Raw genomic sequence first — 57,671 nt, 5'->3', positions numbered from 1 at the left:
TCGAATAATATTACCTGGCTTGAGATCGCGGTGAATCACCCGCTGAGTGTGGATAAAACCCAAAACTGGTAACAACTGGCGTAATAAGTCCAAAACTTGGGCTTCACTCCAGGGGACGGTGGCTACCTCTAGCTCCCGATCTAGTGGCGTACCGTCAATAAATTCCTGAACTAGATAAAACTCCTGCTGATGCTCGAAATAAGCTAGTAAATGCGGGATTTGGGGGTGATGTCCCAACTTAGCAAGAATCTCTGCCTCTGTATTAAATAACCGCCGTGCCAAATTGACAAAATTTGGATCGCGTCTGGCTGGTACTAGTTGCTTGATAACACACTGAGGTTTACCTGGAAGCTTGGTATCGCGGGCGAGATAAGTCACCCCAAAACCACCAGCACCGAGCGTATATTCGGCTTGGTAACGTCCGTCTAATAGATAATTGGGTGGCATCGCACCCGTGACTCGCTCTGATGCAGGCGTTTGCGCTTGTTTGACAGTGACATTTGGCTGGGAGGGCACCGTGAGATTTGGATTTAAGGTGTTACTAGCCATTGTCGTTGCTGGTAATTGTGTCAGCGGCAATGCGGTTGGCGGCGATGTCGCTAGTGGTAATGTCTGACTTAGCAACAGTTTGAGTTCGGCAATTGCTTGTTCTCGATCGCTTACCAGACTTTCCATCTCTCGCTGTCGCTGCTGGGTTTGGTAACTAGTCAAACCCAACATCCCAATACTACTTACAATTAACCCCACCAGTGGACTCACTACGGGAATCCAGCCAGTATGCAAGATCGCGACCGCAAATCCCCCCACCAGCAAAGTTGCAGCACCGCTAGCCGCCACAAATAATCGCACCGGATGGCGAACGTACCAGGCAATTAGACTCCCAGTCAGACACCACCCACCGATCCAGACTCCTTCGAGCCAGTCGGGAATAACCCACCATAGCGGCTGTCCATCTAGCACTGCACTGAGAATCTGACTGATAATCTGAGTGTGTACCATCACCCCTGGCATCGTTGCATCTTCGGCTTTTCCCGCACTATAGGGAGTCAGAAATTCATCCTTGAGGGAACTAGCCGTAGAACCGATCGCGACGATCCGACCCGCGATCGATTTAGGATCGACTCGATCGTTCAACAGATCCGAAACCGTCACAATCGGTGCGACATTATTCCGCGAACGATAGTCGAGCAAAATATGGTAGCCACCAAGTTCGGCATCTTGATAGCCCCCATCAGTCCCAGAGATCGGGCTAAAATGGGCTGAGGCGATATGAAACTGTTGATTCGAGTCAAATCTACCTTTAATTTGATGTCGCCGCAAGAGGTATTCTTGGGCGAGTTGGAGAGCTAAACTAGTTTCACTAGTACACGGCGATTTGGGATCGCGAGACATAAACAATAAGGCACGGCGGACGATACTATCTCGATCGAGCGATACATCTACAAACCCCAATTGTGCTGCTGGAATCCCTGGTGGCCCAGCAATGCCTGGGTTTTTGAGATTGCGGTGGTGACAGCCAGGAACAATCAAATCGTTGCTATCCCAGATTTTCGCCAACTCTGCGTGTCCTGGCTCGACAGGATCGGGGCGAAACACATCCAAGCCGATGACTGTAGCTTTAGCATCTGTTAGTTTTTGGATGACCTTGGCAATCGTGCGATCGGGTAATGGCCAAACCTTTTGGCGATTGAGATCTTCTTCAGTAATGGCGACGATCAGTAACCGAGGATCTGGCGGTAGGGGTGTCTTCTGGCGCATACTTTGGTCGTAAGCGGCTAGTTCGCCCATCTCCCACCACCCCAAGCTTTTGGTACCTAAAACTAGTCCCGTCAGCCCCAAACTGACACCCAAAATCGTCACTACTTGCCACGGTAGTCTGCGCCTAATTAAAGTTTTCCACGCTGATAGTTCGATCGCCACGAATATTGATGGGGGGGACTGAGTGACTGGGTGACTGGGGGATTTCTGATGCACAAAAGGGAAATCATACCTCGAATCCGCAATGCCTTAAATCATTATCCTACTGCAAGATCGAATCGCTATCCACCATTCACCATTCACCCCTTACCCTAGATATCTAATTTGAAACTCTCATCTATCCCATACCCACCTTGCACGCTGGACGGTTCGATAGTGCCTGAATATAATTGACTACGGCTGGATATGCTGACAAATCTAGCTTGAGCATCAAGGGAATGTAGATCAAAATCGAGCCGACAGCCACATCAGCAACGCTAAATTCATCACCCAAAAGATATTGATGTTTGCTTAATAGTTCATTTAGAGGCGTCATTAATTTCGGTAACTCCCGCTCTCGACTTTCTATTCCAAATATATTAGGGCCGAGTGTCGCATTAGCAAATAATGTCCACTGAGTGAGAATTGCTTGTTCTTCGATGGATAATTCTTTGCCACTATACTTGCGATCGAGATATAGCAAGATTGCTCCAGATTCATACAGCACAAAGTCTTCATCGACGATCGTTGGAACTTTACCAAAGGGATTTAACTTGAGAAAATCGGGTCGATCGTGTTCGCCTGTAGACATATCCAGTAGGATAAATTCATAATTTACACCCAATTCTTCTAAATACCATCGCACGATCGAAGCCCGACTTCTAGCACCGCCATATAGTTTTATCATATTAATTATTTCCGATAAGTGAATTGAATTAAATAAACTTGATGCATAAGATGGTGGGAAGTGCCCACCTTACTCGATGGTGCGTTACGCTTGCGCTAACACACCCTACAACTAAAGCCTAAAACCTAAATTCTAAAGCCTAATTCACGCTCGTAACTCAAAGCCCTTGAGATATTCCATCGCTTTATTTGGATCGAAAGCAACTCGATCGATAAACATCTCTGGTTGTTCGATTTTAAGTTGTCCTTTAGGCATACTCAACCAAAAAGATTTACCAATATCTGCATAAGCTTCGGTAGGATATAGCTGTTTAATTATCGCACCAGCATCTGCGGGATAGTTCGTAAGTTTCTGTTGACGCCAGCGTACCATCTGTGTAACTACCCAAGCAGCATGGGAGTGCCAGAGAAAGTTGGCATGATTGGGTTGTTGAAGATATTTCGTCGATTGAAAGTGAAAGATCTGAAAATCAGGAATTTTAACCACTTGTGATTTACTGTCAAATCCACCATAGTTATAACTACCCGCCAGAATTTTTTGCCAATTTTTGTTATTTCCGGCATCGGCATACTCCGATTTACCTAACAGTGGTGAAATCGCCGCCACATTTGCTGGGTTTTCACAGTATTGACAAGCTTCTAATACTGCTGCCATCATTGCCCTGGCAGTAATTGGATATTGCTTGAGCCAAGTATCTAAGGTAGCGAGAATTTTTTCAGGATGTCCGTGCCAAATATCTCGATCGATCGAAGCTGTAAACGCTTTTTTTTCGGCGAGCTGCTGTTGATTAAATAGTTCATCGGTGGCATAGCCAATAACCTTGCCACTATCTAATCCAGCGGTAATTTCAGCAGGAGCTAAAACTTGAAACTTTAAATCCCGCTCGGCATCAATCCCCATCGTCCCCAGCCAATATCTAGTCGTATAATTTGCCATCGCGGCGGGATGAGCGATCGCAAATACTGGCGGTTGCTTGAGTTCGCGAAAAAACTTATTATACCCTGCTTGTAACTCAGGCAAATTATTATAAGCTGGACGCGATCGCAACCCAGTTTTCCAAGCAACCTCACTCAGACTAATACTATTACCATTAATATTCAACCCCATCAAAGCAACTGTATTAGCACCATTTTTAATTGGCTCTTTATCTTTGGTTCTATTTCTGCGTCGGCGAGGCTTGTCCGCGTCTTCATCTTGCGCTGGCGACTTGTCTTTACCAAAATATTCCCAGAGTGGCATCGCAAATAGAGTTTGTGCGGCATCTAATTTACCACCGTGTAATTCCTGCTGGATTAGATCCCAAGTCGGCTGTTTTACCAGTGTGACATTCAAGCCATACTTTTTGAACATTCCTTTCTCTTTAGCAACTACCAACGGTAGAGAGTCTAAACTAGAAACAATTCCAATCTGGAGATCGGTTTTTTCCAACTTCCCAAAGTTCGCTGGTGGCTGAGTAAAATGAGTACTCCCTTGATTAGTACAAGCGGCAAAGGTCAAACCTGCTGCGGTGAGAGTACTATATTGTAGAAATTGGCGACGCTTCATTCAAGAATTGATAATTGATAATTGATAATTACCTTCGTTATGTTGAATTTTACAGGATGCTGTGACTTTTTGGGTTTTAGGCTTTAGGTTTTAGGCTTTAGGTTTTAGGCTTTAGGCTTTAGGCTTTAGGTAACGCAATCAGTCCCCTCATCCCCTCGTCCCATTGAACTTCACCACCCCGCTTACCATTGGCTCCCTCCAGCTTCACAGCCGCGTCTTTCAGTCCCCCTTGTCGGGAGTTACAGATCTAGTTTTTCGTCGCTTGGTGCGGCGATATGCGCCCGATTCGATGATGTATACCGAGATGGTACAAGCATCAAGCTTGAGACATCTCAAGGAGATACCGCGCATCATGGATATCGATGCCAACGAACGCCCGATTAGCATTCAGTTATTTGATTGTCGTCCTGACTTCCTGGGTGAAGCCGCTCAAATTGCTGTGCAGCAAGGCGCACAGACGATCGATATCAATATGGGTTGTCCAGTCAATAAAATTACTAAAAATGGCGGTGGTTCCTCATTACTCCGCGATCCTGACACCGCAGTCGCGATCGTCACAGCAGTAGTAAATGCTGTTAATATTCCTGTAACTGTGAAAACTCGAATTGGTTGGTCGGATGATGAAATTAATATCCTAGATTTTGCCCAGCGGATGCAGGATGCTGGCGCACAAATGCTCACAGTTCACGCACGAACTCGCGCTCAAGGCTATAACGGGACTGCCAACTGGGACTGGATTCGCCGCGTCAAAGCAGTACTCTCGATTCCTGTCATCGCCAATGGGGATATCTTTTCAGTCGAGTCTGCTGTTGCTTGTCTCCAGCAGACTGGAGCCGATGGGGTGATGTGTTCTCGTGGGACGCTGGGGTACCCATTTTTAGTGGGTGAGATCGACCATTTTCTCAAAACGGGAGAGCTGCTACCACCGCCAAGCTCGATCGACAGATTAGAATGTGCCAAGGAACATTTACAAAATTTGTATCTCTACAAAGGCGAACGTGGGATCTTGCAAGCTAGAAAACACTTGACTTGGTACGCCAAAGGGTTTTCAGGTGCATCAGAATTACGCACGCATTTACAGGAAATTAAGAACGTAGCCGCAGGTGTGGACTTACTCGATCGACAAATAGAACTATTAGCTCAATTGGTTTAGCGGCTAGAGACTGGATTCACAAATAACTAGCCACCTACCAATTATAAATTGCCGCGCAGGGCTGCAAGCAGAAATACAACAACTGGGCCAGCAATCGCAATCATCGCCACCATTGACAGTTGGGCGATTACTTCCCAGTTAATACTGAGCACACTATCAATAATACCGCTCAAAAAATCCATATATCCTCGCAAACAAACTTAAATTTATTATATAGCCAACAGGATCGGCGAGCCAATTTTATCTGCGTCTCGACGGGTTAGATTAATTTAGTTTACAAAAGTACATGGCTTCAGGTGTAGGGTGTGTTACCGCGAAGCGTAACGCACAATCGAGCAAGCAAGCTAGGCGTAGGGTGTGTTATCGCGAAGCGTAACGCACCATCTAGCCATATGAAATTTGCGATCGCCCACTCTACTTATGCAAATACCTAATAGACTGGATGAGTACTAATTGACTGACTAAAATATGTCTACTTGGCGGTGTATAAAGCAGTGTGGGGCTTGCTGTAACCTAGATCCGAGCGATCGACCCGATTTGGAGGAGTACTTGCCACCGGAGCAGATAGCCATCTATCTGAGCATGGTGGGGGAAGATGGCTGGTGTGTAAATCTCGATCGAGATACCCGTACCTGTCAGATTTATGAAGATCGTCCCGCCTTCTGTCGCGTCCAAGAAGATACATTCGTGGCGATGTTTGGGATCGAGCCAGAGGATTTGAATGATTTTGCGATCGCTTGTTGTCGCGAACAGATCGAGGGTGTATACGGAGATCGGAGTCTAGAGGCGATTCGATTTGACACAGAGCTAGGAATTTTGCTCTAAGTCTCGACCTTTGGCGATTGGTATGAGAAGATGAGAGGAATATGAAAACTTAGCTAAGTTCAGATTGTCCAGTGACTAGTCCTTTTACTCCAGAAACTTCTTCTCACGATGTCGCCGCTCAAACTATTGTTACTGAATCTGCCACAAGTCTTCAAAAATCGAGTGTATGGAGTACGTTCTTTTCGACGTTTATCACCATCTTCCTCGCGGAAATGGGTGATAAAACGCAACTAGCGACTTTATTATTGAGTGCTGAGTCCCAATCACCGTGGATTGTATTTATTGGTTCGGGGACGGCTCTGATCGCCACTAGTTTGGTAGGGGTATTATTAGGGCGTTATCTGGCGAAGGTATTGTCACCAAAAACGCTAGATATAGCCGCTGGAGCTTTACTGATGATAATTTCGATTCTCTTGCTAGGAGATGTCGTACAACTCTAAAATCTTATTCTTGCCATCTCATCCCTTCCTACCCAAGCAATAGACGATTCACCATTCACCATTCACCATTCACCATTCACTCACTACCCTAGATATCTAATTTGAAACTAGCACACGACTAAATTCCCCTTTAAAAATCTGCTAAAAACGTCTAAGGTGTGAATCATAGCCCGTCTTGACAAATCTGTAGCGATCGAGATGCAGCATGTCAGGATCGAGGCTATTTACTATCTACTGCTGACTGAAACGATGGCTTTTTCTGCACTGATTCGCACCCTCGAACGTTCCCAGCTAGCGGCTGAACTACTCTCAAAGCTTCAACAGCAGGGGATGCTGCATCTGAGTGGATTGCCTCGCTTGCCCAAAGGTTTAGTCGCATCAGCCCTAGCACAAGGAATGCAGCAACATTTAGTGGTGGTAACGGCGACAGTGGAAGAGGGTGGTAGATGGGCGGCTCAATTGGAGGCGATGGACTGGAAAACGGTACATTTCTATCCCACGACAGAATCATCGCCCTACAAGGATGCTAGCCTGGAATCTGAGATGATTTGGGGACAGATGCAGGGGTTGGCAGATATTCGATCTTTCTCAGCAAGACAGGGAGACGGGGAGACTGAGGGACGAGGAGATCGGCGCATGGCGATCGTCTGTACCACGTTAGCCTTTCAGCCACATTTACCATCCCCAGCGGAGTTTGATGAGCGATGTTTGACGTTGCGGGTAGGGGATGAGGGAGATGTGGAGAAGCTCGGTACTCAGTTGGTATATCTAGGCTACGAGCGCGTCCCACTGGTGGAAGTTGAGGGACAATGGAGTCGGCGGGGGGATATTATTGATATTTTCCCAGTAGCGGCGGAGCTTCCGGTGCGGTTGGAATGGTTTGGGGATGAGTTGGACAAATTGCGCGAATTCGATCCGAGTACTCAACGTTCTTTAGATAAAGTTGAGAATTTAACTCTCACGCCAGTAAATTTTGGGACGATATTTGGTGAAGATAATTCACAAGCCCGCTATTCACTGATAGATTATTTACCAGATAATTGTTTGGTAGTCGTCGATGAATTCGATCGTGCTCAAGCTCACAACGATCGCTGGTGGGAGTATATGCAGGAGGAATGGGAAACATTACCCGCAGGTACTCCAATTCGGCATCAACAGTTTGATGCTAGTATGACTAAAATTCGCGACAGGTTTGCCTATCTGCGATTGGATGAATTAGCGGTTAGTGGTGAGGGTTTAAATTTAGCCTGTCGATCGATTCCCACTATCCCCCATCAATTTGCTAAAATTGCCGATACTTTACGCGGCTATCACAAGCAAAGTTATTCGAGTTGGCTGGTATCCGCGCAACCATCGCGATCGGCATCACTATTACAAGAACACGATTGTCCCGCGCAATTTGTCCCAAATCCCCGCGACTTCCCAGCGATCGACAAATTACAGATTCAGCATACAACTGTTGCGATCAAATACTCTGGGATAGCTGAATTAGAAGGATTTATTCTGCCCACATTTAGGATGGTATTAGTTACCGATCGCGAGTTTTTTGGACAGCAATCTTTAGCTAGCTTTGGGTATACTCGCAAACGTCGTCAGGCTGTATCAAAACAAGTCGATCCTAATAAATTGCGTCCAGGTGATTATGTGGTTCACCGCAATCATGGACTGGGAAGATTTATTAAATTTGAGAGTATTCAGACTGATGACATTATTCGCGACTATTTAACGATTCAATATGCTGATGGTTCGCTCAAAGTAGCAGCAGATCAGGTAGGTGTATTGTCGCGGTTCCGTCAAGCTGCGGGCGCAAAACCAGAATTAAATAAATTATCTGGGCAAGCTTGGGAAAAAACGAAGGCAAAAGTTAAGAAATCGATTAAGAAATTGGCATTTGACTTGCTGAAATTGTATGCCGAGCGATCGCAAAAAGAGGGCTTTAGTTTTCCGCCTGATGCGCCTTGGCAACAGGAATTAGAAGACTCATTTCGCTATCAACCAACGCCCGATCAATTGAAATCAACTCAAGATGTCAAGCGAGATATGGAAAGCGATCGACCGATGGATCGATTAGTCTGTGGCGATGTCGGATTCGGTAAAACTGAAGTAGCAATTAGAGCGATATTTAAAGCTGTCACTGCAAATAAACAGGTAATATTTCTCGCTCCGACGACGATTTTAACTCAGCAACATTATCACACTCTCAAAGAGCGATTTGCACCCTATCCGATTAACGTTGGATTGCTCAATCGGTTTCGGACAGCCGAGGAGCGTAAAGATATCCTGGCGCGTCTCAAAACTGGCGAACTAGATATAGTTATCGGTACTCATCAACTACTGAGTAAAGAATTAAAGTTTAAGGATTTAGGTTTATTAGTTATCGATGAGGAACAACGCTTTGGAGTAAATCAAAAGGAGAAGATTAAGACTCTCAAAAGTCAAATTGACGTACTGACTCTCTCGGCGACTCCGATCCCGCGTACTCTATATATGTCGTTGTCTGGTGTCCGAGAAATGAGCCTAATTACCACGCCGCCACCATCACGTCGCCCGATCGATACTCATTTGTCACCATACAAAATAGAAGCTGTCGAGACAGCAATACGGCAAGAACTCGATCGCGGCGGACAGATATTTTATGTAGTCCCCAGAATTGAAGGAATTGAAGAAACGGCTGCCAAAATTCATGAGGTAATCCCATCTTGTCGGATTGCGATCGCTCACGGACAAATGGATGAATCAGAACTAGAATCAACGATGTTGACATTCAGTAATGGCGATGCAGACTTACTAGTATGCACCACGATTATTGAGTCGGGTTTAGACATCCCCCGCGTTAATACCATCTTAGTTGAAGATGCTCATCGGTTTGGATTGTCTCAACTATATCAACTACGGGGACGCGTCGGACGTGCGGGAATTCAAGCTCATGCCTGGTTATTTTTTCCGAAGGAAACAACACTAACCGAGACAGCTAGACAGCGGTTAAAAGCGATTCAGGAGTTCACTCAGTTGGGTTCTGGTTATCAACTAGCTACTCGCGATATGGAGATTCGGGGAGTCGGGAATTTGCTAGGTGCAGAACAATCGGGACAGATGGATGTCATCGGGTTTGACTTGTACATGGAAATGCTCCAAGAAGCAATTAAAGAGATTCGCGGACAGGAAATTCCACAAGTAGATGATACCCAAATCGATCTCAAAGTTACCGCGATGATTCCCGCTGATTATATCTCCGATCTAGAGCAAAAAATGAGTGCCTATCGATCGGTAGCCGCAGCCGATACGAAACAAGAACTTACGAATATTGCCGCCGAATGGCACGATCGCTATGGTGAAATTCCCAAGCCAGCCGCGCAATTATTCCGCATCGTCGAACTCAAACAAATTGCCAAACAACTCGGCTTTAGTCGGATTCGTCCCGATGGCAAACAACACGTTATTTTAGAAACCCCAATGGCGGAACCAGCCTGGAATTTACTCGCCGAATACCTCACCGATAGCAGTCGATCGCGTTATGTCTATAGTACTGGTAAAGTCACAGCCAGAGGTTTAGGTGTATTGCGTCCCAACGAGCAGGTAGAAACCCTTATCAATACTTTAAATAAAATGCAAGGGGTGTTGATGGCGAGTAGCTCCAGCACTTAGCGATCTGATGATGTACATATAATAAATTTAATCTGTAGTCCAGGTCTATCGATCGAGATCGACGGTAAATACTACCGTAATAACACGCCACCAGGAACGATCGACAGGCGGATAATTGAAGTAGTTATTAGTGCCATCATTCCCTAACGATCGTGCCACAACCAAAATCTCCACCGACTTCTCCAGCATCGAGCGATCGATCCGAAAAAAAGTCAGCCCTAAATATCTGGACGGATCGCCTCAAAGAAGGGTGGGACGCGGCTACATCACGAGCGATGCAAGTTTTACCTGTAGATAAGGCAGCGCAAACAGTCGGGAAGTGGTTTAGTGTGGATGACGCTCAGATCGCGGAGATTTTAGCCAGCGTGCGATCGCAATTACCCACCACCGAAGCCTTACTCATCGGCAAACCCCAGGCTGGTAAAAGTTCGATCGTGCGGGGATTGACGGGAGTATCAGCCGAAATTGTCGGACAGGGATTTCGCCCCCATACCCAATCCACCACCCGCTACAATTATCCTTCGAGCGAACTGCCATTATTGGTATTCACAGATACAGTCGGCTTGGGTGATATCGATCGCGATACCCAGAGCCTGATTCAAGAACTAATCGGCGATCTCGAAGCCGAAACTACTCGCCCCCGCATTATCATTTTCACCGTCAAAATTAATGACTTTGCGATCGATACGCTCCGCCAAATCGCCACAGAATTACGTCGAAAATATCCGCAGATTCCCTGTCTACTCGCAGTTACCTGTCTACACGAAGTTTATCCAGTCACTCAATCCGACCATCCCGAACACCCTACTAGCATAGAGTCAGTGGATCGAGCCTTCTCAGCCATCCAGCAGGCATTTGCAGGGCTATTCGAGCGAGCAGTGACAATTGACTTCACTTTGCCAGAAGATGGCTACACGTCCGAATTTTATGGCTTGGAGACGATGCGCGAAAACCTTGCAGATCTGCTGCCTGAAGCCGAAGCTAGAGCCATGTCTCAATTGCTTGGTGCTGGGACATCCGCTCATGACGAACAAGGCGATAAACTCGGCAACATCTACCGTGATGTCGCCCGTCGCTATATTTTACCCTTCTCGATCGCGGCGGGAACTGTCGCAGCCATTCCTCTCCCCTTTGCCGATCTGCCCGTGCTGACTGCCATTCAAGTCTCGATGGTCGGACTACTTGGCAAATTATATGGGCAAACATTGACTCGATCGCAAGCTGGGGGAGTAGTTAGTGCGATCGCGGGTGGTTTTGTCGCTCAATTAGTGGCACGACAGTTAATTAAGTTTATCCCTGGCTTTGGCAGCGTCATCTCTGCTTCCTGGGCGGCTGCATACACTTTGGCATTAGGCGAAAGTGCTTGTGTTTATTTTGGCGATCTGATGGGTGGCAAACACCCCGATCCGCAACAAATTCAAGCGGTGATGGCGGAGGCTTTTACTAGTGCAAAAGAGCAATTTAGATAACGTTAGTTGCTCCGATGGGATCGGCTAATTTAAAGCTATTAATAATAATTCTTAATAAGCTCAAAAAAATCGGACGATGAGAATATGCTCATCGATCCGACCTGCCGATCCTTAATTTTTAGAGAGGAGAACACCAAACCAATGACTAGTTACAATCCTCATCCAGCCCGAAGGCTGAATGTAACATTTGCGCTCCAGTCATCAACGATCGCTTAGTGGATCTTCTGCGATGACTGGATGCTTGTTACCAGTGAATTTGAGTGATATCAATTACTATACAGATATTGAGAATCTATGTCAATACTTTTTGAGAATAAGTAGCAATAATTTTATGATTGTAGTCTCGATCTCCGATCCCGATCGAACGGTCAAAATTGTGCGGTAACTCCCAATACGGTTCGGTTAATAAATCATCGATCGTATACAGCGGTTTGCAGGTTGGTGCGGGACAGCTATTCTTCAAAGCTTTTTTAGAGATTAGGTTCAATATTTAAAGTGTCCCCCAAATGCTTGCAAACCGCTGTATTAGTCCGCGTAGGCGGACTTTGCATCACTAGCAGCGACTTCAGTCGCTAGCTAACCTAACCGTATTGGCTTCACTTGGGCTTTGCCCAAGTGAAGCACCTTTTCGCCATCCACCATTCACTATTCACCATTTACCCCTGCACTAGATGTCTAATTTGACGCTGGGAAGGGAGTAGCTATAATAATTTTAATAATTGTTGGCGATCTGTTACTAGGCTCAATAGATGACAGTTGTGATGATATTGTCACCCATATTCGCTCGATCGTCAGCTAATACATAAAGCTGCGTACCCGATTTTGCACTTGAGGATTGGATCGTACAGCTTGAGTAATTTGATTGAACCTGTCGATACTCACCCCTCTACCAGCCGCGATTGTCTCACATTGATTGCAGTACTTGACAAATAGAGATTTTGCTTCGCTATTCAACCCCTCCATCGTATTGGGCTGATTGCAAACTAAATTGGGTAATGTTCCGCCACCATTGGCGCGGCTCACTTGAGCCAGTGCTGATTGACGAATTGGTTCTATTTGCATCAACGCAGCAGCGTAATTACGGAGATCGGGATCGCTAAATTCTTCCGCTTGCGCCACCCTCATCAAAACACTGGGCTTGGCGGCAGCGACATCGGGGACAATTCCACTTAGAATACCAAATAAACCAGTCATGATGCCCAATAATAGGGGGCGAGATAAACGATAAAAGTTACTTTGAGTGTGTGGAGTTGTCATATCACCAAGTGTGAAACCAATCGAGCAAATTTTGGTTCTAGTTACACTATATTTGAAGTGTTTGACAGTTGATAAGTTCCTGAATATCTCGATCGAGACCTCCCATCTACCTGTTGATAGATATTAGCCGATCTTAATTTGTGTTACAATGCCTAGCCTCGACCTAATCTACTTCAATATCGCAATTGTGCTTAGGTGCAGGCTGTGTCAACGATTCGCCAGATAGAACAACAGCCCGCTAGTGCGAGCTATTGTTGCCAGTTTTAGTAAAAATAAAGACTATACTTGTTCGCTTTCGGCAAGTGCAAGTGCAGCTGCAGCAGCTTTAGCTGCTTTCTTGGGAGGATCGAGTTTGAGACTTAGGTAGCGGATGACATCTTCACTCAGACGCATTGCTCTTTCTAGCGGCGCGATTTCCTTGCCAGAACCAGTATAATTTACCTGAACGTAGATTCCGTCACGGTTCTTGCCAATTAGATAAGCAAGACGACGTTTACCGCGTTGTTGGATTTCAATATCGGTAGCACCATTTGTTTCGATGATAGTCCGATACTTCTCGATCGATTCGCTTGCCTGTTCGTCCGACAAGTCAGGACGCAGGATGTACATGATTTCGTATTTATCGTTCACAGATTCTCCTTATGGACATATTGGCCTCGGCTTAGTTCACTTCCGTAACAGCAAAAGCAAGGATTCACTATCTTATCAGTAATTGGGGCGATTGTGAAACTACTAAGCTCTGAATTACCAGCCCAGATCCAAAGTTTAGCTAAACCATTTTGTGAAGTGACTATCTTGGTGTTCGAGATGAGAGACAATCCACCAACCACAGGTAGTAAAACTCAGCAGCAAACAGGTGGAGAGGAGATAAGCACTAGAGATAGTACGGACTATGGCAGGTGCTGAGATAAGATCGAACATGGTTCATTCAGCTCAAGGCTGTTGAAGTTGTTTGTGAATTACCAGATATTTGTAATTCTGCTACTTACTACGGCAGATCTGCGGTGTTTTCCAGCACTTTTAAGTCGATTATTTTGTGCTATGCTCACTCAGCCTGACGTAAAGAATCGGTAGAGTACTGCTACTAGTTGAGGACGATAGCGCGATGAATTAAGTTGCGATCTCCGCTGGCTCACTTATTTAAATCGGTAGAATTAAGATTATCTTTTTTCATTTCGATCCTTTGCCATTATACTTGTGTTTATTAAGAAATGGTTAAGAAGATTTGACCGATCGATGTTATCGTTGTGGACAGATTCCCGACTTCTTAGAGAAGTCGGGGATCTGGGTTGAAGGATTTTTGCATGTCTTAACCGCTCGTGAGCGATTGCTATAGTTATCGATCCAACTGCCACCACAAAAGGTGAGCAGACTGATGATGTTCGCGGCGATCGTCAAAATGATAACAGCTAATCGGCGTTGCTGATGGGTATGAAAGACGGGGTGACTGGGGGACGGGGAGTTGCACAAAAAGGGAAATCGAACCTCGCATCAGCAACGCTGCCGCTTTTGCGATCGTGATGGCTACCTGTAGCGGTAAACTATTTATTAGCTCTAGAAATCTAGGAGTCATTAATCGAGTTTCCTTTGCAACAGATTTAACCTGTCTAGCCTCAAAAATACTGGATATTTTTGGCGACCAAGCGATCGTTACTCAGATAACTTGCTGTTTGGGTAGGCTCTATTCTGGTATTATAGCTATGCAGTAAAGTTTTATAAACAAAACCTGACAAATATCCATTTATCCTCTAAGGGGTCATAATATTTATGTCTATTTCACTCAAGTCTGCTCAGTCAATCTTTGCCAACACCTTGATTGCTGATGCAGTTCCTGCCGTTACCGCTGCATTCGACCAACTCAGCGTCGAAGATCAATTAGCTTTGCTTTGGTACGCTTACACTGAAATGGGCATCACGATCACTCCTGCTGCGACAGGTTCGGCGAGCATGGCACTAGCACAGCCCCTACTCGACCAAATTAAGGCGATGCAGCCTATGGATCAGACTCAAGTGATGACTGACCTGGCAATGCACACTGATACGCCTATTTGCCGGACTTTTACGGCATATCGAATGAATACCAAGCTGGGGTTCTGGTATGAGCTGGGACAAATGATGAAACAGGGTTTGGTAGCACCAATTCCCGCTGGCTATATTGCTTCGTCAGAAGCAAACGCTCTACTCGAAACCATCAAACAACTTGATGCAGGTCAACAGATCACGGTATTGCGGAATACAGTAGTCAACATGGGTTTCGATCCAGCACGCGGTCAAGACTATGACAAACGCGAAGCACCATTAGTCACACCACGCGCCTTTGCAGATCGATCGCGCGCTGCGATCGAAGGTGTAGACAACTATACTGTGTTGAGCTACATCGACAACATGAATGCCTTTGACTTCATGGCGGCATCTAGTTTGTTTGTCGAAGAAGGTGCGCTACAACCTCCGTTCCAGTCTCCAGTTATCGGTCCTGCGGCAATCCTCACCTATATGCGTGAAGAATGTGTGGGCTTAAAAATGTTACCAGAACGTGGTGTGGTCGAACCGATCGAGGATGGCTATACCCAAGTCAAAGTCACGGGCAAAGTCCAAACTCCTTGGTTTGGTGCCAGTGTAGGTATGAACATCGCTTGGCGGTTCTTGCTCGATCCTCAAGGTAAAATCTTCTTCGTCGCGATCGATCTTTTAGCTTCTCCTAAAGAGCTACTCAATTTACGTCGCGTTTAATTTTGTCATAATTAGCGATCGGTTGCTAGCTACTAAATAGGGATGGATGAATATTTATTCATCCATCCCTATTAATGTTGTGTCAATCTCATTCAGTTTAACTGCTCGATTAACGGCAATGCTCAGGTCTGATGTTGTACAACATATTCGCGCAAAGCGCGGTTGATACTGGTTTGATAACCCTCATCTTGCGAGTGATGATTTTTAAACCAGTCTACGAGATCGGCATCCAGGCGCAGCGTAATCTGCTGTTTGACAGGGCGATAAAACAGCCCCCGCTTGGCACTACTCCAATCACGCACTTCAGGAATATCATCTGTATCGATCTGGTTTTCCGGCAAAGCTGCTAAAGCATCAATTTCAGCCTGTATCTCTGGCGGCACTCGATTAGAATGTCTCGTGTTCATACGATCTTCGTTCATGGACTGTTGCCCTCCGTGCGCTAATAATTCTTCCTGTTTCGTCACCCGTTACCGGATCGAACTCTGACCAAGTATGTACTACAAATATAGTTAATTGACCAACTAGACCAATAGTTTGCCAACGTTCCTCATTTGGATATGGGTCGGGAAGGCTCACAGCTAAAGGATCGGCAAAAACATATTGAGCTGTTTCAAAACTCAAGCCATGCTTGCGCTTATTTACCTGATTTTTTCGCTCGTCCCATGTCCACTGCAATTTTAGCTCCAGACCTTAATGTAGCTACATATTAGTAGTTACATTAAGGTCTGTCAAGATTCTGATTGGAGTTGTTAACTCCGCAACCGCATTTTGCGCGTCCAGAATAAGAGCGTCACCAGCATAATTAATAATGGAATCGCGAATAAATATCGATCGGGCGATCGCGCAAACTGTTGGTAAGTATCGATTAACCAGTCTCCACCAAATAATGAAATCGTTGCCCCAAGGGCGATAAATGGGCCTAATGGTAGTGGTTGGATCAGCGTTTTTGCTCCAGCTTTGCCACCACTAACTATCGTTGAATATCCAGCTACAGCCACAAATCCGAAGATCGCCAGTGCAGAGGCTAATCCACCTGAGAGTAGTACCACCTTCCAACTACTCCAAGCTCCCACCATCGCCATTAATTTTGCATCACCACCACCTTGGGCTAGTTGACCCATCATCATACTGCCGAGGATCGAGATCGTATCGTAGATCCAAATTCCTAACACCATGCCCAAAATGCCTTGGATCAGATACTCTCGGCTTCCCACAATGGAATAGTTGCGATCTAAATAACCTGCAACAAATTGAAAAGTTAATCCTAATACCAGTCCAGACTGGGTAAGTGAATTGGGTAAAGTCATCGTATCGAGATCGATCAGTGTGAGTGCCAGTAGCCAACACATCAGCAGCGAGTAGCCGACAGTCTGGATCGATAGCCCGAACCGATTGTAGACAATTACAAAAATTATCGCAGTTATCGCTTCAATCAGGGGATAACGCTGTGAGATGGGGGTGCGACAGTGACGACATTTTCCGCGTAATAATAACCACCCCAAGATCGGGATATTTTCACCCATGCCCAGTTGGTGTAAGCATTTGGGGCAACGGGATGGCGGCCAAATCACCGATAGACCAGCCGGAACGCGGTAAACTACGACATTGAGGAAGCTACCGATCGCGGCACCTAACCAGAATATGATTACTTGAACGATCGTGTCATAAATATTCACTACGATAATTATCCGCCAGCGGCTACAGAAATAGAGAATCTAGATCTATGATTCCCCAGTCTCCGCGATGATTCTCCATCAGCAGCCGTAAGTCATCCAGAAATCGTGGGGAATCCTTACGTTTGTCTGTGCAGACTTTGCAACTGTCAACTATCAACTATCTAACTAAGCTCGTCCAATTGTGTGACGGAGACAAAACATTCTTCAGGTAGCAGCACTGGGTAACTACTAAAGATTAATTTGCCCCGATAATCGAGCTGATTCATGGCAATCCCAATCGGTTGTCGCCGTCGTTCTCGATCGGGGTTAATCTGACAATAGAAACTATAAATATCTTTGGCAGCCCTAAGGAGAGCTGGATCGAACGATCCATAGGTATCTGGCTGGGGCATTGAAGTAGCTTTAGCTTTAAGCGGCTCAATCTTAAACATCGTAGTTACTCCTAAAATTACATGTGGATATTTTAAGAGAGATCGGGTTACTTTAGACGTACAGCGGTTCTCAGGAACATAGGGGACACTTGAAATCCTGTACCTCTTCCCAAATCAGGCTTTTGAAGATCGATGTACCCCATCAACCCGCAAACCGCTGTAACTTCATGAGGTCGATCGAAACTCAGCTTCTCTTGCCCTGCGGTGCCTTTCCTGATGCCGCGACGATCGCGATCGCAGATTAAGTTTGTGCTAGAGCGGCAACCAAGACTCGACCCATCTCACGACAGCCAACTACGGTCATGTCTGCTGACATAATATCACCAGTTCTGTAACCCAAATCTAAAACTTTTAAAACCGATCGTTCGATCCGCTCTGCGGCACTCGCTTGGTTCAATCCATAACGTAATAACATGGCGGCACTCAGTACTTGAGCTAGGGGATTGGCTTTGTCTTGTCCCGCAATATCTGGAGCCGAACCGTGAACTGGCTCAAATACACCCAAACCCGTCGCGCCTAAACTCGCCGAGGGTAGCATCCCGATACTACCTGTCAACATGGCAGCGGCATCAGAGAGAATATCACCAAATAAATTGCTAGTGACGATCGTATCAAACTGTTTGGGGGCGCGCACTAACTGCATCGCAGCATTGTCTACATACATGTGGGTAAGTTCGACATCGGGATAGTCTTTTGCCATCAAGGTGACTCGCTCGCGCCATAATTGGGAGACTTCCAATACATTTGCCTTATCGACCGAACACAGCTTTTTCGTCCGTTTTCGCGCAGTTTCAAAGCCGACTTTGGCAATTCGATCGATCTCGCTCTCTGTATATGCCATCGTATTTACACCCCGTCGCTCCCCTGTCTCGGTCGTAAAAATCCCCTTGGGTTCGCCGAAATAGACACCACCAGTTAGTTCTCTGACCACCATCATATCCACCCCTTCGATTACCTCCCGTTTGAGGGTAGAAGCGTCGATGAGCTGGGGTAAAACTGCCGCAGGTCGCAAATTAGCAAATAGACCCAATCCCGCTCTCAAGCCAAGTAAACCCGTCTCTGGACGCAGATGGCGGGGCAAGTTGTCCCACTGATAACCACCGATCGCGGCTAGTAGTACCCCGTCACTTTGCTTGCAAGTGTCTAAAGTTGCGGCTGGGAGTGGTGCTCCGGTTGCATCGATCGCCGCACCACCAATTAAAGCTGTCGTAAATTCAAAATTTAGATCCTCTTGTTTGGCTACTACCTCTAGCACATCTACAGCTACCGCCATAATTTCTGGGCCGATGCCGTCCCCAGGTAACAGTGTAATGCGATAAGTTTGAGTCATAGTACTTGCCTTGCGATCGATAACTTGATATTCTACTGCCGATCGGGACACAGTAGATCGACGATGGTGTTTGTGATGACTCTGTTGTGATATTTACACTTCATTTGTGGAAATACTTAGGAAAACAAGATATTACCATCCAAACCAACTCTTCGAGAGATAACATCCCCAGCCATAACATACCAAAATAATCTATCCCATTTCGATCGAGCCTTATTTTCAAACATCAAATATATTTTCGAGATCTCTTCTACCATTAACAACTCGCAGAATTACAATCTCGATCGCATCATCACTATTACTAACCTTGTATAAAATGATAAAACCGCGCAAAGATCATCCGAGTAAGTCTGGGCGCAGATGTGCATAACTACGCCCCAAGTTAAGAAAACTGACAAGTTGGCGACATCTGGCATTAAAAGCCTGAAGAAATTGTTCGCCAGCCTCTAGATTATTCTTCAAAAAGTAGCCTGAGATGTCCTGAAGGTCTTGAATAGCTTCATCAGCGATGATGTACCGACTCATTGCGATGCTTCACGCGCTTGACGGAATCGATCGAGTAACTGAGAGATCGCCGCTTCTCCATCATTACCACCATTAGCTGCTATGGATGCGATCGCCGCATCAACTTTGGTACGAGTAGCGGCAACCCAATCAGGGGATTCTGTCAAACTATGTTCCTCCCAGTCATCGAGAAGCTGGAACGCTTGGATTAATAAGTCGTCAATATTTTGATAGCGACCGCTTTGGAGTTTTTGCTCTATGAGTCGAGACTGTTCGGGAGTCAGTGTAATATTCATATTTCTACTAATCGATCGCTCATCCACATCTTAACCTGAAATTTTTTATTTATAGCTGACACGATTAACGTCCCTGTAAAACTCGATCGGCTCTCAAATCTAGATTTTCTAACACGCTTGACTCGATTTTAGTATCTCCCACAAATACCTGCTCTTCATACAAACCCTCTACCCATTCCAATACGGTCACTTTTTGCTCGATTGGATCGACAATCCAATATTCAGCAATCCCCCTAGCAGCGTATTCACTCCGCTTGTAACGATAATCTCGTTTTTCCTGGTTCGGGCTAACAACTTCCACGACTAATAATGGTGGCGGCATATCCATTAAGACGATCGATCTAGTCGCTCCATCCATTGCCGTTGCTAATTCCTCAGACAATACTACCAAATCCGGTATTCGTACTGATACCCGCGCTCCACTAACAGCTACTTCGATCCCAATTCTGAGTCGATAGCTGGGAACACCCACTCCGAGCAGGAAGGCAAACAAAAAGGATGCAATTCGCTGGTTGATATCGCTCTCAGATGGCATCTCAATTAGCTCTCCATTTTCCAGTTCGTATAACTTATCCGTGCCATCGTCATAGGCAAGGAATTCCTCTAGAGTCATTTCCTGGATCGCAACTGTCATCTCTACACCTCTGGTAAGAGTATATTTATGGATTCTAACATCAGACAAAATTAACATCGTGTGGAGAACTCGATCGATCGTCAGCATCTAAATTTCCTGATAACACGATCGGCATTTGACTTCCGCTACAAGTCGATCGTTTCAGACACCAGCTAAACTGCTAAAATCGTGGCTATTGCCAATAATCATCCTAGCGATGAGTCTATCCTCTCCGTCTAATCAATGACATACTCCCACGAAGATGCCACCCGCGTGCGGGTACTGAGCGAAGCCCTCCCATATATCCAAAAATTCACCGGACGTACCGTAGTGGTCAAATATGGCGGTGCTGCCATGAAAGATGGCAGCCTCAAAGAGGGCGTAATTAGGGATTTAGTTTTTATGTCCTGTGTGGGGATTCGGCCGATTTTAGTGCATGGTGGTGGCCCAGAAATCAATAGCTGGCTGGAAAAACTCGGCATCGAACCGCAATTTAAGGATGGTTTGCGCGTAACTGATGCTGCCACAATGGATGTGGTCGAGATGGTATTAGTCGGACGAGTGAATAAAGAGATCGTGTCGCTGATCGATCGATCGGGTGGTAATGCCGTGGGACTATGTGGCAAAGATGGTAATCTGATCGTCGCACGTCCTGACGGTCGCGAAGGGATCGGGTTTGTGGGTGAAGTGAGTAGTGTCAATGTGAATATTCTCAATACTCTAATCAAGAATGGATATATTCCCGTGGTATCGAGTGTCGCCGCAGATGAAAATGGACAGGCTTATAATATTAATGCCGATACGGTTGCTGGCGAGATTGCGGCTGCACTCGGAGCCGAAAAACTGATCTTGATGACTGATACTCCAGGGTTGATGCGAGACTTTAGAAATCCAGATACGTTGATTCGTCAATTGGATATTCCTGGCGCACGCGCTCTGATTGATGATGGTACTGTCAGTGGGGGGATGATTCCCAAGCTTACCTGTTGCGTTCGTAGTCTCGCTCAAGGTGTCAAAGCTGCTCACATCATCGATGGACGATTGCCGCACTCGCTATTGCTGGAAATTTTCACCGATACTGGTATTGGTTCGATGATTGTCTCTTCGGCGATGTAGCAAGACATTTTTGGCTATGGCGGTGGGAGCGGGTTTTGTACTTAGAAATGAGAATTAAATAACTTATTTATTGCTGTGACTTTTGATACTGATTACCAATCTGGACAAATTGCCTTTGAGCGGGGCGAATACCGCCAATCAGTGAGCTATTTATTAGCTGCTGTAGCTCAAGTACAGCCCAATACTCGTATCGGTGGCGAGGTGCAGGTGTGGTTGGTGACAGCGTTTGAAGCCGCAGGGCAAATCCCCGAAGCAAAGGCTCTGTGTCAAAAACTCTCCAATCATCCATATCTGGAGACTCGCCAATCAAGCAAAAGGTTGCTGTATATCATGCAGGCTCCAGAGTTGACGCGGCGGGAGGAGTGGCTGACACAGATTCCCGATTTATCTCATTTGGAAGGGGGAGATGATAAGTTTGGTGTCAATAGTACCTCAGCACCGTCACAGCCTCAACCGAGATCGATCGATGAAAAATATGTACCTGTAGATCTCAGTCAAGTCAATACCCAGGATAATAACTTTATCACGATCGCGCTGCTGGTGACGATGGCTACTCTGTGCGGATTGTGGGCGATCTCCAGATGATAACTCATCCATCTGACATCCATTAGACCTCCTGCGAAAGTAACAATACAATCTTTTTTAGTATTTTTTTCGTCTAAAGTTCCCCCTATTCCCTATCCCCTATTCCCTATTCCCTGACTTTCGCAGGAAGTCTATTGTGCGTCCAATCTAGGATATCTAACGTGAGTTCGGGATAAGGAAAACTAATTTGCTCCGCTCAAGCACCGCCCTGAACTATAAGTTCGGGCTAAAAGCGAAAGTTCGTTTCAACGAACTTTTGCTTTGAGCAACTAATTCATTTGAGGGCGGTGCCTAAACGAAGCTAGGAGTCATTAAGCGGAAATCCTTAACCCGAACTCACGTTATCTAAGAAAATACCACCGATCGATCGGTGGTCTCTAAATTTAGACAAGAAGTTAACTATCGGCTGAGGCTATGCGTCTTTGTTGCCAAAAATTTCGGTTTTGAAACTATCAATTTCATCAGTTAGTTCCTTCCGAGTAGAAGCTTGGAGGAGATAACGATATACAAACCAGCTAGCATATCCAATTCCGACTAGTTCAAAAGTAGGTGCGAGCAGAGGAATTTCATTAACAGCCGATAGGATTGCCAGAGTCAGCTTGACTCCAACAATGATGCCAAAGATCAGTCCAACAATGGTTACAGCCCGCTTGTTATTGGCGTAAGTTTGACCCAGATAAGCCGGAAATTCAGCCAGGATGTCCAGTGCTTGCTTTACGCCGTCTGGTAAATTAGCTGTATAGGTTTCTGGCGAAACCTGAGTAATAGATCCTCCATTTGCATTTAATCCTAAGGGATTGGCTGGAATATCAATGGTGGTAGTTTCTACAGTTTGAGTGGATTCTGGTGTATCGCTCATAATTTATTAATCCTGATTTCAAAATTGACAAGGCTAGTAGATAGTAATCGACGTAGATTCAAAATAGCATTCAACACAATTACTCTTGCCGATTTTATCAGTTGCGGCTAAAGGATGATAGTGTAAGACCCGAAATCTATCTACTAGCTATGCTGCCGATCCTGTTTTTTGCAAGCTGGTGCGGCTAGTCTATTGTTTGTATTGCCAAATTATAAACGACTGCGCTCCCATCTCCGCTCGACCGATCGACCGATCTCTACAATAGATCTCCCAGGAAAGTCGCAGAGGAGAGGGTAGAGGGTAGAGGGTAGGGAGTAGAGTTTGATTAGTTCAAAAAAACTTACTGTCGCCCTAATTTAGACGCTAGCTAGAGCAACTGTGGCTAATTGACGAGCTGCCATAGTGCTAAAATCTTGACTCCAAAGTAACTCACAAGAGTTATTTGGACTCTCGACTAGTTTCACTTTGTGCAACTGTGCGCCAAGTTCTTGAATTGGTTGCTCGATGAGATATCCGATATAGACAGCGATATTTTCAGCCGTGGGAACTACTTTGGCGAAGTGAGCGATGTCTTTATTTAAGAAGGTGTGATCTAGGGGTTCGACGGCATATTTGTCCACTAATTCGTGTAATTTGACTAAATCGACAATCATTCCAGTCCGTTTGTCAATTTCCCCTGTGACGGTTACTTCGAGATGGTAGTTATGTCCGTGTCCATTTACCCGCGCACATTTGCCGTAGATCTCGCTGTTTTGTTCGAGGGTGAGACTATCTAGAGCTAGACGGTGAGCCGCGCTAAAGTGAGTACCGATGGTAAGTGAGGCTTGCATATCTTTACCTGTATATTCTGCGAAGAGTTCGGGATGTTCAAATAACTGAATGCGGATGAGCGGCAGATGGGGAGCTAATTTCTGCCAAATTACCCTAGCAATATTTTCGGTGGTGGGGAGAGTTGTCTGAAATTCTGTCCACACATCGTTGAGAAAACTGTAGTCTAGTTGTCCAGTGACTTCTTTTTTGATGACGTGCTTGACATCTGAGAGGTTTAGTACCATCCCATAGTCATCGATATCACCATAGAGAGATATGTACAAAACGTAGTTGTGTCCGTGTCCGTATGGCTGTGCACACAAGCCAAATTGTGCTTGGTTCTCCGCTGCGCTGAGTTCTGGCAACCAATATCGATGGCTAGCGGAAAACTGAGCGCGACGGTTGATAATACATTTCATGAAAATTTACATAACGTTATATGTACTAGGATACTGTGTTTAGAATACGTTCAGCACGGCTAATTTCGATCGCCACTCTCTACCCTCTACCCTCTCCCTACCCTCTACCCTCTAATATTATGGAACGCGGTTTAATGTGGCTCCCGTTGCTTGGAGCATTTATCTGGTTGGCGAGAGCGGGTTCTAATGAATACCAGAAGATTGAAGCTTACAAACGCTGGGCGGTAGGATTCGATCGATGTAAGTATGATATCTATGCCGTGATGGGACTCAAGGATCGAGAGATTAGTTGGGGTAAGCCAACTAAAGCCGAGCCTAAAGATCTCCAAACATTTAATCTCGATCGAGTCAAACAGATTCAACTAGTTGTCGATAATAACTCGATCGATCTAAATAATCTACCTAATAAGGGCAAGAAAATTAATCTTCGGTTTCATTTTAGCGATGAGGATGATATTAACATCCCTTTCACTGAAATTCCGATGGCGGCTGAATGGGCTGGATTTTTACAGCAGGCGATCTCTACGTAAATCGAATCTAACTAGACGATCCAACTTATTATAGCGATCGTAAATGAAAAGCTATCTTGATGTAGGGTGTGTTAGGCTTCAGCCGTAACGCACCAGTATCGGTATCCTATATAAGATCCTCAATGATTCATGAGACTTATTCGAGTGATCCATTCCCCAGGTGCGTTACGCTTCGCGATAACACACCCTACGATATTATTACAAATCACATAGGACTGCTATGGGTACAACATGATTACTATCAATCGGTTATTCTGCACTAATAGTCAATTCATGAAGATTCCAAAATGGGCCACTAATGGGTGAATAGTCAATCCCCTTAACTCGATTTTTGATAGCTGAGAGTGAGAGGGCATTAACTAAGTAAATACATGGTAAATTTTCTTGAGTGATTTTCTGACTCTCGATGTATATTTCGCGGCGTTTGTCATCATTCAACTCTTGTGCCGCTTGAATATAAAGATCGTCAATCTTTTTCTCCCAGTCGGCAACTTGACGATCGGTAATCGGTGGTTTTCCGGCTTGAGGCTTGAGGTTAAATACATGAGAACCCCCATCTACAGACCAGAAATTGGCACCATCATTCGGTTCAGCTCCACCTGTAAATCCAATTAGTAAGCCATCCCACTGGAGCGAATTATCAATGCGATCGATCAATAGACTGAAAGCAATTGGTGTAAAGTCTACTTCGATGCCAATTAGAGCTAAATCTTGTTTGATCTGAGTACCTAATGCTTCGCGAATTTTGTTGCCAGAATTGGTAATCAAAGTAAACCGTACGGGATTATCTCGATCGTCAACTAGCTTATTTTGGTCGTTGTATTTGAACCCAGCCGCAGTAAATAGGGACTTGGCTTTTTGAGGATTGTAGTCATATCCAGGCAATCCCTGTGCGCGTGAGAAATAATAGGGACTAGGGACAGAAATTGGTGAATCTTGAGGCGCACCCAAACCACGATAGATATTATTTATCATCCGTTGGCGATTGATGCCATAAGCGATCGCTTGACGAAATTTAACATTATTAAACCAGCGCGATTTAATCGGATCTACTAATGGCTTGCCATCTCTTTCGCCTTGGTTGAGATTGAAAGACATAAAGGTAGTTCCTGCTGATGGCCCACCGTTATAAATTTTGTAATCACCTTTTTTTTCTTCCTTTTTGAGCAATGAAAAGAAATCAGGTGAAACACCATAAGAATCCAATCCTCCCGATCGAAACTGTACCAGTGCGGTATCTGTAGACTCCACAATCTGCCAGATCGATCGATCGATATAGGGTTGTTGCTTTCCTTGAGTATCTTTGCGCCAGTAGTAGGGATTCTTTTTAAAAACTAATCTTTCTCCAGGCGTGTACGAATCTAGCGTAAATATCCCATTAGAAACTAAATCAGCAGGTTTGGTATTAATCCCCCAAGTACTCAAAAATAAAGGTTTACCTTTGGCATCTGTTTGAGCGATTGTCGGACGTAATTTGTGAGCGGGTAGGATACTAATTCCCAATGTTCGGAGAAAGGGGGCAAATGGTTCGGGTGTAGTAAATTCGATCCGATTACTATCTATTTTTTTGACTGTTGGTAATTTCCGCGCCTTGCCAATTTTGAGAATGTCTCGCGTGTCAGTAGGAATCTGTTCGTTAAAATAAACTTCATTAAAAGTGAAAGCCACATCATCGACAGTCAATGGCGCACCATCCGACCATTTGAGATTTTGTCTGAGCGTAAAAATGATACTTTTACGATCGGGTGATGCTATCCATGATTCGGCTAATGCTGGTTGAATTTCACCCTTGCCGTTTTCAGTAATTAAGCCTTCGCCCACATAGCCAAAAATGTTGGGCGATTCATTACTTAATGCCGGATTAAAGGTTTTGGGATCGCTGAGAATTGTAGAGACTAATTGATTCTTAGTTTGGGCTGAGGATGAACTAATCATTTGTTGACAACTGCTAATTCCGAGCGCGAGGACGAGGACGAGCGCAACTATCGATCGACGCTGCCATCTAGTAAGTATATTTTTTAGCATCATTAAAATCGGGTAACTTGCCAAGCAGTAACGATCTAAATAGTAGACCAAATTGCATCCATGCTCCTCCCATCTAGCAATCCTATTTGAGTTGATTGTAGAACGTTAACCTGTATGGGCGGTGCTTCATGCCCGCCCTCTAGGGGTTAGGATGCTCATTTAGGATCGCTATTTGCACAGATCCACAAACTATAACTGAGTGGGACTTCGAGCGTTTGGCGTTGCCGTACCAGAGCCAATCGGAGCCGCTGCGGGAATGTATAAAATAACATGCGCCACTGAAGGAGCCTTCCGAATGAGAGATCGTCTCATAATTTCGGATGGGTGTTGTGGTTAAATAGTAGAAGTTTTCGTTCGCGGAGTATCTCCACTAGGCGATCGGTGACAGATACGATCTAAATTGAGATCGAGTCATCAATTCCTCTGACTGAGATATCAAACAGCCGCTGACAACCTACCCCCTATTTCCCAATATTGTGAACTTGCGCCTTTTAATTCCATTTTTTGACCCAACAGTAAAAGACTGGTCGTTAACGGCAAGATTGATGCGGTGGTTGACTTTTCTCTGGTTGGCGATCGGGATGTTTGTCTTATTTTCAGCTTCCTACTATCATGGCGAGGTCGAAAAAAAAGATGGCTTATTTTATTTTAATCGCCAAATTTTTGCGATTCTGATTAGTCTAGTTATATTTAACGCGATCGTCCATTCACCACTCCGCAACCTGCTAAAAGTTGCCCAATGGATTTTATTGGGAATTTTAGTGTTGCTATTGTTGACTGTACTGACCGGAATGGGTCAAAATACGATGGGCGCAACTCGCTGGATTGCGATCGGGCCGATTCAACTGCAACCATCAGAACTGATCAAACCCTTTTTAGTCTTGCAAGGAGCGAAACTGTTTGGACGATGGGAGCAGCATCCGCTCGCCGCAAGAGCGACATGGTTAGGGATATTTGCGATCGTGTTACTAGCAATTTTGAAACAACCGAATCTGAGTACCACATCCTTGTGCGGTATCGGTTTATGGTCGATCGCTTTTGCGGCTGGATTACCGTTGCGATATCTAGCGGGAACGGCGATTGGTGGGGGAATGGTGGCGGGAATGAGTCTGATGCTCCACTCCTACCAGCGATCGCGAATGCTCTCTTTTCTCAATCCTTGGCAAGATGAACGCGGTGATGGTTTTCAATTGGTACAAAGTTTACTAGCGATCGGATCTGGCGGCTTGTGGGGGAATGGATTTGGCTTGTCTCAGCAAAAGTTAGACTATTTACCAATTCAGGATACAGATTTTATTTTCTCGGTATTTGGTGAAGAGTTTGGGCTAGTCGGTGGTGTGCTACTCCTGATCGTGGTGATGAGCTATGCTACTCTAGGCTTATCAATTGCCAATCGTAGCCAAGATCCGGTGCATCGTCTAGTTGCAGTCGGAGCTACAACGTTTATTGTGGTGCAATCATTGTTTAATATCGGTGTGGCTGCGGGGACATTGCCGACGACTGGTTTACCACTCCCGATGTTTAGCTATGGCGGTAGCTCGATGGTGGCGTCATTGATTCAATCAGCACTCGTGATTCGAGTCGCTAGAGAGTCCGCCGCCGCAAAAGTAATTCAGATGAGACGGTGAGTGGTGAATGGTGAATGGTGGATGGTGGATGGTGGATGGTGAGGTCTATTTCTTGAATAGACCTCCTGTGAAAGTAAAAACATCATCTCTTTTAGTGTTGTGCGCTGTCTTGACCCAATTCGCGCTGAGGGAACCTCAGCGCGATTTGGGTCGCTAAATCATCGGGGAACCCGTAGACGAGCGAATCGAGACGTGTCGTTGGCGTAAGCCTGCCGTAGGCACAGACGGAGCGCGCATCCGCTAAAGCCTAAAACCTAAAGCCTATTAAGAAGCAGGGCTGATCTATTGGAAAAAGAATAATGCTAAAACCCAATTGTTTCGTTTAACTTCCATCTACATTCGATCGAGACTTAACGACAGAAAAGGGTTAGAGCGGTTTTTCTCTGGTGGATGGATCAGCCCTGCTATTAAGAAGGGGGTAACTCCCTCGAAATCAGTCATTTAGACGGTGATTAATTTCACGATTCGCGGTATCCTCTACTGGGTTAGAGAAAATTTTTTCCATGACCCAAATTACCAAAGCGCAACCACAGCTAGCATTCCGACCACCTAAATTTAAGGTGTGGGTATTGCAGCTAGTCACTTGGGTATTACCTTACTGGTTGAGTTACAAACTGCACATCACAAAAATCGATGTCACGGATATCGATCGATTGGTGGAAGTCTACAAACAGTCGCAGATGGGTAAGTTGCGGTTAATCATCGCCTTTCGTCATCCGAGTAGCGATGACTCTTTTTGCATGGGATATCTGTTGAGTAAGCTCCTACCTGCTGCTGCCAGAAAGCATCGAATCTCACTGAAATCGCCGATATTTGCTCACTTTGTTTACGATCGCGGGGTGCCACTGGGGGCGGGGAAGCTCGTCAGTTGGTTGTGTCCGAGATTGGGCGGTATCCCCATTCATCGGGGTCGGAGCGATAGTCCGGGATTGAGGACGGCACGGGACTTGTTGGTCAATGGTACTATGCCCTTAGCGATCGCTCCAGAAGCAGCGAATAATGGGCATAGCGAACTTGTCAGCCCGCTAGAATTAGGGACTGCCAAAATTGGATTTTGGGCGATGGAGGATCTAGTTAGTGCGGGGAGAGAGGAAGACGTTTTAATTATTCCGATCGGCATTCAATATTACTATGTAGATGAGCCGTGGGTGAAGCTAGAACAGACGATTCATCAGTTAGAACTAGACTGTGGCTTGGTAGTCGATCGCCACGACTCACGGGTGGCTATGAGCCAAGGTGATGAGCGACCGCTCCAGAAATTACTCTACGACAGATTTTATCGGCTGAGTCAGCATTTGCTCTATCAGATCGAGAACTTTTATGCTCAATTCTATCAATACCAAATTCCCGAACGTCCCCCGATCGAACAAACTATTTCTCGAACTGAAATATCGCAACGGCTCCAGTATTTATTAGATTTTGCCTTGCAAGTATCTGAAAGTTATTTCAATCTACAACCCAGAGGCACCAAGATCGATCGCTGTCGGCGGATCGAACAAGCTGGGTGGAACTGGATCTATGTGGATGAATTAACCAATCCAAATATGTCTATAGTCAGTCGCAAATTAGCCGATCGCATTGCCACGGAAGCCGATCTGCGAATGTGGCATATGCGAATCGTCGAAAGCTTCATCGCCGTGACTGGCTCTTATGTCAAAGATCGACCGACGATCGATCGATTTAGCGAAATTACCCTTCTGCTGTGGGATTTAGTCGCTCAGATTAAAGGTGAAAAGTCTACCAAACGTCCGCAGCTCGGTCATCGACGGGTACAAATGTCTATTTGTAATCCAATCCCGCTGTCCGATTATTGGGATCGGTACAAGAGTGGTAGTCGCCAAGCTAGACAGGCAACGATCGATCTCACCTTAGAATTACAAACATCTATGGAAGGTACACTCGATCGTGGCTGGTAGCCAAAATTGGACGGAGATCGGCTCGATAGTTGTTAGATAGAAGCACGGATCGATCCCCAATCGACCTCAATAAACATTACAATTTAATTAACAAAATTTAATACCTTCTCATATTTCTGGCGTTATCCATGACCGTAATTCCGCCATCTTCAGTGTCTCCAATGGCACCATTACTCTCACGGCTGACCGACAAGATCAATCAGCTCGATCCCTCTCCTGGTCTAGTAGTCATGCTACTATCGGTGCTCATTGGCGGCACAGCCGGATTGGGGGTAGTTTTGTTTCACTATCTGATCGACCTATCTCATAGTTGTTCTCATACGCTGATCGTCGATCGGCTCAAGGTACTAATACCTCAGCAAGGGACTTGGCTAGTTGCAATAGTACCCATCCTCGGCGGCATTGTCGTCGGCGCGATGCGGTGGTACTGGCGAGATTTTGGTGCCAATATGAACTCGATGATTGCGGCGACCCAATCGGGTCAAAAAGTTGCACCTTGGCGGGGATTGGTCAAGATGGTGGCGGCGTCAGTATCGCTGGGTACTGGTGCATCATTAGGCCCAGAGGGGCCAAGTGTAGAAATTGGCGCAAACCTGGGGATGTTTTTGGGACAGACGCTAAATGCCTCCCAGGAACGGCAACGACTGTTACTGGGCGCAGGTGCAGCGGCGGGGATTGCTGCGGGATTTAATGCCCCGATCGCGGGCGTGTTTTTTGCTTTAGAGTTGGTCTTGGGCACCACATTTGCGACTTCATCAGTGAGCGTCGTCGTCTTGGCTGCCGTAGTTGCCTCATTAGTCGCTCAAATCGGGCTGGGTGCTCGACCTGCATTTGCTTTACCCGTATATGAAGTCAAGAGTTTATTAGAGCTACCCCTGTACTTACTATTGGGTGGGTTGGCGAGTGTTGTTGCTTTTGCGTATACCCAAACTGTAGACTTCGCGCGGGAAGCCTTCCAGGGTGATGTCAGCTACTTGTCGTGGTTGGGAAAAATTCCTCGGTGCTTGACTCCAGCAATTGGTGGAGCGATCGTCGGGATTGTGGCTTTGAAATTTCCACAGGTAACGGGAATTGGTTATGAAACGATCGAGGCAATGTTGCAAGACGTCCAGTTTTCCGTTGTTTTACTCGTCTCGATCTTGGTCATCAAACTACTGATGACGGCGATCAGTTTGGGCAGTGGTTTAGTCGGAGGTTTATTTGCGCCCTCGATGTTTTTGGGCGCGACGATCGGGGCGATCTATGGCAAATCTCTAGTGTTGTTATTCCCCAGCCTCAGCGGTCTTATTGCTGCCCCTCCAGCCTATGCAATGGTCGGAATGGCTGCGGTACTCGCTAGTAGTGCTAGAGCACCGCTGACGGCGATCCTACTGATGTTTGAGCTGACTCGCGACTACCGGATCGTGCTCCCAGTGATGGCTTGTGTTGGGTTGAGTATTTGGGCGATCGAACGGATGAACCCCAAATCAAAATCCCCTGATAAATTAGACAAATTAGCTCTGAGCGTTCAACCAGATCGATATTTAGACATCCTCCAAAATTTACAGGTACGAGACGTGATGGATACTCACTATCTCCGGTTATCCGATCGACTGGATATTCTCACTGCTGGGTTAAAATTGACTCAGAGCAATTGTCATTGCGCGTTAGTCATCGACGATCGCGAGGAGTTGGTGGGGATTATCACTCTCCACGATTTGAGTCGAGCAATTTCCCAAGCCGAAGCTTCACCACAACCGAGTCAATTATTCACCGCCAATCTGGGGAGTATCTGCACTAAATATCTTTTTTATGCCGATATCGACGAACCGATTATTGAGGCGATCGATCGGATGAATGCCAGAGGATTGCACCAATTACCCGCGATCGATAAGTCCCAGCCGCATCTAGTCGTGGGAATTCTCCAACAGGATCGGATCGCTCTGGCTTGTAGTATTGCCTCTACCCGCCAAGCTTTGAGCAGATATGAGATATTGCCATTGGCACTCACTCCCAGCGACGATGTTCTAGCAGAAAAGCTCACCGAAACGACTACTCGCTAGAGCGATTCAAACATTGCTGTAAAGCCAGGGATTGTCAAACATTCTTCAGTAAATTCGTCAGCATCACTGACATCTTCAATCTGATATTCCATGATCCGTCGATCGTCACCATACATTTTTTTGGATGACAGCAATGTCCCTGGATATTTTGCTGCCATATCTTTAAAAATTTTACTATTAATGCCCCAGTCTTCAGCAGAACAATCGATCTTCACACGCCACATAATTAGGTTTTAGGTTTTAGGTTTTAGGTTTTAGGTTTTAGGTTGATTTACTCCCCTTGTAGAACTCATTTGAGATCTTCTTGTGGGAAGCTAATCGGTAGTTGATGTAGGGTGTGTTAGGCTGCTGCCGTAACGCACCAGTATTTGATACTCTATTTATCGATCGATTCCTTCTAAAAAGATCTCAAATAGGTTCTATAAAAGTAGAGACTTGAGCTTCCCTCCCCTTTATAAGGGGAGGGTTGGGGTGGGGTAAAGGACTACAGATTAACGATCGACTATCCACAAACCCTAACCCGTGTTCCGCATTCCGGCGGCGATGCCGTTGATGGTTAATAGTGCGCCATCGAGAAGTTCCTTCTTGCTGTAGCGAGAGTAGATCATCCCCGCGCCACCATGTTGGCGTAGACGCTTGAGCAGTGAGACTTGCAGAAATCCTAGTGGCACGATACTACCATTCCGCAATTGAATCGATCGCTGAAGTTCGGGATTGTCATCCAAAAATCGCTCGTGTCCAGATATTCGCAACACCAGATCGCTAATCAGACGATATTCGTGTGTAATGCGGTCGAACAGGATCTCAAACTGCGCTCGATCCTCTGGTTTGGATAATTCTTCCATATAGTGACGGGCAATTTGGAGATCGACTTTGGAGAGCGTCATTTCCACTTTGGAAATCGCCATCCGAAAGAATGGCCATTTGCGGTAGAAGCCTTGGAGCAGTTCAAAGTTTTCGGTTGGAGCCTCAGCCACAAATTCCTCAAGTGCAGCACCGACACCATACCAGGATGGCAGTAAGAAACGACTCTGCGTCCAACTAAACACCCAGGGAATAGCGCGGAGGCTGTCTAGATCGCGTTTGCCACCGCGACGAGCGGGACGAGAGCTAATTTGGAGATGACTGATTTCGTCGATCGGGGTAACTTGGTGAAAGAAGTTGACTAGATCGGGACAATCGTACACCAGTGCGCGATAGTGACGACGCGATCGATCTGCGAGATCTTCCATTACCTCGTTCCAAGGTTCGATATCATCGATCCCGCCAGACATGAGGCTCGTCTTAATTACCGCACTAGCTACCTGTTCGAGATTGTAAAGCGCGAGTTCGGGTAAAGAGTACTTGGACGCGAGGACTTCACCCTGTTCGGTAATCTTGATCCGCCCATTAATACTCTGCCCTGGCTGGGCTAAAATCGCCTCATGGGATGGCCCGCCGCCTCTGCCGACACTTCCCCCTCGCCCATGAAAAATCCGCAGCTTAACGGCGAATTTCTCGGCGATCGATTGGAGAGATTTTTGGGCTTTGTGGATTTCCCAATTACTACTGAGAAAGCCAGCATCTTTATTACTATCAGAGTAGCCCAGCATCACTTCTTGGAGATCTGGGACTAATCCAGGTATAGCTGTGTCTGGAGTTGGTTGATATCCTCCGGTGAGAGCTGCTCGATACAACGGCAACTCAAATAGAGATTGCATTACCAACGGTGCTTGTTTGAGATCTCCGACGGTTTCAAATAATGGGACTACTTGTAGACTGGTAATCCCAGTCGCTGGATCGTATAAACCCGCTTCTTTAGCCAGGAGCATGACTTCGAGAATGTCACTGACATCCCGATTCATGCTGATGATGTAAGTCTGGCAGATTTCGGGGCCAAACTCCTGATGGAGTCGGCGCAGCATCCGAAAGGTTTCGACAGTTTCGACGGTTTTGGGGGAAAAGGGGAGTTCGCCAGGAATTAGAGGGCGACGAGTTTGGAGTTCGAGTGCCAACCATGCGACGCGATCGGCTTCCGAGAGGTCGTGATAGGATCGGGGCAATACCTGAAGATAATCAGCGATCTCCGCGATCGTATCTGCATGGCGACTGCTCTCTTGGCGGATATCTAGTTGGGCGAGATTAAACCCATAGATTTCTACCTGACAAATTAGGGTTTCTAATGCTTGGCAAGTTAGTCCAGTTTGCTGCAAACTCAATCGAATCAACCCCAACTCTTTGAGGAAATCTGCCCCAGAATGATAGCAGGTATTGGGGTTGAGTTCGGTCTTGGGTAATTCGAGACTATCCCAATCCGCTACTTGACCAGATCGATCGAGTGTATTGGACAGTCGTTTGATAATATAGGTAAGCTTGAGCCGATAAGGTTCTTGACGATAACGAATCGCCAACTCATCATAGATTTCGGGAAAATGTGCCTTATCCTGTTCTAGCGATTCTAGTAAAGCGGGTAAAACATTACTCCAATGTAGCGACAGACTCAGAGAATTAGTTAACTCCCGCGCCGATTTGATATATTTTTTGAGGACGATGCCCCGCTGATAGCAAGCAGTTTGCCAAGTAATTTTGGGCGTAACTGAGGGATTGCCATCCCGATCCGATCCTACCCACGAGCCAAACCGACAGAATCGATTACTGGGTGGATTGAGATGGGGGAAAGATTGTTTGAGTGCTAGATTCAATCGCTGCGACAGTTGGGGAATTGCATCGAATAAAACTTCCTCAAAGTAGTGGAGAGTGTAGTCTACCTCATCCAGCACAGTTGGTTTGAATTGATGTAACTCATCCGTCCGCCACCACAATAGAATCTCTTCTAATAGCTGATCCTCTAATTCGGTTACTTCCCACGAAGATTGAATGCCTAGGCGCGTCATGTCCTCCTCGGCGCGATCGAGTTTTTCGAGAATTTTCGCGACGCGGCGTTGTTTATCGCGAATCGTATGCCGGACGATTTCGGTCGGATGAGCCGTAAATACTAAACCGATATCCAACTCATCAAATAGTCTCTGTACTTGCTGCGGCGGGACTCCCGCTGACTTGAGCATCGGAAATAAAGCGACAAATGTGCCGCGATCTTTTTGGGGTGGCGTGGAAGCTTGCCAATTTTTTTCGAGTAGCCCCGCACCGAGTGGTGCAAGATTTTCGGACAGGTGGCTATCTAAATTCGGGAAGCTCGGTGCTGAATGCTGGGATAACTTGAGAGCTAGCTTTTGTTCGCACTGCTCGTAGTGTTGTTCGACGATATTAATTAACTGAAAATACAGTGCAAATGCTCTGGCGGCACGAATTGCATCCTTGAGATCGAGCTGTTCGATCAGATGATGTACTTCTTGTGATAGCGGTTCCGCCGCGCTACCGTCGGACGAACACATCTCTCGGAGTTGGTTGAGGAGATTGACCAAATCTTGTCCGCAAGCATCTCGCAGCACGCGTTCCCACAGGTCTTCAATTACCTTGAGTCGATGGTTTAGTCGTAAATTTGCGGGAGTTAAAACCATCAATTCTTCTGAAACGTGAGTTAGCGGGTGCATATGACAATTACTCGCAGTATGGATGGAACGAACGATCTAAGGCGACGCTGGCAATGTGGCAAAGACGATCCTCTAGATTAAACTTGTTTACTTAGGTGGCTTTACTAACTATTCCCGAACCTGTGACAAGTTAGACATTTAGGGTGGACGGTAGATGGTGGATATTTATTGCTTGGGTGGGAAGGGAGTAAGACCTTTACCAGCAACAAGAACCTTCTGGCTACCGTTTTCGATCGACACAAACTATCTACATTCGATCGCGATTTAGACTAGAAACCGATACTATTATACCAAAGATTTGTGCTTTGCTTTGTCCACCCACGATGTAATGCAACCCAAGTGAGTGACGACCATTTTTTAGGTATCGATCGTAATATCGAGCGGCAAGTGTAGCACTGGTAATCGATCGCCGCGAAAGATCTCTTCGCTCATTACGCCCAACTGTTCGAGCAATTCACCCGCCGACTGGATCGCCACGATCGCGACCAAGCAAGGTGTGGCGGCGAGACTAACCAGTAAAGAGGACGGCACGAGATGAGTATGTGAGGGTGATGCTGCTGACATATTAGTAAGCTCGAATGTTTGAATGGGTTGATTTTAGAGATCTCGTACTCTGTGTAGAGGCTTTAGATACATAGCCGATGGTCTTTTCTATCATAATCGAGTTGAGAAGTCTGTGGTTGTCGCGATCGACACAGTAAAGAAATCGACAGCTAGTCAGCGGTTGAAACCGCTGCTAGTGATGCAAAGTCCGCCTATAGAAATCCTATTTGAGTTCCTGCTAACAAAGATCTGTAGGGGCAGTGCTGTCTTGTCGTTTTTTTATGCTGGGGTTCCCCCAGAATAAAAACGCCGCTTCATGCCTGCCCTGTAGGGACTCTGGCGGAGTGATGCTCGAAGAGGATCGCTAGATCCTCATCGAGATGTGCCTGGAGAGACAAAAATAGCCGCTTCGATCGACCGAATCAAAAAAAACTATCAGCAATGTTAATTGTGATAGGTACTTGCGGGTAATTTAAGTAGGAGAGTAATCAAATCTTTAAATAATTCGGATCGAGATCGATCGAGGAGTACTAAAACGGTCTTCTAGGAACTTGCTAATCTTTGCTCCAAAATCAACGATCCCCCGTCTGTGCTGCCTTTTCTTAGTGGCATATTCCAGGCTATGAGTAAAAAATTTATATGCTTAATCGATTAAAGAATCTATTTCCTCGCCGAGGTAGTGGAGTGGCAATCGAACTTGGGTCCGAACGGATCAACATTGCCCAGCTCCAAAAAAAAGGTCCAGCTCTGACACTCAAACATCTATGTTCTGCTGAAGTTCCCGAAGGAATTTTTGAGGAGGGGCGAATTGTCAATCCTCAAGAGCTAGGAGATTTGATTCGGACGACCCTCGCCGACAACAAAATTAAAGCGACCCACGTTGCCACCTCAGTGCCCATGCGGGAAGCAGTAATTAGATTAATTCCCCTACCCGCCGAACTGAGCGATAGAGAAGTGCGAGATCTGATTCTCAATCAAGAAGCAGCACTATATCTACCATACCCTCGTGATGAAGTCGATCTCGACTATCAAAAACTCGACTTGGTGACAGATGAAGACGGGCTAGATAAGGTGCAAGTGATGCTAGCAGCCACTCGCAAGGAAGTCACCGATAGTTATATCGAGACGTTCCAATATGCGGGATTGCAAGTGAAAGTCCTAGAGATCAGCAGCTTTGCAGTACTCAGAACCATTAAAGAACAACTGCGCCAATTTGCACCGCAAGAAGCAGTAGTTTTGATCGATATTGAATTTGACTGCACCGAAATTGCGATCGTCGTCAATGGTATTCCTCAATTCAACCGCACGGTACCGATTGGGACTTATCAACTGCAAGAAGCCCTCAGTAGTGCGATGAATCTGCCTTTGACTAGAAATTCAGACATCCTCCAAGATATCACCATCCCCGATCTCCCAGTCACTAGTATGGACAACCATAGCCAAGCAATGACCAACATCAACCCTGGGATGGCAGCCATGATGCGAATCCTTGCCGAATTAGCTGATGAAGTCCGCCGCAGCATCGAGTTTTATATGAGTCACAACGGTCAACAGCTCAAACTCGAACAACTACTACTCGCTGGTCCAGGTGGTGGATTGGGACAACTCGACCTTTTCTTCACCCAGCGATTGAGTATTCCGACAACCCAAGTCGATCCGATTGGTGGATTGGGTTTGGAGCCAGAAATGGATATTCCCATCGGTCAACGCCCTGGACTAGGAGTAGTACTGGGATTAGGAATGCGCGAGATCTAAAAATATGTATAGTCTAGATATCAATTTACTGCGCGAACGGGTCGAACAGACAGGTTCGCAGAGCGAGTTCATCGACAACACGGGGATGACACCCAGTGCCAAATATGGCAAAATTCCGCTGTTTGTCGGGATGGGAGCAGCGGTTGTAGCTCTGATTGCTAGTGGTAGCGGCTGGCTGCTCTTGAATCAGCAAACCGAGCGACTCGAAGCCAAACAGAAAGACTTGGACCAAAAGCTCGGTAGTCTCAAAGTTCAAGATGCCCGCCTTCAGCAACTGAATGGACAGCTCGCCCAAATCAATGACGAAACACAATCTTTAGCGAGTGTGTTCAATCAGGTGCAACCCTGGTCGGCTGTCTTGCAGGACTTGCGGGAGAGCATTCCTCAAGGCGTTCAGATTGCTAGTGTCAGCCAAAGTGAGGTCAAAGCCACCGCTCCAATTGCTGTCCCTGCGACCGCCACAGCACCTACTGGTGGTCTAGTTAACAAAATTTCTACTCCGCCCAATCCTGAAGCTAGTCCCAAGCCTGGAGCTACGCCCACTCCCACTCCTGTCGCCACAGTATCTGCTACAGGTACCCCTACGCCCCCAATTCCTGGTGCTAGTGCCACTGTAGCAACCCTTCCTGCGGACGTACCAACTACCAAGCTAGAGATCGCGGGGACAGCCAAAACTTTTGATGAAGTCAACAACTTCATCTTGACCCTCAAACAATCAGCGTTTTTCAACCCTGATGAGACTCAGTTACTCACTGCTGGGTTAATTGCTGGAGCCAATCTCAACCAGATCGAAACTAGTGTAGATAAATCCGCACCAGCCACTACAACTACTGCCGACAAACCACGCCAATTAGAGCTGCCAAAGGTAGTTGAATATAGAATTCAAACTTCACTCAAGCGCATCCCTGCGGTAGATCTGATCCGGGAATTGGAGCGCAAAGGAGCTGTCGGTTTGGTAACTCGACTCAGAAGTCTTCAACAACAGCAGGTGATTAAACCATGACATATAGTAGCGATTTAATCGAAAGCGATTTGGTTAGCAATACATCTTTTTTAGCACCTCCGGTCTATCCATCAGTTTTTGGGATTACATTTAGCCCGATCGTGAGTGGTTTATGTATAGCTGCCGTTGGTGTTGGAATTTCTGGATACATTTTCATGAGCTATTTGCAACCACAACTGACTAAAAATCAGGAATTGGAAGCTAAACTAGCTCAAACCCAAGACCAGATCCAGCAACGTAAAGATAATGCCACAAAAATTGCGATCGCCGAACAAAGCCTCGATCGCGCCAATGCCCAAAAAGAGGTAGTAATCGGGCTATTTGCTAGTGATAAAAAGCTAGATACACTATTACTAGATCTGAATAAATTAGTCAACATCCGTCAAGGAGAATTACAAACATTTAGACCAGATTTACCTGTGCCTGGTACGGGTAGCAGTGGTGCGGCTGTGGTTAGCGATAGTTCGCTAGGTGCCGCCCTAAATAATAAAATCAAACGTAAAGGCGTGCAGATCGAAGTCAAAGGCAACTTTGAACAAGTTCAATCGATCTTACGCACGATCGAAAGATTGGATCAATTACTCCTTGTCAAAGATTTCAAGGCGGAAGTTGATAAAAAAGATCTGAAAATATTAGTAGATGCTCAAGGAAGACTCGTTTCCCAACCAGAAGCTACCATCAGAACCTCATTTAAAATTCAAGCATTGATTCCGCTCACATCAGCAGAACAAATTGCTGCAACACCAGTGGTACCAGTTAAAAAATAATCGATTCAGGAGTACATGCTTAATAGTCAAAGTAGGCAAACTGAGAATCTTTTATCTAAACAACCGATCGTTCGTAACTAGCAATAACCCCGTACACATTTTCCTGGAGTAGGATTATAAAGTGAGCAAACATCAACAGATTATTACCAGCATTGTCATGGGTAGCGCGGTAACAGCACTATCCGTCACCAATGTCCAAGCATCACAACCCGCCCAAACCGACAAGCTAGATCCCAGTAGCAATTTAGTTGCTCAAACTCAAAATCAACAGCCTCTAGTCCCCAATCCTAGAATCACTATTGAGAATGCGCCAACTATTCCGCGTGCAGTTGCGCCGCCAGTAGGCGATATCAGCGTATCCAATATCGATGCAGCGATTCCGCCCATCAGCCTGGATTCTACCGCCCGCATCAATATGGTACTCAAAAACACTCCAGCACGGGAGGTTTTAGAGTCATTGGCTCGAACGGCAAATCTCAATCTAGCTTATGCTGATGGAGCCGAGGGTGATGGTAAAACTAAAGCAGCCGATCCGACTGTTTCGCTCAACCTGCGGAATGAACCAGTTCAAAATGCCTTTAACTATGTACTTCAACTGAGCGGATTAGAAGCAAATCGGATTGGTAATACCATCTTTGTTGGTAATCGCTTGCCTGACTCGGTGCGCGAAACGATCGTGCGTACCCTCCGGATGAATCAAGTAACTTCCGCTGCTGCTGCCAATTTCCTGACCACTCAAGGCGCAGAAACCCAAATTTCTTTTACTAAAGTCGATTTTCAAACAGTAGGTACAGGTGCATCTGTGCGTACGGTAGAAACCCGCACTCCGCAGATTTTGGCACTCAAAGCCACCGAAGGTAATGGCCCACTCTTGCTCAAAGGTTTAGCAGTTAGCACTGACGAACGACTCAATGCAGTTACTTTGATCGGTTCTCCACGCAAGGTAGCGATGGCAACTAGCATGTTGACTAGACTAGATGGTCGCCGCCGCCAAGTCGCCCTCAATGTCAAAATTGTTGATGTCAATCTCTCAAACCTCAACTCTATGAGCAATAGCCTATCCTTTAAGGTGGGTGATGGCTTCCTCTCGGTCGATAAAGGTGCCGCAGTCTATAACTATGGTGGCTACAATCCAGCTACCAATGCTCAAACGCTCAATAGCCCGACGACTCCACCAATTGGCGCACTCAATCTACCTGGTGGTAACTCTCCGTTCTTGGACTACAACCCTAATGCAAATTTAAGCGATCAAACTAGTGGTAATAGTATTGGAGCTGGTAATAACGCCCGTCCGAATTTGGGGACTACAGTAAACCCCTATCAACCTGGTGCAACGGCATATACCCTCCCTGGTAATCCCACAGTAGTCAATCCAACTTTCAATAATGCAGCAGCAACATTTAACACCGGAACAACTTCACTTGTAAGCCCACAAACAGGTCAATCTATTCCACCAGGCGGACAACTCACAGGTTATGCCGTCAACTCAATAGGTCAACTGGTCGGGTTTGGTGGGCAACTCACACCTGGTTCTGTAACTCCTGGTACTCCAGGCACAGTCACTTACGCATTGCCGACCAACTATCAAATTCCCACCAAGTTCCTGTCTACTCTCCAAGCCCAAATCATCAGTGGTAATGGCAAGATCTTGACCGATCCTACTCTGGTAGTTCAGGAAGGTCAAAAATCTACTGTCAATCTGACCCAAGATGTCTTTGGTGGCTTCAAAATCAACACTGTGGCAGGTACAGGCGCAACTACGAGTACCAGAGAGCCAATCATCAAGCAAGCTGGTTTGAGTTTGGAAATCTTGGTCAATCGGATTGATGATAATGGGTTTGTCTCCGTTGGTGTAGCACCTACCATATCCTCGATCGGTAGTACTTTAACTACTGCCGACGGTGATATTAGCCTGCTCCAGTCACGGACGATCAACTCTGGCGAAATTCGCCTCCGCGACGGTCAAACCCTGATCTTATCGGGAATCATCCAAGAGTCCGAGCGCACCAGTGTCTCCAAAGTGCCAATCTTAGGAGATATCCCCCTTCTCGGTGCTCTCTTCCGCAGTACCAGCAAAAATAACCAACGCCAAGAGGTTGTAGTCCTACTTACACCTCAAATCCTCAATGACAACCGAGGTCAGGTCAATTACACACCTGGAGTCGATGCTAGATTGATGATTGGGAAATAAATCTACTCAAAGATTGGGTGCTGAATTTGGGGTTTGGGCTGTTTGGCGATCGAATATTTGGGATGATAGATGATTCCCCATCGTCATTTCTGAGCTGCCAGACCCCTATTTTGCCGACATTCCCCATAAATAATACGTAAAATCATGAAAATCAACATAAATTAAAGCTTTCAGCGATCCAGATTGGGCTTGTAGACCTTAAAATAATGCAGTGGAACTAATATTGCATCAGACTTTCAGCAACTTTATGGCAAACTGAACTAGCAATTACAGCATGTGAAGGTAAGCCGCAAAGTCGCCAGAAGGCATGTAAGCTTGAAACACGGAAACAGTCAAGGGCGAATTAATCCGCGCCTGAGCCATTTCCCAGCATCAAGCCCAATCCACCAACTATGGTATTGACACCAACTCTCATCGAGTTACCGTGTCACATCAACAACAACATCAACGGAGATTTACACATGAATAAAGGTGAATTAGTCGATAGAGTAGCAGAAACAGCTAGCGTAACCAAAAAGCAAGCCGACACAGTGTTGTCAGCAGCATTGGAAGCAATTATGGAAGCTGTATCTAAAGGTGACAAAGTTACTCTGGTAGGATTTGGTTCCTTTGAACCCAGAAATCGCCAAAAACGTGAAGGTCGCAATCCTAGAACTGGCGAGAAAATGGAAATTCCCGCAACTAAGGTGCCCGCATTCTCTGCTGGTAAATTGTTCAAAGACAAAGTTTCTGCTGACGACGACTAGACCGATTTAGCTGAATTTACACTCGGAAATATTCCTTGAATCGACCAAAACATGGGGGGAACCCGACCTGGGCAGCTACAGTAGCGGGCTGTCCCCCCTCTCTGATCTTAGATTTTTCGGCGAGTATCAGTCCGTTGGGACCTCCTCCATCGGCTCTGACTGCCATCAAGCTGCACATAGATTCGCTCACTAGCTATCCCAATCCCGATTATCCCGAACTTTGTCAGGCGATCGCGGATCATCATCATATCGATCCTGACTGGGTATTACCAGGCAATGGGGCGGCAGAACTTTTGACTTGGGCAGGTTGGGAGTTTTCCAAACTCAACACCACCCTGATCCCTACACCAGCCTTTGGAGACTATTGGCGATCGCTCCAAACCTTCGGTACCAGAATCATTGCTCGATCGATGATGATGGACGATGGCGAAATTGGCGATCTAGATTTTGCCCTCCGCCACCTCCCTGTTGATATCCCGCATTCGCTCGGACTGATCGTCAATAATCCGCACAATCCGACTGGGCAAATTTACCGACAGGAGACAATCCTGCCGTATTTGGACAAATTTAAACTAGTCGTGGTTGACGAGTCCTTCATGGACTTTCTACCCCGCTCTGAACAGCAAAGTTTAATCCCCTCTATTACCCAATATCCCAACCTCGTCATCTTGCGATCGCTGACAAAATTCTATAGTTTGCCAGGATTGCGATTGGGCTACTGTATCGCCCATCCAGATAGATTGCGGCTGTGGAAAAGTTGGCGCGACCCTTGGCCCGTCAACACTCTAGCCGCCGCCGCCGCAATCGCAGTGTTGCCCGATACCCAATTTCAACAGCAAACGTGGGACTGGCTGGCGATCGCTCGCAACCGCTTGTTTGCAGGATTGACGCAGATATCAGGCTTTCACCCCTATCCTGGTGCGGCGAATTTTATCCTCGTCAAATCCGATCGTTCTGCTGTCGAAATCCAAACCAAACTGCTCCAACAGCACCAAATCCTGATTCGCGACTGTATGAGTTTTCCCGAACTTGGCGATCGGTTTTTTCGTGTTGCAGTGCGGACGATCGAGGAGAACGATCGACTACTGGCGGCATTGCGATCGGTTTAGAGTTACCCCCCAACCCCTCTTATAAAGGGGAGGCTCTTGCTCCCTCCCCTTTATATGGGGAGGGCTGGGGTGGGGTAAAGAACTACGAATCATCTCAATAGACTTACTAAAATTGTAGATAGTGCATCAATTGACCGATCGATTCGCCAGATAATTTCAGCCGTTGTTGGAGATTAACTAAATCTGTAAACTTGCCACCCTGTTCGCGTTCGGCGATAATTTCAGCTGCTAATTCTGGGGAAATTTGGGGGATCTGGACTAATTCATCTGCTGATGCTCGATCGATCGCGATCGATGGTAGCGCAGACGAGCGATCGTAATACTGAAAACTCAATACTGGAGCCAACCACTGAAGTCTGGGCAGGGGTATATTTAGCGCGGCAGCCAGATCGGAAATCGCATAAAAAGCCACTCCAGCTTGGCTCAAAGCTACTAATTGACGTGCTTGATGGATCGAAATCCCTGGTAAGCGCAACCAGTCATCTACACTAGCTTGATTAACATCAATTCTCACCCCCAAATCGGCAGCGACAGCAATCTCAAAAGCTGACTTGAACCGATAATAAGGGTCTTCAGCAATACGCGATCGCAAGGACATTTTTAATAGAAACTGTACGGTACGAAAAGAATCATGTGTCACTTGGATTTTGGATTTTGGATTTTGGATTTTGAATTGAAGAGTTTGGGGTGCTGGGAATATCGAGCTGGATAAATTGGACTGAAGATCGATCTTACTTTCTTCCCACTCAAGAAATAGACATCATAATTCACTATCCACCATTCACCATTCACCATTCACCCCCTACGCTAGATGTCTAAGTTGACACAGGTTCGGGAGTAAGATCGATTCCTCTCAATTTACGAGTATTCTCAACCAAGCTTTGAGCGAATAGATCGAGGCGGTGTGAGAGTTTCTCATCTACGAGTTTACCTTCAGGTGTAAAGGCTTGGTAAGCTTGTCCGATGGCTACTTGTTCGGGAATCGACCAAGCATGAACCCAGCGGAGAATTAGGCGCAAATCATTGAGGGCATTACTATTGCTCTGTCCACCCAGAATACTGATGAATCCAGCGACTTTGCCGGAGAGCTGTTCAAAACTCATTAAATCTAAGGCATTTTTTAGCACTCCACTGATACTACCATGATACTCTGGCGAGACTAAAATTAGCCCATCAGCACGACTAAAAGCTTCCTGCATCCTTTTTACATCAGGGTAATTAGGATAGTCACTCCCGCCGTCACAAAATGGCAACTCCATCTGTCTCAAATCCAAAATCTCTACTTCTGCGCCCAGAGCTTGGACTTTTTGGGCAGCTATTTGTAAAGCGATTTGGCTATGGGAGTCTGGTCTTAAACTACCTGCAATGCCAACAATTTTTACCATAAAATGGAAGTGTAGGGCGATATTAATATTTATAACGCGATCGTCGCTTGAAATCTAGATGATGCCAGCAATTCTCATTATGGAAATTGGGATTGGAGATAGGCTTGGTTTTTAAAAATAAAACTCTTGAAACCCTGATTCTCTCGTCACCACCTGAGCTGATTTAATCGCTGAACTAGTACAGTGGTTTTAAAATGAGAATTGCTGAGATGATGCGTTACCCACCCTACAGATCGACTAAGCTCGATCGAGCCACTGACGGCGTTTTTGCTCGAATTCATATTCTGAGATCAAACCATCGGCGCGGAGTTTGTCCAACTCGCGGATCGACTGGGTGACTGTATTGATGGGATGCAGTGGGAGTGGGAGCGAGGACTGTGGAGCTGAGATGGAATTGTTACCAAAGCGGGTATCGTCTTGAGTGAGATACCACACAGCTTCGATCGCTGAAGCAATATGGGGAATCGGTGTCCAGGATAATAATAGATAAACTATTCCCCATCCGGGTTGTCCTAAATAAAATTTGTGAAATCCAGCGATCGGAGTTGTCATACTAGCAAAGGCTAAGACGATCGCGATTTGTCGATTTTTGGTTGTAGTGGGGTCGAACATTAACCGATCCTCTCATACGGGAAACCGCAGTTTTCAGTGATTGGAGACCGATCTAAAATATATGTAGTGGTGTCGATCGCGGGTGTCTTCACTTTCCAGTTTAACCTTATTACTATAATTATCTGTCATGGGATTTTTTGATTCTGATGTCATCCAACAAGAAGCTAAACAGTTGTTTGAAGATTATCAACATCTGACTCAATTGGGCGGTAAATATGGTAAATTCGACCGCGAAGGCAAGATTGCATTTATTGAGCGAATGGAAACATTACTCGATCGTTACAAGATTTTTATGAAGCGGTTTGAACTCTCCGATGATTTCATGGCAAAGATGACAGTTGAGCAAATGAATACTCAGATGAGTCAATTCGGCATGACTCCGATGCAAATGTTCGAGCAAATGAATCTCACTCTCGATCGGATGAAGTTAGAAATAGATAAGTAGAGCTTGAATCGGTGCGTTACGCTGTCGCTAACACACCCTACAAGCTAAAACCCAAAGCCTAATTCCTAAAGCCTAAAGCCTAAAGCCTAAAACCCAAAGCCTAAAGCCTAAAGCCTAACTCCCTGGGCGTTTGAACTTGGCGGGAAGGGGGAAGGATTCTACGGGTTCATTTTTGAGAGCTTCCTGCATAAAACTCTGCCAAATTGGTGCGGCATAGGCACCACCTGTTACCCCTACGCCCAGAGGGGTGTAGTCATCTTTTCCAATCCACACAGAGGCGGCTAGCTGGGGCACGTAGCCCACAAACCAGACATCTCGTTCGGAGGAGGTGGTTCCAGTTTTTCCGGCGGCTGGACGACCGATCGCGGCGGCTTTACCAGTACCGCCACTGACTACTGATTGGAGCGCACTGTTGATCTGTGCTGTTGCCCAGGAGTTGAGTACTAGCTTGGGTTGGGGCGTATTGTCCAGCAAAATATTCCCGTCGCTATCGGTCACGCGGAGGATCGTGGTAGTCTCCGATTGCCAACCATTACTGGCAAATGTGGCAAATGCGCCAGTCATTTCGATCGGTGTCACGCCAATCGCCCCTAATGGTAAGGATACAACAGGTTCGATCGGGCTTTTGATGCCTAGTGTCCGACAAGTTTGGATCACTTTGTCTAGTCCTACCTCTTTACCCATTTTCACTGCTGGGACGTTTGCGGACACCATCAGCGCGTTCCGCACACTCATCGGGCCAGAATAGCCGCCATTATAGTTACGGGGCGAGTAGTAGCCACTACCATCGCGATAGCGAACGGGGCTATCATAGACTATTGACTCTGGCGAGAATTTCCCAGTAGCAAAGGCGGTGTAGTAAACAAAGGGTTTGAACGACGAACCTGGTTGACGATTGGCGTAGATGGCGCGGTTAAAATTACTTTTTTTGTAATCTACGCCACCCACCATCGCCTTGACAAAGTGAGTGCGCGGATCGATCGCGACTAAGCTGATTTGATATTTATTGCGCCCCATCCGCTCATAGGCGTTTTGGACAACTTTTTGGGCAGCGATTTGGAAATTATAATCGATCGTCGTCTGAATCCGCATTCCGCCTTTGCGGACGTTTTCTCGCCCAAAACGTTGATTGAGTTCTTCGATCGCCGCATCAGTGACATAGGGTAGTTTACTACTCTGCCAAGTTTTGATCTTACCGAGTTTAATTTTAGATTCCCTCGCCTGTTTTTCCTCGGCTGGGGTAATCCATTTGAGTTCTAGCATCCTGGCGAGGACTTGTTCTTGACGCTGTTTAGCTACTTTGAAATTGATGAAGGGACTATATTTTTCTGGGGCGGCGATCGCACCTGCCATCATTGCGCCTTCTGCGAGATTAAGTTCCGAGGCGTGTTTATTAAAATAGCTCTGAGCGGCAGTTTCCACCCCGTAGTTATTGTGTCCCCAATAGACTTGATTGAGGTACATTTCGAGGATTTCATCTTTGCGGAAAATCTGTTCGAGTCGGATCGAAAGTACTGCTTCGGCTAACTTGCGGCTAAATTGTCGTTTTTGGGAGAGGAATAAGTTTTTGATCAACTGCATTGTGATCGTCGAACCACCTTCGCTCACACCACCTTTTCTAAAATTGGTGGTGATGGCGCGTCCTACTCCAGTGAGATTGACACCTTGATGGTAATAAAAGTGACTATCTTCGATCGCGAGTACTGCACGTTTTAAATTTGGCGAAATCCGGTCGATCGGGACGACTTCGCGATTAGCTTCATCATGGAGGCTAGCAAGTTGCACCCCTTTGACATCGTAAATATAGGTCGTCTCAGTCGGTGTGTAGCTGCGTAAGACGCGCACATCTGGAAGGTTGCGGAAGCTCATCGCCAAGCCTACCAATCCGCCAGCTACGATCGAACTAGTGAGCATGGTGATACCGAGGATCGTACCACCAGCAATCTGACCGATACCGCCCAAGAACCTCCCACCATCTGGCTTAGGATCGAGCGGTTGCGGTTTCTTTTTATTTAAAGCTCTAGATGACACTAGGATCTTTCTCTCTCAAATTAGGGACAATCAATTCAAAGTGGGTGAGGCGCGGATAGGATAAGTACGATCGTAGACTAGATGACGACGCACTCAGTCTTTGTTGCTTGTAATATTAACAAGCAGCTAAAAATATTTCAGTTGACGTGGTAACTATAATAAGCTTAACGTGCAACTGTTTTGAGATTCCGTTCGATTTTCATCTACATATATGACTGTGAGTGTATCCGTGCCAGTATCAGATCGGTTCGATTGGTTATTTCGGGGTGTGACTGAGATTTTTCCCCATCAGCCAAATTCTGCCGATCCGGCTGAAAATCTATCCCAGCGACTAGCTCAAACCGATCGACCATTACGGGTGAAACTCGGTATCGATCCGACTGGTGCAGATATTCATCTTGGTCATAGTATTCCCCTACGGAAGCTCAGATCTTTCCAAGATGCCGGACATACGGCAGTATTAATTATTGGTGACTTCACCGCGCGGATCGGCGATCCGACTGGTAAATCAGAAGTCCGTAAGCAATTGACACCTGAAGAAGTTACCAATAATGCCTTAGCTTATCTCGATCGAGTGCGTCCGATTCTCGATTTTGATACGCCTGGACGCTTGGAAGTCCGTTACAATTCCGAATGGTTATCCAAGTTAGATCTAGGCGAAACGCTCGAACTCCTGTCTACGATGACTGTGGGACAAATGATCGCCAAGGAAGGTTTTGCTACGCGCTACGAACGGGAAAACCCGATCTTCTTGCACGAATTTCTCTATCCGTTGATGCAGGGTTACGACTCTGTAGCAGTTAAAGCCGATGTCGAACTCGGCGGTACCGACCAAAAGTTTAATTTAGCAGTTGGGCGAGATCTCCAACGTCATTTTGGACAAACAGCTCAATTCGGTTTATTGATGCCAATTCTGTTGGGTACCGATGGAGTCCAAAAAATGTCCAAATCCCTGAATAATTATGTGGGATTGGGGGAAGATGCGCTGAGTATGTACTCCAAGCTAGAGAAAACGCCCGATAGCACTATCAAAGATTACTTTACACTCTTGACTGACTTGCCGCTCGATCGACTGCCAGAGAACCCCAGAGCAGCCCAAAAACTCCTCGCCCTAGAGGTAGTCACTCAATACCACGGTCAAACTCAAGCTACCCAAGCTCAAGCCGACTCGATCGCCCTGATTACCACAGGTCAAAATGCAGGTGGCGAAAGTATCCTCGAATTCTCGATCGCCGAGATAGATTTCCCAGCTAGAATCTTCCAGATCTTAGCTGCTAGCGGCTTATGCTCTGGTAGCAACGATGCCAAACGTCAAATTCAAGGTGGTGCGGTGAAGTTGGATGGACAGTCGATCGATAACATCGAACTCACCTATGATGATGCTGCGGGATTGGTGGGAAAGGTGTTGCAGGTAGGCAAAAAGCGGTTCAAACGGTTGGTGAATTAGGTTAGCTATAAATAGCCCAACTCAAATCAACTCCACTCAGATCGACTTCAATGAACAATCTCTCCCCAGCAGAATTTCGTAAGCACTGCCCACCAACAAATTATCGCTCGAATTCAATTAATGTTGGACTGTTATTTGGATTGAATACGTTTCTCAAGCTCAAGCCGACTCGATCGCATTGATTACCACAGGTCAAAATGCAGGTGGCGAAAGTATCCCCGAATTCTCAATTGCCGAGCTAAATTTCCCTGCTAAAATCTTCCAGATCTTGGCTGCTAGCGGCTTGTGTTCTGGTAGCAACGATGCTAAACGGCAAATTCAGGGCGGTGCAGTCAAATTAGACGGACAACTAATTACAGATATCGAAATCACTTATCCCAATTCATTATTGTTGGTGGGTAAAGTGCTGCAAGTTGGTAAAAAGCTAGTGGACTAGCATCGATTAGTATTCGATCTGCTAATCACTGCAACCAACTATTTCCAGTTGCATCTAATTGCTTCAAAATCATCGATTGCCGAAAAAACTTCTCTGATATAATCTTTAGCAGTCCACTGATTTGCTCTTTTTAAACCACTTTCAATCAGATTGTGACGTAAGCTCGGATCTTCAGCTAAAGACTTTATCGCCAGTGCAATTGCCTCTGGCTGTGTGGGATCGACTAGGATCGCTGCGTCTGCCAATTGCTCTTTGGCACCCGACACATTTGAAGCAATGACTGGACAGCCTAATGCCATTGCTTCGAGCGGTGGAAAATTATCAGGGCCAAAAAAAGTGACAAAGACTAACGCAAAAGCATGGCGATAGAGTGGTGCCATATCTGCTTGAGGCACAAAATCTAGTAAATGTACCTGCTTTGATAGATCGAGTTCTTTTGTCATATCGATGACATGGGATTTAGCTCCTTTGTCAGCACCAACCAGCACTAACGAGAATTCTAAATTATATTTTTCCTTGAGACATTTTATCGCGAGTAGCAAACCGATATGATTTTTATGGGGCCAAAATTGAGCGGGATAAAATAAGTATCGATCTGGGAGAGCATATTTGGCGATCGCATCTCGATCTATTTGCTTGGTAGTTAATGCAAATTGGGGTGTAAAAAATGGAATTACTTTAATTCTTTCAGCCGGAATCTGATAGAACTTTTCAATTTCTGCCTTACCCGTCTCTGTTCCTGTAATGATGCACACAGCACGTCCGAGCATTTTTGTATACAATTCTTCTCTACGATCCCATTCTCCATCGGCACTAACTTCTGGAAAGTATGATTGGAGCTTGTGTTGCAAATCCCAAATAGTAGTTATGTAAGGGTACTCTAGAGTATGAAAGTTGGGTTCGAGCGATAAAGTGAGATCGATCTGATGTATCTTTAATAAATTCAGGAGGTGTTGCTCTCGCCATTTTTTAACTGAGAATCGAGCGATCGGATGTCGAATCTTGTGTATGATGGCTGCGATCGTTGCAAGTACTGCTAATTTAATTTTAGCTCTTTTTGAGAGATAACAAGGTACTATTTGCAGGGAGCTTTCCAATAGATAAGTAGGTATTTCCTTTGCCGATACATATAAAATAAATGTATGCCTACTCTTCGCATGTAATTGTAATAATGTATCTAATAACTGACTTTCAAAAGTAAAGCTTCCACCAGCTTCTGGAACTTGACAACTGACAAATAAAGCTACTTCCATTTAGATTCTGACTATAAAATAAACTCCCCATGTGTTAAGTCCTGGCTGACGATCGGTTAACCACTCTCGACTCTCAACAATCTGCATTTGGAGTCGATCTAATAATAATTCTAGTTCGGGTCTAAATAAGTAGCGCATCGTGTGGACTTCTTTGATTTCATCGATCTTATTACTAACTAAATCTTTGATAAAGATATGATAATTAACATCTACCAAATTTTTATTCGGCTCCATGACAGGCTCGGCAATCCTAGTTACTTGAATAGACCGATCTTCTAGGCGTTTGATTCTTACCGTCGGCGGCTCACTCAATACAGCGGGGCCATACCAGACATCAAAGATCAGGATTCCACCTGGAACCAGATGAGCTTTAGCAGTTTCAAATGCAGCTAATAAATCTTCATTATTGGTTTGATAACTAATTACATGAAATAAGGATAACACAACATCAAATTGGCGATTCTCATTCTGAGAGGCTACGCCAACGAGTCTAACTTGACGCAAATCGCCTTGACTAAATTGTAATTTTGTCGCTAATGCTGGGGACAATCGATCGCATCGTTGGTTAGCATAGCCTAACATCTCGTGACTCAGATCCACACCATGAACCTGATAGCCTTCTTTCGCCAATAGCATCGCGTGATTGCCCGTGCCACAGCCGAGTTCGAGGATGGTGGTAGTGGTGGGTGCATGAGTCTGAATTAGTCGATGAATGAACTGAGCTTCACCAACATAATCCTTATCCTGATACATCAGATCGTAGTAACGAGCATAATTACTGAAAATTGCCATTATTCTACTTGATTATTTAATTTAAAGTAAAGACCATAGTAATGGGGAACAGCTACTTCTGGGTGGAAGGGAATATAACAATTATCCACATTATCTTCCCAGATATCGATTAACTCATAGCCAATCGATATTAATGAATTGGTAAATTCAGCTCTATTAAATACATACTGAGGATAAAAAACTTTCCCGCCATTTTGAAGCGTGACAATTTTCTTACCTTCATATAATCCTAATCTATTAATTAAGACATGCTGTGGTTTTCGCTCCAAGCCATCTATTTTAACGGCAATGTCTTCAGCATACTGAATCGACCCTGATGCTAAAAAAACATCACTTCCACTGGCTAATTCAAAGTCAGGGGTAAAAGTCAATCTGGGATCTCGATTTTCTGAGATGCCAACTTTAATTATTTCAGGCAGATCGCAGACGATCCAGCGCAGATCGTTAGGAAATTTTAGGTAATTTGAATAGCTCAAGAAATGAATGCCTAAATTACCACCAAAGTCGAAAAACTTGATTTTATCGATTGCATGACTCTGGATAATTTTATCGAGCCAGTACAAAACTGGATAATCAAACGATCTCACCATTGAGTTGCTAGCTTCCCAATTACCACCACCGAGCATCTTTTTGTAATCTTGAGCTAGATCGGCGCAATCATAGCCAACACTTTTAGTCGGTGGTGCTGCGGCGATCGCTTCTTCAAAAGTATCAAACACGCCCCAAAAGCACCCATAACAATCGTTGGCAAACTTTTGTTTATACTTTGCTGCTGCATATCGATCGTATGCTTTTTTAAGCGGGGAAATTTTTCTAATAATTTCTTTCATTTCAAAATCTCCCTGAGTGAGCTACTAACTCGATCGATCTGTGACTCTGTTAATGCCATCCCACTAGGCAGATAGAAACCACGCCGCGCCAATCGTTCGGCAACAGGGCAGGATACTCCTGCAAATAATCCCATTTTGGCAAAGACAGGTTGCTCGTGCATACACCAAAAAAACGGACGAGTGCCAATCTGCCCTGCGGCTAGTTTCTGCATCACGACTTTCGCATCAAAGGGTACTTCAGCTTTGAGGACGATGCCATATACCCAATAAATATTTTCGGCATAGTCCGTTTTTGCTAATGGTAGCTCGATACTGGGGATATCTGCGAGTAATTCTGTATAATACCGACCCATAGCGCGTTTTCTCGCCACAAACTCATCCAATCGTTCCAGTTGAGCCACGCCCACGGCGGCATGTAGATTACTCATCCGCAGATTCCAACCCAGTTCTTGATGAACAAATCGCTGCTGCGGCTCGAAGCAGAGGTTTCGTAAGGATCGGCACCGCTCGGCAATTTCAGGATCGTCGGTGACGACTATTCCCCCTTCGCCTGTCGTGATGTGCTTATTGGCATAGAAACTAAAGGTGCTCAGGTCGCCGAAGCTCCCGCAGGGACGATCTCGATAGGTCTGTCCGTGCATTTCCGCAGCGTCTTCAATTACTAATAAACCATATTTAGCGGCTAATCGCGAGATCTCATCCATATCTACGGGTAATCCATAGATATGCACCACCATAATGGCTTTAGTCCGAGGGGTAATTTTTGCCTCAATCTGGCTGATATCCATGTTCCAGGTCACAGGATCGGCATCTACGACTACTGGAGTCGCTCCCGCACGGACGATTGCCGCCGCACAGGAGATAATTGTGAAGGTGGGTAAAATGACTTCATCACCGCGACCGATGCCCAACGCCGCGATCGCAATATCTAGAGCACCAGAACCATTACTAACGGCGATCCCATACTTGCGATCGACTCTAGCCGCAAGTTGAGATTCAAATCTTTTTACAAATGGCCCTTCCGACGAAATCCAGCCAGTTGTAATACACTCAGCCAAATATTTCTGCTCGTTACCATCTAACAGGGGTTCGTTAACTGGAATTAGATTCACGAGTAACTAGCCGTTAACATTAGACTGCTCTGCTGAAATGCCCATAAAAGAAGTTCGATCTCGATCTCCCACATAGGGACCTTGCTTGACTTCAATCATCTCGACTTCTTCGATAACTTCAAAACCATGACCGCCTGTAGCTAACAGGATGACATCTCCCGAAACTAGAATCCGACTGGCAATATACTGTTGTCGGTCGTCGTATAAATCTACCCGCAGCTTGCCTTTTTTGATAAATAACACTTCCTGCGTATACTGGACTTCACGCGGGACAGGATTGTGAATATGGGGTTGAATAACTTTACCAACTGGGTGACGCATGTAAGCTAATTGTTGAGATAGCGAACTGTCTGTGAAGAAATGGGTTCCTGGCTTGTCGAATTTATCAGAAACAATCAGAGCTAGAAGCTGGTTTCGATCGATAATTTGTTCCATCATTTCAAATACTTACCCTGGACAGCATTCAATAGCTGCCTATACTAATTGTTTTTTGGAGACAGATCGGATATGGTTTCGTCGCAAAAACATTCGCTGATTGCTTTAACACCATCTATTATAATGTATCACTTTAAATAAAAACGTATAAATCCGCACTGAGCTTATCGACTATTTTGCTTAATTATAATCATTACAATCAGCCAAATTGCTGAATATTGTTGCTAGCTAGAAACACGATCTGTCTGGCAACATGGCACTGTTCTGATGATATTAATGCTTCGATCGAGAACTGAATGTAATTATAGTAAAGACCAAACAGCAATCACCAGCTAGATCTCAGAGTAATTCTAATTTCATAAATTTTTGTAACTATCTATTTAAAAAATGTTAGCTAATCGGTAATTGTGTGAAGTAAAATACATGAGCGTATTGTTGACAAGTATCATAAAATACAAAGCTAATGCTTAGTTTTTGGCAATTATTCCGAGGTCAAGCCTTAAATTTATTCCTCAAGCCGAATTGTCCGTTGTGCGATCGGACAGCTACGGATACTTTTTGTAAATATTGCCACCGCCAACTACAAGAGTCTCAATTACTCGATCCGGCTCAATATTGGCAGGGCGATTTACCACTATTTGCATGGGGCAAATATGAAGGCGCGGTCAAAAGATCGATGGCTAAGTTAAAATACGACGGTCATCATTCGATCGGTAATAGCTACGGAGAATGGCTGGCTGCTAGTTGGCAAAAATCACCGATAAATATCCCAACTAAATTAGTCGTCATCCCCATCCCGCTCCATCCCGAAAAACTTGCTAGTCGTGGCTTCAATCAAGCCGAATCGATAGCTCGAAGTTTTAGTCGGGCTACAGGTGCTAAATTAGATCTGAGTCTACAACGGACTCGATCGACTGTCGCACAATTTGGACTATCCAAATCGGCCCGTCAGGAAAATGTTGCAGGTGCCTTTGCCCTAGTGCGCTCGTCCCTAAAACCTGGCTCTACGGTATTATTGATCGACGATATCTACACTACAGGCGCAACGGTGCGATCGGCGGCATCAGTCTTGCGATCGACTCAGATTGAGGTTTGCGGCGTCGCTGTCATCGCCACTGGCCGCGATGATTAAATTAATTAATTATCAATTATCAATTATTAATTATCAATTCACCCTGTGACAACCTCAACCGCGCCATTTTCCTGAGGACTAACGATCGAAATATAGGGTTCGCTGAGATATTTGTCAGCGGTGGCTTGGAGTTGAACTGATGTAAGCTGTTGGATGGCTTGACTAAACTGGGTATCAAAATCTACGCCTAATCCTAATAACTCGTACCAACCATATGTCTGAGCCAACTGTCCATTAGTTTGTTTCCCCAGGGCATATTGTCCGAGCAGCTTATCTTTGGCGGTTTGGATTTCAGCGGCAGAGAGCGGTTCGAGGCACAATCGATCGACTTCTGCACGTAAACCGCTGACGGCAATCTGGGTATTGCTGGCGGCTGTGCCCATATACACGGCAAAGTGAGAAGTATCCAGTCTAGTGGGATAAAATGCCGATACATCATAGGCTAGTCCCCGTTTTTCCCGCATCTCTACAAACAAGCGACTAGACATCCCATTGCTCAGGTAGCTATCGATCAGTTTGAGGGCGATGCAGTCAGGATCGTGAACGGGTGGCGCGAGGTAGCCCAACATGACGATCGCTTGTTGGGTGGCTTGATGCTCTACTTGATACTGGGGCTGAGTCGTGACAGGCTCAGTCACTAGAGTTGGTGCAGCGATGTTGGGGATTTCCCAATCTCCAAATACTTTGGTCGCTAAATCGATCGCTTCAGCGGGGGTAATTCGCCCAGCAAGGCTGATGATTAGTCGATCGGGTCGAATATGAGTCTGATGATAATCAACCAAGTCCTGGCGGGTAATTTGAGCCATTGTGCTCGTAGTTCCAAGGCTCGATCGCGAGTAGGGATGTGTGCCATATAGTGCCGTCCGCAGTTGTCGATAAGCATTATTAAATGGTTGCTCTGTCTGCGATCGAATTGCTTGAAGGATCAGCTTGCGTTCGAGTTCGATCTGGGTGTCTAGAAAGTTCGGGGTTCTGAGTATTTCGCCCGCTAACTTGAAGATATCTACCAAATCTAACTTCACAGTCTTGAGACTCAACTTGATATAATCTGTTGTTGTCTCTGCGCCCAGTCCAGCCCCGACTGATTCTACTCGATCGGCAATTTCTGCGGCTGAGAGTCGATCTGTCCCCTTCATCATTACAGATGTCAGCAGTTGGGCTAATCCAGCTTGTGCGGCGGTTTCCCATCGACTTCCAGCCTGAATAAAAAATCGCCCAGAAACTATATCGGCACTGGGATTGGCGATCGTCAGAATTGTGATGCCATTTGCTAACTGGCTGCGGTGAATAGGGGGATTAATCATCAATGAGAATAATGCTAGATATTAAATTCACGGTTCACGATCCAAGCTACACCATATTCGGTATTGTCTGCCGATCGCGGTGGCATCTACTTAATCCAAGTTGCCTACACTCTCAGCGGTTGAAACCGCTGCTAGTGGTGCGAAGTCCGCCCGTCTTGAAAAGGTGCTCTATTTGTTTGGTCGGGTTCCCCGATTCGTGACAAGTTAAGGCGCAAGTGCAGTTGTCAAGCAGGGTTGAGCGGATGGCTCAAAAAAGAATGACCCTTCCCTGTTCACTCGATCTGGGAAGGGATCGATAATCAATTTCTTGAATGGCTTTCGG

The 57,671-nt window shown here is 45.8% G+C and carries 58 protein-coding genes (1 of these 58 running past the window's edge); 24 read left to right on the top strand and 34 right to left on the bottom strand.

Going from position 1 to position 57,671, the window contains the following annotated elements; translation table 11 throughout:
- The 3 genes from ACEW9J_RS03450 to ACEW9J_RS03440 all read right to left on the bottom strand — a co-directional run.
- Positions 1–1,920, bottom strand: the 5' portion of a protein-coding gene (locus ACEW9J_RS03450) for a CHASE2 domain-containing protein (RefSeq protein ID WP_373543740.1). Its footprint begins 363 nt before the window's first position; the window shows 1,920 of its 2,283 coding nt (coding positions 1–1,920); the start codon lies at positions 1,918–1,920; its stop codon lies beyond the left edge, outside the window.
- A 175-nt stretch (positions 1,921–2,095) separates the two neighbouring features.
- Entirely contained in the window at positions 2,096–2,644 is a 549-nt protein-coding gene (locus ACEW9J_RS03445; protein ID WP_373543739.1) for a glutathione S-transferase family protein, read from the bottom strand.
- 144 nt (positions 2,645–2,788) lie between these two features.
- Entirely contained in the window at positions 2,789–4,189 is a 1,401-nt protein-coding gene (locus tag ACEW9J_RS03440) for a CmpA/NrtA family ABC transporter substrate-binding protein (RefSeq protein ID WP_373543738.1), read from the bottom strand.
- Between the two features lie 163 nt (positions 4,190–4,352).
- Between ACEW9J_RS03440 and dusB the strand changes: the two genes are divergently transcribed.
- A complete protein-coding gene (dusB, locus tag ACEW9J_RS03435; protein WP_373543737.1) occupies positions 4,353–5,342 on the top strand; it encodes a tRNA dihydrouridine synthase DusB in 990 nt (329 codons plus the stop codon).
- 41 nt (positions 5,343–5,383) lie between these two features.
- Here dusB and psb30 read toward each other — a convergent pair whose 3' ends face one another.
- Positions 5,384–5,524: a photosystem II reaction center protein Ycf12/Psb30 gene (gene psb30 / locus ACEW9J_RS03430; RefSeq protein ID WP_373541427.1), complete on the bottom strand. Its 141-nt coding sequence runs from the start codon at positions 5,522–5,524 to the stop codon at positions 5,384–5,386.
- 286 nt (positions 5,525–5,810) lie between these two features.
- Between psb30 and ACEW9J_RS03425 the strand changes: the two genes are divergently transcribed.
- From ACEW9J_RS03425 to ACEW9J_RS03410, 4 genes are all read left to right on the top strand, one after another.
- The gene (locus ACEW9J_RS03425; RefSeq protein ID WP_373543736.1) at positions 5,811–6,167 is read left to right on the top strand and encodes a YkgJ family cysteine cluster protein; all 357 of its coding nucleotides are present in this window, start codon (positions 5,811–5,813) and stop codon (positions 6,165–6,167) included.
- Positions 6,168–6,238: 71 nt separating this feature from the next.
- Complete coding sequence (locus ACEW9J_RS03420; RefSeq protein WP_373543735.1) at positions 6,239–6,607, top strand: TMEM165/GDT1 family protein; 369 nt, start codon at positions 6,239–6,241, stop codon at positions 6,605–6,607.
- A gap of 249 nt (positions 6,608–6,856) precedes the next feature.
- Positions 6,857–10,252: a transcription-repair coupling factor gene (gene mfd / locus ACEW9J_RS03415; RefSeq protein WP_373543747.1), complete on the top strand. Its 3,396-nt coding sequence runs from the start codon at positions 6,857–6,859 to the stop codon at positions 10,250–10,252.
- Positions 10,253–10,401: 149 nt separating this feature from the next.
- The gene (locus tag ACEW9J_RS03410) at positions 10,402–11,721 is read left to right on the top strand and encodes a YcjF family protein (RefSeq protein ID WP_373543746.1); all 1,320 of its coding nucleotides are present in this window, start codon (positions 10,402–10,404) and stop codon (positions 11,719–11,721) included.
- A 292-nt stretch (positions 11,722–12,013) separates the two neighbouring features.
- On the opposite strand, the gene ACEW9J_RS03405 is transcribed toward ACEW9J_RS03410, so the two are convergent.
- The 5 genes from ACEW9J_RS03405 to ACEW9J_RS03385 all read right to left on the bottom strand — a co-directional run bounded on the left by ACEW9J_RS03405 (position 12,014) and on the right by ACEW9J_RS03385 (position 14,551).
- Positions 12,014–12,184 (bottom strand): hypothetical protein, encoded by a 171-nt coding sequence (locus ACEW9J_RS03405; protein ID WP_373543734.1) that lies wholly within the window; start codon positions 12,182–12,184, stop codon positions 12,014–12,016.
- A 332-nt stretch (positions 12,185–12,516) separates the two neighbouring features.
- Positions 12,517–12,978, bottom strand: a complete 462-nt coding sequence (locus tag ACEW9J_RS03400; RefSeq protein ID WP_373543733.1) for a DUF4168 domain-containing protein — start codon at positions 12,976–12,978, stop codon at positions 12,517–12,519.
- 279 nt (positions 12,979–13,257) lie between these two features.
- The gene (gene rpsF / locus ACEW9J_RS03395; protein ID WP_373543732.1) at positions 13,258–13,608 is read right to left on the bottom strand and encodes a 30S ribosomal protein S6; all 351 of its coding nucleotides are present in this window, start codon (positions 13,606–13,608) and stop codon (positions 13,258–13,260) included.
- Between the two features lie 135 nt (positions 13,609–13,743).
- Positions 13,744–13,899 (bottom strand): hypothetical protein, encoded by a 156-nt coding sequence (locus tag ACEW9J_RS03390; RefSeq protein ID WP_373543731.1) that lies wholly within the window; start codon positions 13,897–13,899, stop codon positions 13,744–13,746.
- A 415-nt stretch (positions 13,900–14,314) separates the two neighbouring features.
- Positions 14,315–14,551 carry a hypothetical protein gene (locus ACEW9J_RS03385; RefSeq protein ID WP_373543730.1) on the bottom strand — a complete coding sequence of 79 codons (237 nt, stop codon included), beginning with the start codon at positions 14,549–14,551 and terminating at the stop codon, positions 14,315–14,317.
- Between the two features lie 194 nt (positions 14,552–14,745).
- On the opposite strand from ACEW9J_RS03385, the gene ACEW9J_RS03380 reads away from it, so the two are divergent.
- Positions 14,746–15,708, top strand: a complete 963-nt coding sequence (locus ACEW9J_RS03380) for an orange carotenoid protein N-terminal domain-containing protein (protein WP_373543729.1) — start codon at positions 14,746–14,748, stop codon at positions 15,706–15,708.
- 122 nt (positions 15,709–15,830) lie between these two features.
- Here the strand turns inward: ACEW9J_RS03380 and ACEW9J_RS03375 are convergent, their stop codons facing one another.
- The 4 genes from ACEW9J_RS03375 to ACEW9J_RS03360 form a co-directional block, all read right to left on the bottom strand.
- The gene (locus tag ACEW9J_RS03375; protein ID WP_373543745.1) at positions 15,831–16,115 is read right to left on the bottom strand and encodes a BrnA antitoxin family protein; all 285 of its coding nucleotides are present in this window, start codon (positions 16,113–16,115) and stop codon (positions 15,831–15,833) included.
- On the bottom strand, positions 16,096–16,386 hold the full coding sequence (locus tag ACEW9J_RS03370) for a BrnT family toxin (RefSeq protein ID WP_373543728.1): 291 nt from the start codon (positions 16,384–16,386) through the stop codon (positions 16,096–16,098). Before ACEW9J_RS03370 ends, ACEW9J_RS03375 begins: the two co-directional genes overlap by 20 nt.
- Positions 16,387–16,460: 74 nt before the next feature.
- Positions 16,461–17,387 carry an A24 family peptidase gene (locus tag ACEW9J_RS03365; protein WP_373543727.1) on the bottom strand — a complete coding sequence of 309 codons (927 nt, stop codon included), beginning with the start codon at positions 17,385–17,387 and terminating at the stop codon, positions 16,461–16,463.
- A gap of 161 nt (positions 17,388–17,548) precedes the next feature.
- Positions 17,549–17,818 carry a hypothetical protein gene (locus ACEW9J_RS03360; protein ID WP_373543726.1) on the bottom strand — a complete coding sequence of 90 codons (270 nt, stop codon included), beginning with the start codon at positions 17,816–17,818 and terminating at the stop codon, positions 17,549–17,551.
- A gap of 122 nt (positions 17,819–17,940) precedes the next feature.
- Here ACEW9J_RS03360 and ACEW9J_RS03355 point away from each other — a divergent pair, with 122 nt between their 5' ends.
- Complete coding sequence (locus ACEW9J_RS03355; RefSeq protein WP_373543725.1) at positions 17,941–18,063, top strand: hypothetical protein; 123 nt, start codon at positions 17,941–17,943, stop codon at positions 18,061–18,063.
- On the opposite strand, the gene leuB is transcribed toward ACEW9J_RS03355, so the two are convergent.
- The 4 genes from leuB to ACEW9J_RS03335 form a co-directional block, all read right to left on the bottom strand.
- Positions 18,060–19,148, bottom strand: coding sequence for a 3-isopropylmalate dehydrogenase (leuB, locus tag ACEW9J_RS03350; RefSeq protein WP_373543724.1), 1,089 nt, complete (start codon positions 19,146–19,148; stop codon positions 18,060–18,062). The genes ACEW9J_RS03355 and leuB overlap by 4 nt on opposite strands.
- Before the next feature lie 336 nt (positions 19,149–19,484).
- Positions 19,485–19,673 (bottom strand): type II toxin-antitoxin system RelE/ParE family toxin, encoded by a 189-nt coding sequence (locus ACEW9J_RS03345; protein ID WP_373543723.1) that lies wholly within the window; start codon positions 19,671–19,673, stop codon positions 19,485–19,487.
- Positions 19,670–19,948 (bottom strand): type II toxin-antitoxin system ParD family antitoxin, encoded by a 279-nt coding sequence (locus tag ACEW9J_RS03340; protein WP_373543722.1) that lies wholly within the window; start codon positions 19,946–19,948, stop codon positions 19,670–19,672. Before ACEW9J_RS03340 ends, ACEW9J_RS03345 begins: the two co-directional genes overlap by 4 nt.
- 64 nt (positions 19,949–20,012) lie before the next feature.
- Positions 20,013–20,582 (bottom strand): Uma2 family endonuclease, encoded by a 570-nt coding sequence (locus ACEW9J_RS03335; protein ID WP_373543744.1) that lies wholly within the window; start codon positions 20,580–20,582, stop codon positions 20,013–20,015.
- 222 nt (positions 20,583–20,804) lie between these two features.
- Between ACEW9J_RS03335 and argB the strand changes: the two genes are divergently transcribed.
- Together argB and ACEW9J_RS03325 are read left to right on the top strand one after the other, a co-directional pair.
- Positions 20,805–21,677 carry an acetylglutamate kinase gene (argB, locus tag ACEW9J_RS03330; protein WP_373543721.1) on the top strand — a complete coding sequence of 291 codons (873 nt, stop codon included), beginning with the start codon at positions 20,805–20,807 and terminating at the stop codon, positions 21,675–21,677.
- A gap of 75 nt (positions 21,678–21,752) precedes the next feature.
- Complete coding sequence (locus ACEW9J_RS03325) at positions 21,753–22,262, top strand: hypothetical protein (RefSeq protein WP_373543720.1); 510 nt, start codon at positions 21,753–21,755, stop codon at positions 22,260–22,262.
- Positions 22,263–22,674: 412 nt separating this feature from the next.
- On the opposite strand, the gene ACEW9J_RS03320 is transcribed toward ACEW9J_RS03325, so the two are convergent.
- Both ACEW9J_RS03320 and ACEW9J_RS03315 read right to left on the bottom strand, forming a co-directional pair.
- A complete protein-coding gene (locus ACEW9J_RS03320; RefSeq protein WP_373543719.1) occupies positions 22,675–23,121 on the bottom strand; it encodes a CAAD domain-containing protein in 447 nt (148 codons plus the stop codon).
- A 356-nt stretch (positions 23,122–23,477) separates the two neighbouring features.
- Positions 23,478–24,350 (bottom strand): 6-carboxytetrahydropterin synthase, encoded by an 873-nt coding sequence (locus ACEW9J_RS03315; RefSeq protein WP_373543718.1) that lies wholly within the window; start codon positions 24,348–24,350, stop codon positions 23,478–23,480.
- A 119-nt stretch (positions 24,351–24,469) separates the two neighbouring features.
- On the opposite strand from ACEW9J_RS03315, the gene ACEW9J_RS03310 reads away from it, so the two are divergent.
- Entirely contained in the window at positions 24,470–24,880 is a 411-nt protein-coding gene (locus tag ACEW9J_RS03310) for a hypothetical protein (protein WP_373543717.1), read from the top strand.
- 249 nt (positions 24,881–25,129) lie between these two features.
- Here the strand turns inward: ACEW9J_RS03310 and ACEW9J_RS03305 are convergent, their stop codons facing one another.
- Entirely contained in the window at positions 25,130–26,905 is a 1,776-nt protein-coding gene (locus ACEW9J_RS03305) for an ABC transporter substrate-binding protein (protein WP_373543743.1), read from the bottom strand.
- A 189-nt stretch (positions 26,906–27,094) separates the two neighbouring features.
- Positions 27,095–27,217 carry a hypothetical protein gene (locus ACEW9J_RS03300; RefSeq protein WP_373543716.1) on the bottom strand — a complete coding sequence of 41 codons (123 nt, stop codon included), beginning with the start codon at positions 27,215–27,217 and terminating at the stop codon, positions 27,095–27,097.
- A 164-nt stretch (positions 27,218–27,381) separates the two neighbouring features.
- Between ACEW9J_RS03300 and ACEW9J_RS03295 the strand changes: the two genes are divergently transcribed.
- The 3 genes from ACEW9J_RS03295 (at position 27,382) to ACEW9J_RS03285 (ending at position 32,491) form a co-directional block, all read left to right on the top strand.
- Complete coding sequence (locus ACEW9J_RS03295; RefSeq protein ID WP_373543715.1) at positions 27,382–28,533, top strand: FtsW/RodA/SpoVE family cell cycle protein; 1,152 nt, start codon at positions 27,382–27,384, stop codon at positions 28,531–28,533.
- 503 nt (positions 28,534–29,036) lie between these two features.
- A complete protein-coding gene (locus tag ACEW9J_RS03290) occupies positions 29,037–30,449 on the top strand; it encodes a 1-acyl-sn-glycerol-3-phosphate acyltransferase (RefSeq protein ID WP_373543714.1) in 1,413 nt (470 codons plus the stop codon).
- Between the two features lie 128 nt (positions 30,450–30,577).
- Positions 30,578–32,491 (top strand): chloride channel protein, encoded by a 1,914-nt coding sequence (locus ACEW9J_RS03285; protein ID WP_373543713.1) that lies wholly within the window; start codon positions 30,578–30,580, stop codon positions 32,489–32,491.
- Here the strand turns inward: ACEW9J_RS03285 and ACEW9J_RS03280 are convergent.
- The 3 genes from ACEW9J_RS03280 to ACEW9J_RS03270 all read right to left on the bottom strand — a co-directional run bounded on the left by ACEW9J_RS03280 (position 32,488) and on the right by ACEW9J_RS03270 (position 36,585).
- Positions 32,488–32,715, bottom strand: coding sequence for a hypothetical protein (locus ACEW9J_RS03280; RefSeq protein ID WP_373543712.1), 228 nt, complete (start codon positions 32,713–32,715; stop codon positions 32,488–32,490). The genes ACEW9J_RS03285 and ACEW9J_RS03280 overlap by 4 nt on opposite strands.
- 291 nt (positions 32,716–33,006) lie before the next feature.
- On the bottom strand, positions 33,007–36,021 hold the full coding sequence (gene ppc / locus ACEW9J_RS03275) for a phosphoenolpyruvate carboxylase (RefSeq protein ID WP_373543711.1): 3,015 nt from the start codon (positions 36,019–36,021) through the stop codon (positions 33,007–33,009).
- 357 nt (positions 36,022–36,378) lie between these two features.
- Positions 36,379–36,585 (bottom strand): hypothetical protein, encoded by a 207-nt coding sequence (locus ACEW9J_RS03270; RefSeq protein WP_373543710.1) that lies wholly within the window; start codon positions 36,583–36,585, stop codon positions 36,379–36,381.
- A gap of 618 nt (positions 36,586–37,203) precedes the next feature.
- Here ACEW9J_RS03270 and pilM point away from each other — a divergent pair.
- The 6 genes from pilM to cobD all read left to right on the top strand — a co-directional run bounded on the left by pilM (position 37,204) and on the right by cobD (position 44,135).
- Complete coding sequence (pilM, locus tag ACEW9J_RS03265) at positions 37,204–38,319, top strand: type IV pilus assembly protein PilM (RefSeq protein ID WP_373543709.1); 1,116 nt, start codon at positions 37,204–37,206, stop codon at positions 38,317–38,319.
- Between the two features lie 4 nt (positions 38,320–38,323).
- Positions 38,324–39,322, top strand: coding sequence for a hypothetical protein (locus tag ACEW9J_RS03260; protein ID WP_373543708.1), 999 nt, complete (start codon positions 38,324–38,326; stop codon positions 39,320–39,322).
- Positions 39,319–40,089 carry a pilus assembly protein gene (locus tag ACEW9J_RS03255; RefSeq protein WP_373543707.1) on the top strand — a complete coding sequence of 257 codons (771 nt, stop codon included), beginning with the start codon at positions 39,319–39,321 and terminating at the stop codon, positions 40,087–40,089. The genes ACEW9J_RS03260 and ACEW9J_RS03255 overlap by 4 nt, the downstream gene beginning before the upstream one ends.
- Before the next feature lie 121 nt (positions 40,090–40,210).
- Entirely contained in the window at positions 40,211–42,280 is a 2,070-nt protein-coding gene (locus ACEW9J_RS03250) for a secretin and TonB N-terminal domain-containing protein (RefSeq protein WP_373543706.1), read from the top strand.
- Between the two features lie 461 nt (positions 42,281–42,741).
- Entirely contained in the window at positions 42,742–43,026 is a 285-nt protein-coding gene (locus tag ACEW9J_RS03245) for an HU family DNA-binding protein (protein ID WP_373543742.1), read from the top strand.
- Positions 43,027–43,061: 35 nt separating this feature from the next.
- Entirely contained in the window at positions 43,062–44,135 is a 1,074-nt protein-coding gene (gene cobD, locus ACEW9J_RS03240; protein ID WP_373543705.1) for a threonine-phosphate decarboxylase CobD, read from the top strand.
- A gap of 106 nt (positions 44,136–44,241) precedes the next feature.
- Here cobD and ACEW9J_RS03235 read toward each other — a convergent pair whose 3' ends face one another.
- The 3 genes from ACEW9J_RS03235 to ACEW9J_RS03225 form a co-directional block, all read right to left on the bottom strand.
- Positions 44,242–44,733 carry a helix-hairpin-helix domain-containing protein gene (locus ACEW9J_RS03235; protein ID WP_373543741.1) on the bottom strand — a complete coding sequence of 164 codons (492 nt, stop codon included), beginning with the start codon at positions 44,731–44,733 and terminating at the stop codon, positions 44,242–44,244.
- Between the two features lie 217 nt (positions 44,734–44,950).
- Positions 44,951–45,520, bottom strand: a complete 570-nt coding sequence (locus ACEW9J_RS03230) for an NADPH-dependent FMN reductase (RefSeq protein WP_373543704.1) — start codon at positions 45,518–45,520, stop codon at positions 44,951–44,953.
- Positions 45,521–45,757: 237 nt separating this feature from the next.
- The gene (locus ACEW9J_RS03225) at positions 45,758–46,132 is read right to left on the bottom strand and encodes an NINE protein (RefSeq protein ID WP_373543703.1); all 375 of its coding nucleotides are present in this window, start codon (positions 46,130–46,132) and stop codon (positions 45,758–45,760) included.
- 127 nt (positions 46,133–46,259) lie between these two features.
- Here ACEW9J_RS03225 and ACEW9J_RS03220 point away from each other — a divergent pair, with 127 nt between their 5' ends.
- Positions 46,260–46,577 carry a DUF1825 family protein gene (locus ACEW9J_RS03220; RefSeq protein ID WP_373543702.1) on the top strand — a complete coding sequence of 106 codons (318 nt, stop codon included), beginning with the start codon at positions 46,260–46,262 and terminating at the stop codon, positions 46,575–46,577.
- Between the two features lie 114 nt (positions 46,578–46,691).
- Here the strand turns inward: ACEW9J_RS03220 and ACEW9J_RS03215 are convergent, their stop codons facing one another.
- On the bottom strand, positions 46,692–48,608 hold the full coding sequence (locus tag ACEW9J_RS03215) for a transglycosylase domain-containing protein (RefSeq protein ID WP_373543701.1): 1,917 nt from the start codon (positions 48,606–48,608) through the stop codon (positions 46,692–46,694).
- Positions 48,609–48,819: 211 nt separating this feature from the next.
- Here ACEW9J_RS03215 and tyrS point away from each other — a divergent pair, with 211 nt between their 5' ends.
- Genes tyrS through ACEW9J_RS03200 form a run of 3 tightly spaced genes read left to right on the top strand, consistent with a single transcriptional unit; the run spans position 48,820 to position 50,491 of the window.
- Positions 48,820–50,055: a tyrosine--tRNA ligase gene (gene tyrS, locus ACEW9J_RS03210; RefSeq protein ID WP_373543700.1), complete on the top strand. Its 1,236-nt coding sequence runs from the start codon at positions 48,820–48,822 to the stop codon at positions 50,053–50,055.
- A 50-nt stretch (positions 50,056–50,105) separates the two neighbouring features.
- On the top strand, positions 50,106–50,237 hold the full coding sequence (locus ACEW9J_RS03205) for a hypothetical protein (RefSeq protein ID WP_373543699.1): 132 nt from the start codon (positions 50,106–50,108) through the stop codon (positions 50,235–50,237).
- Positions 50,234–50,491, top strand: a complete 258-nt coding sequence (locus tag ACEW9J_RS03200; RefSeq protein ID WP_373543698.1) for a S4 domain-containing protein — start codon at positions 50,234–50,236, stop codon at positions 50,489–50,491. Before ACEW9J_RS03205 ends, ACEW9J_RS03200 begins: the two co-directional genes overlap by 4 nt.
- 38 nt (positions 50,492–50,529) lie before the next feature.
- Here the strand turns inward: ACEW9J_RS03200 and ACEW9J_RS03195 are convergent, their stop codons facing one another.
- Genes ACEW9J_RS03195 through ACEW9J_RS03175 form a run of 5 tightly spaced genes read right to left on the bottom strand, consistent with a single transcriptional unit; the run spans position 50,530 to position 54,916 of the window.
- Positions 50,530–51,744, bottom strand: a complete 1,215-nt coding sequence (locus ACEW9J_RS03195) for a glycosyltransferase family 4 protein (protein ID WP_373543697.1) — start codon at positions 51,742–51,744, stop codon at positions 50,530–50,532.
- Positions 51,745–52,536 (bottom strand): class I SAM-dependent methyltransferase, encoded by a 792-nt coding sequence (locus tag ACEW9J_RS03190; RefSeq protein WP_373543696.1) that lies wholly within the window; start codon positions 52,534–52,536, stop codon positions 51,745–51,747.
- Positions 52,536–53,366: a methyltransferase, TIGR04325 family gene (locus ACEW9J_RS03185; protein WP_373543695.1), complete on the bottom strand. Its 831-nt coding sequence runs from the start codon at positions 53,364–53,366 to the stop codon at positions 52,536–52,538. Before ACEW9J_RS03185 ends, ACEW9J_RS03190 begins: the two co-directional genes overlap by 1 nt.
- A complete protein-coding gene (locus ACEW9J_RS03180) occupies positions 53,363–54,478 on the bottom strand; it encodes a DegT/DnrJ/EryC1/StrS family aminotransferase (protein ID WP_373543694.1) in 1,116 nt (371 codons plus the stop codon). Before ACEW9J_RS03180 ends, ACEW9J_RS03185 begins: the two co-directional genes overlap by 4 nt.
- Positions 54,479–54,484: 6 nt before the next feature.
- Positions 54,485–54,916, bottom strand: coding sequence for a hypothetical protein (locus ACEW9J_RS03175; protein WP_373543693.1), 432 nt, complete (start codon positions 54,914–54,916; stop codon positions 54,485–54,487).
- Positions 54,917–55,376: 460 nt separating this feature from the next.
- Here ACEW9J_RS03175 and ACEW9J_RS03170 point away from each other — a divergent pair, with 460 nt between their 5' ends.
- A complete protein-coding gene (locus ACEW9J_RS03170; RefSeq protein ID WP_373543692.1) occupies positions 55,377–56,045 on the top strand; it encodes a ComF family protein in 669 nt (222 codons plus the stop codon).
- Positions 56,046–56,083: 38 nt separating this feature from the next.
- Here the strand turns inward: ACEW9J_RS03170 and ACEW9J_RS03165 are convergent, their stop codons facing one another.
- Positions 56,084–57,349, bottom strand: coding sequence for a M16 family metallopeptidase (locus ACEW9J_RS03165; protein ID WP_373543691.1), 1,266 nt, complete (start codon positions 57,347–57,349; stop codon positions 56,084–56,086).
- Positions 57,350–57,671 lie beyond the last annotated feature (322 nt).

The organism is Chamaesiphon sp. (genome assembly GCF_041737865.1).
Classification (GTDB): domain Bacteria; phylum Cyanobacteriota; class Cyanobacteriia; order Cyanobacteriales; family Chamaesiphonaceae; genus Chamaesiphon.
The sequence above is the reverse complement of the archived record's forward strand: the minus strand, read 5'-3'. Positions and strand labels throughout refer to the sequence as shown.

Coding starts and splice junctions, on each gene's coding strand:
- ACEW9J_RS03445 (WP_373543739.1), bottom strand. CDS start 2,644: ATGATAAAACTATATGGCGGTGCTAGAAGTCGGGCTTCGATCGTGCGA.
- ACEW9J_RS03440 (WP_373543738.1), bottom strand. CDS start 4,189: ATGAAGCGTCGCCAATTTCTACAATATAGTACTCTCACCGCAGCAGGT.
- psb30 (WP_373541427.1), bottom strand. CDS start 5,524: ATGGATTTTTTGAGCGGTATTATTGATAGTGTGCTCAGTATTAACTGG.
- ACEW9J_RS03425 (WP_373543736.1), top strand. CDS start 5,811: ATGTCTACTTGGCGGTGTATAAAGCAGTGTGGGGCTTGCTGTAACCTA.
- mfd (WP_373543747.1), top strand. CDS start 6,857: ATGGCTTTTTCTGCACTGATTCGCACCCTCGAACGTTCCCAGCTAGCG.
- ACEW9J_RS03400 (WP_373543733.1), bottom strand. CDS start 12,978: ATGACAACTCCACACACTCAAAGTAACTTTTATCGTTTATCTCGCCCC.
- ACEW9J_RS03390 (WP_373543731.1), bottom strand. CDS start 13,899: ATGTTCGATCTTATCTCAGCACCTGCCATAGTCCGTACTATCTCTAGT.
- ACEW9J_RS03385 (WP_373543730.1), bottom strand. CDS start 14,551: ATGACTCCTAGATTTCTAGAGCTAATAAATAGTTTACCGCTACAGGTA.
- ACEW9J_RS03380 (WP_373543729.1), top strand. CDS start 14,746: ATGTCTATTTCACTCAAGTCTGCTCAGTCAATCTTTGCCAACACCTTG.
- ACEW9J_RS03375 (WP_373543745.1), bottom strand. CDS start 16,115: ATGAACACGAGACATTCTAATCGAGTGCCGCCAGAGATACAGGCTGAA.
- ACEW9J_RS03360 (WP_373543726.1), bottom strand. CDS start 17,818: ATGTTTAAGATTGAGCCGCTTAAAGCTAAAGCTACTTCAATGCCCCAG.
- leuB (WP_373543724.1), bottom strand. CDS start 19,148: ATGACTCAAACTTATCGCATTACACTGTTACCTGGGGACGGCATCGGC.
- ACEW9J_RS03345 (WP_373543723.1), bottom strand. CDS start 19,673: ATGAGTCGGTACATCATCGCTGATGAAGCTATTCAAGACCTTCAGGAC.
- ACEW9J_RS03340 (WP_373543722.1), bottom strand. CDS start 19,948: ATGAATATTACACTGACTCCCGAACAGTCTCGACTCATAGAGCAAAAA.
- ACEW9J_RS03335 (WP_373543744.1), bottom strand. CDS start 20,582: ATGACAGTTGCGATCCAGGAAATGACTCTAGAGGAATTCCTTGCCTAT.
- argB (WP_373543721.1), top strand. CDS start 20,805: ATGACATACTCCCACGAAGATGCCACCCGCGTGCGGGTACTGAGCGAA.
- ACEW9J_RS03320 (WP_373543719.1), bottom strand. CDS start 23,121: ATGAGCGATACACCAGAATCCACTCAAACTGTAGAAACTACCACCATT.
- ACEW9J_RS03315 (WP_373543718.1), bottom strand. CDS start 24,350: ATGAAATGTATTATCAACCGTCGCGCTCAGTTTTCCGCTAGCCATCGA.
- ACEW9J_RS03310 (WP_373543717.1), top strand. CDS start 24,470: ATGGAACGCGGTTTAATGTGGCTCCCGTTGCTTGGAGCATTTATCTGG.
- ACEW9J_RS03305 (WP_373543743.1), bottom strand. CDS start 26,905: ATGCTAAAAAATATACTTACTAGATGGCAGCGTCGATCGATAGTTGCG.
- ACEW9J_RS03300 (WP_373543716.1), bottom strand. CDS start 27,217: ATGAGACGATCTCTCATTCGGAAGGCTCCTTCAGTGGCGCATGTTATT.
- ACEW9J_RS03290 (WP_373543714.1), top strand. CDS start 29,037: ATGACCCAAATTACCAAAGCGCAACCACAGCTAGCATTCCGACCACCT.
- ACEW9J_RS03285 (WP_373543713.1), top strand. CDS start 30,578: ATGACCGTAATTCCGCCATCTTCAGTGTCTCCAATGGCACCATTACTC.
- ACEW9J_RS03280 (WP_373543712.1), bottom strand. CDS start 32,715: ATGTGGCGTGTGAAGATCGATTGTTCTGCTGAAGACTGGGGCATTAAT.
- ppc (WP_373543711.1), bottom strand. CDS start 36,021: ATGCACCCGCTAACTCACGTTTCAGAAGAATTGATGGTTTTAACTCCC.
- ACEW9J_RS03270 (WP_373543710.1), bottom strand. CDS start 36,585: ATGTCAGCAGCATCACCCTCACATACTCATCTCGTGCCGTCCTCTTTA.
- pilM (WP_373543709.1), top strand. CDS start 37,204: ATGCTTAATCGATTAAAGAATCTATTTCCTCGCCGAGGTAGTGGAGTG.
- ACEW9J_RS03260 (WP_373543708.1), top strand. CDS start 38,324: ATGTATAGTCTAGATATCAATTTACTGCGCGAACGGGTCGAACAGACA.
- ACEW9J_RS03255 (WP_373543707.1), top strand. CDS start 39,319: ATGACATATAGTAGCGATTTAATCGAAAGCGATTTGGTTAGCAATACA.
- ACEW9J_RS03245 (WP_373543742.1), top strand. CDS start 42,742: ATGAATAAAGGTGAATTAGTCGATAGAGTAGCAGAAACAGCTAGCGTA.
- ACEW9J_RS03235 (WP_373543741.1), bottom strand. CDS start 44,733: ATGTCCTTGCGATCGCGTATTGCTGAAGACCCTTATTATCGGTTCAAG.
- ACEW9J_RS03230 (WP_373543704.1), bottom strand. CDS start 45,520: ATGGTAAAAATTGTTGGCATTGCAGGTAGTTTAAGACCAGACTCCCAT.
- ACEW9J_RS03225 (WP_373543703.1), bottom strand. CDS start 46,132: ATGTTCGACCCCACTACAACCAAAAATCGACAAATCGCGATCGTCTTA.
- ACEW9J_RS03220 (WP_373543702.1), top strand. CDS start 46,260: ATGGGATTTTTTGATTCTGATGTCATCCAACAAGAAGCTAAACAGTTG.
- tyrS (WP_373543700.1), top strand. CDS start 48,820: ATGACTGTGAGTGTATCCGTGCCAGTATCAGATCGGTTCGATTGGTTA.
- ACEW9J_RS03205 (WP_373543699.1), top strand. CDS start 50,106: ATGAACAATCTCTCCCCAGCAGAATTTCGTAAGCACTGCCCACCAACA.
- ACEW9J_RS03195 (WP_373543697.1), bottom strand. CDS start 51,744: ATGGAAGTAGCTTTATTTGTCAGTTGTCAAGTTCCAGAAGCTGGTGGA.
- ACEW9J_RS03190 (WP_373543696.1), bottom strand. CDS start 52,536: ATGGCAATTTTCAGTAATTATGCTCGTTACTACGATCTGATGTATCAG.
- ACEW9J_RS03185 (WP_373543695.1), bottom strand. CDS start 53,366: ATGAAAGAAATTATTAGAAAAATTTCCCCGCTTAAAAAAGCATACGAT.
- ACEW9J_RS03175 (WP_373543693.1), bottom strand. CDS start 54,916: ATGATGGAACAAATTATCGATCGAAACCAGCTTCTAGCTCTGATTGTT.
- ACEW9J_RS03170 (WP_373543692.1), top strand. CDS start 55,377: ATGCTTAGTTTTTGGCAATTATTCCGAGGTCAAGCCTTAAATTTATTC.
- ACEW9J_RS03165 (WP_373543691.1), bottom strand. CDS start 57,349: ATGATTAATCCCCCTATTCACCGCAGCCAGTTAGCAAATGGCATCACA.